Consider the following 57,671-nt stretch of genomic DNA (forward strand, 5'->3'; position numbering starts at 1 on the left):
GCCTACATCCCGGACATCACCAAGCTCTGGGCCCAAGGCGGCCACCGTGGCGCCGTCAGGGAGTTCTTCCACCGGCTCGAACAGGCCGCAGGCGAGCCCCTGCCGACCGCGACGAGGGACGAGTTGGAGGAGCGGATTGACCGGGTCCGGGGTCTGCACGACTTCCGTTTCCAGGTGGTGGAGTTGGATGCCGCAGCCGACGAGGAGCAGGTCGCGGAGATCTTCGTCCGTATCAACTTCCAGGGGGTGAAGCTCAACCAGTCCGACTTCATCCTCACCTTGATGTCGGTGCACTGGGAGAAGGGCCGACGTCAACTGGAGGACTTCTGCCGGGCTGCGGTGGTCGCGGGACTTCCCGGACCGAACCCGCGCAACCCGTTCCTGGACCCCAGCCCGGACCAGCTCCTGCGCGTCGCTGTTGCCGTGGCCTTCCGGCGTGCCCGGCTCCAGCACGTATACAACGTGCTGCGAGGCAAGGACTTCGAGACCGGAAAGGTCTCCGCCGAGCGGCGCCAGGAACAGTTCGAGCGGCTGGCGCAGGCGCACACGCAGGTCCTCGATCTGACCAGCTGGCACGAGTTCTTCCAGTGCATCACCGCGGCAGGCTTCCGTAGCCGCAAGATGATCACCTCTGACACCGCCCTGCTGTACAGCTACGCGCTGTGGCTGATCGGACGGCACGACTTCGGGCTGTCGACAGAAGAACTCCGTCCGGTCATCGCACGCTGGTTCTTCATGGCGCACACTACCGGGCGTTACTCCAACTCCCCCGAATCACAAATGGAGTTCGACCTGGGGCGGATCGGTGGCCTGCCGCAGGGTGACGGGCGGGCGTTCGCCGCGGAGCTCGCCCGGATCATCTCCGCACACTTCACCGGTGACTACTGGGACATCTCGCTGCCGAACAGGCTCGACAGCACGTCGTCGTACTCCCCGGTGGTGTTCGCCTACCAGGCTGCGTTGAACATCCTGAACGCCGGGTTGCTCTTCGGCGACCAGCGCATCCGCGACCTGATGGATCCGGCGGCCAGGCCCGCCCGGAAGGTTCCCCGGGACCGTCTGTTCTGCTCCGAGACCCTCGAGCGTCTTGGTATCACAGACAAGCGCCAAGTCAACGCCATCGCCAACATGGCATATGTCTCGTGGCCGGCAAGTGAGAAGGGCAACACCGACGCTCCTCACGTCTACTGGCCGAGGATCACCGAGGCGATGGACCCGGAGGTGGTCAGGCGGCAGATTCTGTGGCACGCGCTGCCGGTCGGCTGGGAGCAGCTCGACTACTCGGCCTTCCTGGAACGACGCCGCCGGCTGATCGCCCAAGTGGTACGGGAGGCGTTCGAGGCGCTCAGCGCGGACAGTCCTACGTACGTGCCCACCACGGCGGCCGATTTGATCGCCGCCGGTGAGTCCCAGAGCACCGAGTTCAAGGCGAGTGCCCGTTGGAACGTGCACACCGGTGAGTACGACAAGTCCCTGCAGAACAATCTCGTCAAGACGGTCTGCGGCTTCCTCAACGGGGAGGGTGGCAACCTGTTCGTCGGCGTCGGTGACGACGGGACCGTACTCGGAATCGAGAACGATCTGTCCACCCTGCCGAAGCAGGCCGACCCCGATGGCTACGAACTGTTCGTACGCCAGGTCCTCGATGACAACCTGTCGGCCCCGACCGCGACCACCGTGCGGATCAGTTTTCCCGAGGTGGCCGACCGTGTCGTCTGCCAGGTCAGCGTAGCCGCGGCCGGCAAGGCCGTCTTCGCCAGGCCCGCCAAAGGCGGCAGCGCGGCCACCGACTTCTGGGTCCGGGTTGGTAACGCCACCAAGCAGCTACATGGTGAGGGTCTCCTGCGGTACCGAGAGGAGCACTGGGGGTGATCGTCCGTGACAGGGACCGGTCGCCGTGGACGTCACCGCCTCCGAACCGCTGCTCAGGCCGGGCCAGCCCTGAAAGGGCAGTCTCCTTCATGTCTCGCAGTGCTGCCGGCGGTTCGGGCGCTGCTTACGGGTACCGGCGGGTGGCCGCGCTCGTGAGCCGGTGGCTCGTGGGGTGATGTCCCTCGGCGCTATTTGGTCTGCAACTGGTCCGGCGGGGGAGCCCCCTTCGAGGCCCGCTATGTCGGGTTGCCTGGAGCGCGATGATGCTTCCAGGCAACCCGCCTTCAGGTTCTAGAAGAAGCCAAGCTTCTGAGGGCTGTAAGAACAAAGAATGTCCTTTCGTCTCTTGGTGGTACACGGGCCTATCCCCCTCTGACCTGCGGCAATGGGTCGAACGCTCAAATGCGCAACCAAGTTGGTCCGGGACTGGTCCGCATATTGGCCTCGGTGGCCCTGGGCAGAGGCCAGTTGGTCCGCCGGCTGTGCACGGCCTACATGTCCCTGCTTCGTGGAGCACCTGTGGACACTGTTCGCGCGTGCTCTTGGATGTCAGCCAGGGGCGGCGGCGGGGCCGTGTAGTGCCGCGCACGCGGTGGCGGATGGGTGGTGCCGGCTCGTACCCGATGGGTCGTTTCCGTGCCGCTATGTGGACGAAGTCGACCCGGAGGCGATGATCTACTGAAAGGATAGTCAAGGACGCAAAATTGTACGGCAGTTGATGGGTGAGGAGCCGCGTGTGACCGGCATGATCAATGGGCGGTTTCATCTGCTGCCGCAGGCGGAGAAGCGCCAGGGCGGTATGTCCGAGGTACGCAAGGCAGTGGATGTCTTGAGCCCGGAGGGCGCGTACGCGGCGGTGAAGCTGCTCAAGCGGCGCGACGACGAGGAGAGCACACGGATTTTCCTCGACCGTGAGACCGCCTCGTTGCGGGCGCTGACCCATCCGAACATCGTGCGGATGCTGGATTCGGGCTGGGACGAAGGGCTGGAGCAGTACTTCATCGTTTTGGAGTGGGTCGACAGGAGTCTGAAGGACGAGATGAGCGGGGGCCGTGCGCTGGACTGGCCGGCCTACTTCGCTCGGATCGGGCGACCGTTGGCATCTGCTCTCGCCTACGCTCACGAGCAGCGGGTGGAGCACCGGGACATTAAGCCCGGAAACGTCCTTTTGACCAGTGACGGCACGGTCAAGCTCGCCGACTTCGGGATTGCTAAGGTCGTGGAGACGGCGGCGGCGTCCGCGACAGACCACACGGTCGCTGACTACGGTTCAAGCCTGTACAAGCCATTGGAGAAGAGCAGCGTCGGCATGGTCAGGGACGTCTACGCGTACGCCGTCCTGGCCATCCAGGTCTTGTCCAACAGCAAGGCCCGCGACTACCCCGGGCTGCTGTCCGCGCTGGACGAGCTAGAGATGGACACCGATGTCCGCGCGATTTTAAAGTCCTGCATCGACCTCGAACCGCAGAAGAGGCCGGCCAACGCCATCGTCCTGGAGCACCAACTGCTGGAGGCGGAGCGACGGTGCGGCAACCGTGACGCGCGGCAGCGCAACTCGGTGTGGCTGAAGATGACCAAGAACGCCGCAGAGAAGCTCGTTACCGTGCCGGAAGGCGAGGAACTGGGCCTCGACCAGGTCATGGCGCGCGCCAAGTCGGAGGTGATGTCCGACATCTCGGGCACGGTGCATGTCGACTACGGCTGGAATCCGGCCACGAAAGAGGTCGACACCGGGACGGTGCGGGTCTTCGGCCGGAAGCTGTTCCTGCGCATGGCCGGCGACGACAACAACTCCGACCGGTGCGTCATCGTGTCCGCAGAAGAGCGGCCGGAGGAATGGCTGGCGAAGCGCCGGGAGGCTGCACTCAAGCTTGATCCGATTCTGAGCTGGACCTTCTACGATCCGGGCGAGGACCCGGCCAACCGCGGGCTGAACGTGCTGCTGGCGGTCCTCAACACGCATGTCGAGGCCCGCGAGGAGAAGGGTCGCGAAGACCGGCGGCAGAACCTCGGGGACCTCTTCGATGGCTGGCGGCACGTCCTGGAGGCCCGCGAGGAGATCGCGGCGAACGGGCGGCAGCCCGTCGCCTACGACAGGACGGAGGGCACCTCATACACGCGGTCCTTCCGTCTGGGCGCCACCGAAACGGTGATGGAGATCGGCGACGAGTGGTCGGTCGTGGAATACCCCTACAGTCGGCCCATCGACCGTGGTGTCGTCACCAGTCGGACCGAGGACACCGTCCAGCTCCGGATGACTCGTGCCAAGACGGCGCTGCCGCGCCGCGGTTACTTGCTGCCCTTTCTCGGCCCCAGCCAGAGCGCCATCAACCGGCAGCGCGACGCGCTGTCCGCGGTCGCCGCCGAGCAGAGCAGTAACCCTCATCTGGGCAAGATCATCGAGAATCCGCAGGAGATGCCGGTCCTGCCTCCGGTCGAGGTCACCTCCTGGGTCCGCGCCGACCTTGACCAGAGCAAACGGGATGTCGTCGTGCGCGCGCTGGGGACGCAGGACCTGGTCCTGGTTGAGGGGCCGCCTGGCACTGGTAAGACCACGGTGATCGCGGAGATCGTTGAGCAGACCCTCAGCCGCAAGCCGGACGCACGAATTCTCATCGTCAGCCAGACCCACATCGCCATCGACAACGCGTTGCGCCGTCTGGAGGAGGCGGGTATCGACGGCCTGGTGCGTCTGGGGCGCCCAGACGATCCGCGTATCGATCCCGCCGCGCAAGCGCTGCTGTTGGACCGGCAGGTCAAGAGATGGACGCAGAGCGTTCGGGCCCGGGCGGAGAGGCACCTGGAAGCGGTCGCGATCCGGCAGAAGCTGGAGGCACGGCACCTGAAGGCGGCACTCCTACTGGAGGAGGCGGCCGCCGTCGCCACCGACCTCGCGCACGTTGAGGACCGCCTCGTGGAACTGACTGCTCAGCCTTTGCCCGACCGCACCACCTCCGCGCGGGAACTGGGAGAGGAAGCGGTCACCGTCGGCGCCCGCCGGGAGACACTCCTCGAACAGCGAGCGGCCCTGGTCGCCGAGATCCAGAGTGCCCTGGACGGTGACCTCACCCTGCGCGAGACCGTGACCGCGCGGGAGTGCCGGGACGCCGTGGAGGCTCTGTTTCCGACAGATGGTCTTGGCCAGGACCTCATGCGGCTGCTGCGCTTGCAGGGCGAATGGCTCAAGCGGATCGGCAGCGACCCGCACCTGATCGCCAGTTTCTTGCGGACCCGGAATGTGGTGGGCGGCACGGCCCTGGGCTTCTTGGGGCATCCGGCAGCACGTTCCCTGGACTTCGACCTGTGCATCTTCGACGAGGCCTCGAAGGCGACCGCGACCGAGGCGCTGGTCCCGCTGGCCCGTGCGAAGCGGTGGGTGCTGGTGGGGGACACCAAGCAGCTCCCGCCGATCGACGAGGACCTGCTGCGCAATGGCAAGGCCATGGAAGACCACCAGCTGACCCCGGAGATCGTGCAGACGACGCTGTTCCAGCACCTGGCGGACAATACGCAGCTGCCGGTCAAGCACCTGCTGCGCGAGCAGTACCGGATGACTCCTGCCATCGGCAACATGATCAGCAGCTGCTTCTACGACAACGGACTGCTCTCTCCCAATCCGCACGAGCTACCGGGGTACAGGGGCATCAACCGGCCTGTGCTCTGGATGGACACCAGCTTTCATCCGGGGCGGCGTGAGACGGAGCGATCAGGCACCGAGACCAGCGTCTCCAACCGGCTTGAAGCGCAGATCGCAGAGAAGCGTCTGGAGGTCATCGACCATGCGATCGGGAAGGGGGTGGTCCAGCCTCCCGGCGGCAAGCCCTTGGAGGTTCTGGTCATCGCGCCCTACGGCCGTCAGGTCGAAACTCTCAAGAAGCAGCTGGCCAAGAAGAAGCTGAGGCACTTCACGCCCGAGGTGCTCTCCGTGGATGCCGTGCAGGGTCGCGAGTGCGACCTCGCGGTCTTCTGCGTGACCCGCAGCAACTCCGACGGCCGGTTCGGGTTCCTGGGGCAGCCCTACTGGCGGCGCATCAACGTCGCTCTCTCCCGCGCCCGCTTCGGGCTGATCATCGTCGGGGACGCCGGCTTCTGCCGCAGTAAACCCGGCGCCCTGCGTAACGTCCTCGACTATATGAGCAGCCACCCGGAAGACTGCGAGATCCGCGATGTCAACGTTCAGTGAGGACAGCCTACTGGCCGTCCGCTTCGGAAATGCCCGCACCGGCTTCGACCTCGTCGGCATCGTCGACGCGGCCCTGCCCGTCGCCCGCATCACCGCCGAGGTCCTCGCCCAGGACAGCAAGGACATCCCCCTGCTGGAGGAGTACGTCCTGCGGCTCGTCGAGCAAGGGGAGAGAACACCGGAATCCATCGCGGGGTTCCTCGGCCTGGACGTCGCTATGGTGAACCAGACCGTGGCGGTCCTTTTCGGCTCCGACGACCTGCGCTGGACTGCTCCCGTGCCCGGCACAGCGCCCGTTCCGCGGCTGCGTTTGACCGAGAAGGGCCGATTCACCGCGACGAAGGCGGCTGCCATCGTCCCGGTCCGGGTCAGCCAGTCCCTCGTCTTCGACCAGATGTTGTGGCGGGCCTCCCCTTACAGCCGCCGCAGCACCATCGCCCGGGACGTGGCCACCGAAGCCGGAATGATCATGCTGCCTGCCGCGCGTTCCGGTCCCGTCGAGGACGGCGAGGTGACCCCCGAGGAGATCACCTCCCTACTTCAGGAGAACGGCACCACCACCCGCGAAGTCCTGCAGGTCAAAAGCATCGTCCAGACCCGGACCCGTCATGTCCTGCCGGTCAAGCTCCTCGTCTACGCGGACGCTGAACGCGCTGACATCGAGCTCGGTGTCGTCATCGACGGCGAACTGAGCGACCGCCATGAGATCGAACTGATCGGCTTCGGCGGCGCCAAGGGCCTCGGCATCAACGTAGAGCCCGAGCCTGAGCGCCCCCTGCTGGAACCGGACCTAGAAGAGGCCCGGATCCCCCTGCAGGAGGTCACTCAGAAACGCGCAGAGCAGGCCGCCGTCCAGCTCAACTCCCCGGCACCCCTCCCCGCAGAGCCGAAGGCCCTAGAGTCGCAGGCAGAGGAGATTCGAGCAATCGGTGTCTTCGAGCACCCGGAGCTCCTCGACGAAGCCCTCACCAGCGCCCGGAAACGCATCCTGATCATCTCACCGTGGATCACCGGCGCGATCGTCACCACGGCGTTCGTCGGCAAACTGGAACGCCGACTGCAGCGTGGTGTGAAGGTCGACATCGCCTACGGCTATGACGATAGCGAGAATAGGACCGACCCGAATGCCATCAGAAGGCTGAACAACCTCGCTGTGCGATACCCCGAGAAGCTGCATGTGGCGCGCCTCAAGAGCAACCATGCCAAGATCCTCCTCTTCGACGATGCCTGGGTGACCACCTCCTTCAACTGGCTCTCCTTCAAGGGCGATCCGGACCGCACCTACCGGGTGGAGGAGGGCACCCTGATCCGGAATCGGGAGAAATCTGACGTCTACTATGCCCGCTACCTCGAAATCATTGGCGACAACCGCCGATAGGCCAGCACCGTGGAGTCCTGCCTGATCTGAGCCGGCTCCTCGGCCCTTGGGCCGGGAGGGCGGGAGAGGTGGCCCGCCTGAAGGCCCTGTGGGCGCAGCAGGGTGGCGCGCCGCGTGTGCTGGCTGACCGGTGGGCGGAGATCGACGGCGGGCCCCGGAGCACTGGCCCGCACGGGTGGCTGGTCCGGGGAAGCTTGGCGCATTGGCCGTCCTGTTCGGATCCCCGGTTTCACCTCCCACTCACGCGGAGTAGCTTCGGACACTAGCCGTCCTTGACGAGAAGCGGGGTCCATCCACAAGGATCCAAACTGACTGGTTGCCGCCGCTGGCCGAGGCCCGCTGTACCTATCCGTGACATTTGGTGGCCGGCCAGACGGTGGCCGTGTCGATCACGAAGCGGTAGCGGACGTCGTTGGCCTGGACGCGGTCGTACGCCTCATTGATCTGGTCGGCGCGGATCATCGCGATCTCCGCAGGCAGTTCACCGACGTGAACAGGGTGAGATCCAAATCTGACGGTCCCTGAAATGGGCGGTCCAATGCCTTCCCCCAAGGCAGATTCCCATGGTCAATGACATGCGAGGCAGTCTGCTGGTCACGCCTCGTGCGGCGGCTGGGGCTGCGCTGGGTTCGGAGTGATGAACACCGCGAGGCAGTGGAACTCGTGACATGAGTCCTCCAGTTGGGTGTAGGGACGCCAGGTGAGCATGTAGGCGCCCCGCAGCACTCGGGTGTTATCCAGGAAGGAACCGCCGGCCCAGAGCGAGGTGCCGCTCAGTTCGCGGCCGTGGTGGATCCGGAACTCCTCGTCCCTGGTGGGCATCCTGTGTTGCCTGGGGCGCCACAGGGCGGCCTCATTTGTAATGAGCAGGGCCAGTCCGGTCTGGTCCTCGCGGTCGCAGAAGTGTCCCAGACTTCCTACGTCCCGCAGGAAGTCCCTACGCGCGACGTCCGGCGCATTGTGTCCGCGCAAGGCGTACTCTTCGGGAGGCGTCCCGGCGGTACCCGACCACTGCCGGGTCACGTATTTGCATTCGATTGCCGTACGGCCCGCAGGCCCCAGGCACAGTAGGTCCAGGTACTCCGAGGCGTCGCTCCCGCGCACTGGGACCTCGAGACGGCACCTGACCTCCGGCGCAACCTCGCCCACGGCGAGGGCGAAACTGTGCTGGAGATCGGCCTCGGAATGGAACACCGGCCGCCGTGCGCGTAGACACGCCAGAACTTCGTCCAGCGCAGCGCTACCCGAGATCACCTCCAGGGAGGCGGGCGGGGGCGGGGGGGTATGGGCGTGGCCACGACGCCATTGAAGACAGTGCAGCCTGCCCTTGTCAGCTGAGAGCCCATCACCGTCGACAGAACGTCGGCCACATCCCTGAGGCCGAGACGTTCATAATCCGCCGAACGCACCTTCGCAGGGGGCCGACGGGTGAGGATGCCGTGGGATGGCAGCGATCTCCTAAAAGCGGTTCCCGTAGTACTGGATGAGGTCCCCCCAGGGACCGTGATGCCAAGATCCTACGACTGGCCAGGGGAATGCGGTGGGACCTGTCGGTCTTACGCTCGGTTGGCAGGTGATCGCCACACGACGTAGCGCGCGAGACGATTCGGTGCTCGTCTGGCAGCGGACCGATCGTGGTCATCGGCCTTGAGACCGCCCTCAAGCTGCTGGAAGGGGACTTGAGTGATGCGCACGAATGTTCGCTTATTTTTCAGCGTGGGCAAAGCCCGTACCTGCGATGGGGCCGCGCCCGGGCAGGCCGCAGGCAGTAAGCCTCGGCCAGTAGCAGGACCAGGTTCTCCTGCCTGCGATGGGGCCGCGGCGTCAACAGGCCGCGGACAGCGCCTAAGGGCACATGGTGTGCGTCCCGGGAGACGTCCTGCGATGAGGCCGCGACTAGGGAGGCCACGGACAGGGGCAAGCTGGGCATCATTATGGATCAGCGCCGCATCCTGCGATGGGGTCGCGGCCAGGCAGGCCACGGACATTGTGTAACGGGAGGGAGGGATGAACACGACTACGCACCTGCTATGGAGCCGCGGCTTGGCAGGCGAGGGACAGGCCAACTTCGTACCGGCGGTGGACAGGGTGCCACACCTGCCACGGGACCGTAGCTCGGTATACCGCGGACAACTCACCGTCACCGTCCTCGGGAATGACAGGGAAGTACCTGCGACGGGGCTGCGGCCGGATAGGTCGCAGACAGGGACCATTGTCTTGTCGAGGACCTTGCAATCCCCGGTCCTGCGATGGAGCCGCTGCCGGGCAGGCCGCGGACAGCAGGGCATGGTCAGCCGGAGCGGGAGCACGTGGGCGCTGCGATGGGGCCGCGGCCAGGCAGACCACGGACAGCCCTTGTCGAGCAGCCAGATCAGGCGGTACGACAGCTTCCTGCGATGGGGCCGCGGCCGGCCAGGCCACGGACAGCGCCGTCCTCGTACTGCGGGTCCATCTGGACCTGCACCCTGCGATGGGGCCGCTGCCGGGCAGGCCGCGGACAGTGTGGAGTTCGGGTGGCGCCAGTACACGCCGTACTTTCTGCGATGGGTCTTCGACCCGGCAGGCTGCGGACAGAAGGACAACGCCCACAAGGTGGCGCAGGCGGAAGACCTGCGGTGGGGCCGCGGCCGGGCAGGCCGCAGACAGAATTTCACCGGCGGCGTTGGTGACGTGATCAACGTCCTGCGATGGGGCCGCGGCCCGGCAGGCCACAGATGGTTCCCCAACCGTAACGCAAGCGCCACGTTCAAGCTCCTGCGATGGGACCCCGGCCTCGAGGCCACGGGCAGACCCGGCGATAGAACACATGTCTACCTGGTCCAGGTCCCTGCGATGGGGTCGCAGCCAGACAGGCCGTAGGTAGAGGGCGAGCTGGCGCTGCCACAGCGGACGGGTGGTCCTGCGATGGGGCCGCGGACAGCCGGCAGGCCGGTCGACTCCTCCAGAGCCTTCCACGCTCTGCGATGGGGCCGCGGCCGGACAGACGGCGGACAGGCCGAGGATTCCCGAGCTGACCAAGTACCCGACCTTCCTGCGATGGGGTCGCGACCGGGAAAACCGCGGACAGGTGAGGGCACGCTTCAGAATGGAGAGCCGGGCTTTGGACTGCGACGGGGCCGTGGCCGGGAAGGCCATGGGCAGATCCCCCTGTTCCTGGTTGGACATCTCGAAGCCTATGCTGCGATGGGGCCGCGGCCAGGCGGGCCACGGACAGCACTGGCACGCCGCGGAGAACGGGAGCCCAGACGACCTGCGATGGGGCCGCGGCCGGGTGGCCGCGGACAGAGTTCCTCGTCGTCCCAGACGCCCAAGTCCTCGTTCTTGCGATGGAGCTGCGGCTTGGTAAGCCGCGGACAGGACATCGCCCCGGACATGCCTGCGTTGGTGGTGTTCCTGCGATGGAGCTGCGGCCTGGTAGGCCGCGGACAGGATCGGCCACATCCGCGTCAGCGCGTGGAAAGAAGAGCTGCGATGGGGCCGCGGCCAAGCAGTCCGCGGACAGTACCGACCGCGCACCGTACCGGGGTCATCCTCTGCGTCCTGCGATAGGGCCGCAACCAAGCAGGCCACGGACAGTGCCCAGTGCGGGAGCACGGCGACCTTCTGCTCCTGCCTGCGATGGGGCCGCGGCCGGACAGGCCGCGGACAGTCTGGTTCTCAGAGATTTGCGGATTCTCATCGAGTAGCTGCGATGGAGCCGCGGCCCGGTAGGCCGCGGACAGGCCGCCCCACAGACGCGCGATGCCGCCGGTCTCGATCCTGCGATGGAGCCGCGGCCTGGTAGGCCGCGGATAGGGTGCGTGAGCTGCGGGTTCTGTGTCCGGCGTGGTAGTTGTGTCGCTCTCCGGCGTGGACAAGTGTGGCGATTTCGGGCATTACGCTTCGGCGCGTTCCGCGTGTCGCTGGTGTGCTTGCGGTTCCGAAGTAGGGGTGGGGAAAAGGAGCCCCAGGCCGAAGTGACTGTACCGGCCGAGGGCGAGTGGCCCGCTGAGGGGTTCGTCAAAGGTGAGATGGAGTCCTCGGCTGGGTCGGTTGTCGTTGCGGGTCTCGCGTTTTGTCCAGCGGTGCTGGGTGTAGAGCGGCCAGTCGCCTTGAAGAAGCTTGCTCTGGGCTGGGGTGGGGTGTTGGCGGTGGGCGAGTTCGCGGGCCGCTTCGGCGGTGAAGAACTCGGTAAGTGTCTGGCGTTTCTTGGGGTGCCGCGTTGGGATGAAGGGGGTGAGGCTGGTGTAGCGGGTGGCGGGTTTGGTCCATTCGGCGGGGAGGACGTCGGTTGCTGCGCCGTAGGCGGTGATGCGGAGGTGGAGGCGGCGTGGGCCCGGGACGCCTTCCGGGACGCCGATGGTTCCGGTGGTGGCCTGGTGGATGGCGTCGAGTTCCTCGGTGTCGAGTCCTCCGGGGGTCCAGATGATGATTTCGTCGATGCGGCGGTCGTGGTTGGTGTCCCAGGGCAGGAAGTGGGCGTGGTGGTGGCCGGTGAGGGGCGTGCCGTCGGCGGCCTTGCCGGCGAGGTTGCTGTGGCGCGGGGCCTGCCTGCTGTTGCCGGGGGTCAGGGGCTTGATGCAGCGGGATCGGAGTGTGTCGGTGAGCGGCAGGGTCTGGGTGAGTGGGGGAAGTGCGGGGCCGTTGATGGTGAGCCGGACCGCCGTGATCTTCTCCGTCTTGCGTTTGGCCCTGGGCCGGTGCGCTGGTGGCGGTGCATGGGGGTGGCTGACGGGTGTCGCGTAGGACAGGAGCCGGCTGCCGGGTGGGTAGAGCAGTGAGCGGGTTCGGACGTCGGTGGGGCGCATGGTGAGCCCGTCGAGGTCCAAGGGGATGGTGGGTGCGAGGAGTTCGAGGTTTGTCCACCCGTTGGGGGCGAGGTCATCGTCGTTGAGCTGGACGGCTGGGGTGTGGGTGTCGGTGGGGATGTCGTCGGCGCTGGTGAGCAGGCGGGCTTCGACGATGCTGTCCGCGCGGCCGAGGTAAGGCAGGGATTCGGCGAGCTGGGCCAGCGTCTTGGTCTGGTCGGTGGTGAGGTCGCCGGGCCATTGGACGTAGATGGTTGCGTCACCGCCTAGGGCGGCGAAGGCGTCCAGGGCGAGGTCGGTGCCTGCGCTGCTGCCGGAGCGATGGGTGCTGTCGGGGAAGTAGTGGCGGCTATGGCTGAGGTGGTGTGGCGGGATGCGGTAGGTGGGCGGGGAGGACAGGCGGGTGAGGACCTGGTGGACTTGGTCGGCGTCCAGGTCGGGGCGGCGTTCTTTCCAGGTGGAGTAGAGGGCGCGCAGGATGCGCCAGAGTGAGGGGGGTAGTTCGACGGCGCCTTCGTTGACGAAGTGTCCCCAGGGGGTGGCGTGGTATCGCTTCCAGGGGAAGTGCAGGGCAAGGGTGATCACTGGGCGCCGCCTGCGGTCTTCTTCTTGGGCTTTGCGCCGTTCCACAGCACGGTAAGGGCGCCGTGGGTGGGAAGATCGGCGGTGACCTTCGGGAGGAGTTCGGCGATCCGGGCGGTGAGTTCGTCGCGTTCGGGCAGGTCGCCGGCGTTTCCGGTGGGCTTGGCGACGGGTTCGAGGTCGCAGGCGGTGCGCAGCCGCAGGCCGCCGTCGAGGAAGCTGCGGATCTCCCACAGGGCCAGCGTGGTGAGGAGTGCGGTGCGGGGTTCGCCGAGTCCGTAGGAGCGCAGCAGGGCGGTGTCGATGGCGAACATCGCGCGGATTCCGCGTGCGGTCCATTCCACGCGGTGGAAGGGGACGGATCCGTAGCCTTCGCTGGTGCCGCCGGCCCCTTCGCTCTGGTCGCCGAGGGCGTGCCGGACGCTGTCGCTCTTGCGTCCGCCGCTGACGGCGCGGCGGACGTCGTGGGCTTCGATGACGGCGGAGACAGCACGGGTGAATCGTGGCTGGCCCCACCACGCCTTGTTGTTGAAGAAGGTGCCATGCAGGAGCACGAAGGGGTCCAGGCCCATGAGCGCGTCGGCCATGGCCGGGAAGTTGAGCGGCTTGTCGTTTTCCAGCCCCAGTCGGCTGGTGATGAGGTCGAGCATTTTGGTGCCGTCGAGGGTGGCTTCGCGGACGAAGGCGGAGGCGATCCGGTGGGCCTCGAGGCGGCTGGAGGTCAGGAATTCTTCGGGGACACTGGCGCGGTGGACCCGGATGTAGGGCAGGTCGGCGATGTGGTCGACGGGCTGCTGGGCGCCGTGGTCCCAAGCGGTGGCCTCCAGCCGGTTGGCCATGGACTGCACGGACTCCACCAGGAGGGACGGGGTGGTGCTGCCGTCGTCGGCAAAGGTGTCGAAGGTGCCGGCACCGATGTCGGGGAAGCCGGTGGGCTGGAAGGTCGACCCGAAGGCCGGGCGCAGGGGGACCTCGAAGCGGATGCGGTGGAGATCGGTGGTGATCACGGAGTGTCCTTTCACATGCACGGTCTTCAGGTGGTGACGGGGGAGACCTTGTCGGGGCAGGTTGCGGTCGCGGCGCTCAGCGCCTTGGTGCGGTCGCGAGTACGGACGCGCATCAGGAGTGCGGCGGCCAAGCGGGTGCCGTCGGTGTGGTGCACAGCCACGGCGTCCGCGCGGTCCGGTGGGCGGCCGACCAACGGCCGGCATCCGGCGAGTTGCAGCCGCAGCAGGGCGTCATCGAGAACCCCGGCGGGGCCGGCAGCGATCAGGCGGGCGATCCAGTCGGGGCGCGGGCGCAGCGTGGCGGTGAAGGTGACGGGATCCGGTCCCCAGGTGGAGACCAGCCGGAACGGGCCGGTGGCGAAGAACGGCAGCAGCACGGACAGCACCGGGTTCAGTGCGCGACCGTGGTGTGCCGGAGCTGGCTGGCTGGTGGTCCAGCCCAGGGCCATCAGGCCGCGCAGGTAGTTGGCGGTCAACTCGTCATCGCACTCCCCGTCCATGAAGCTTTCGAGGACCGGGAGCGCCACGGTCTGCCCGGCAGGGAATTCCGCGGCGGGTGGCTCCGTGTCATTGACTGCGGCTTTGAGGGTCTGCAGGCACAGGCGGTGGGCCTGGGCGAGTGCCTGCGCGAGGGTGGAGCCGAGGAGTTCGGTGCCTGTGGCGGGGCTATCGGCCCACACCAGATGGTCCCTGCTGCGTGCCACCCGGGTCAGCAGCGGCCGCAGCGCGGGAATCCTGAGATCGCTGCGGGTCTCGGCGAGGGAGGCCAGAGCGGAGGCCAACTGCAACTCCAGTTGGCCGGCAATGCCGGGCGGGGCATCCCAGGTGCGGGCTTGGCGCGGCTGGTAGGGGGCGATGTCCTCTCGGAGGCGTCCGGAGCGGGCGACCGCCTCGTGCAGGTGGCCGAAGGAGATCACGAAGCGGGTCATGGCGGTGGTATCGCTGCCGGTGATGGCGGCGAACAGGGCTTGATCACACTGGCGCAGCAGGGCGGCCACTCCTGCGGGGATCTTGTCTTTGCGGCGCAGCCGGGTCAGCCACACGTACGGCTCTGCGAGCAGGGTGTGCTCGTCGCGTAGGGCGACGGGGACGTCGGGGGCCCGGATGGCGATGGGGTTTTGGCCGAGGCGTTCGACGATGACGAAGCGGCGGAAGGCGGCCAGATTGCGGTCGACGCCGAGGGCGGAGATGGCCAGGGCGAACAGCAGGCCGTCTTTGGCCTGGGCCCCGGCCCACCGGGCCCGGCCCTCACCGAAGAGCTGTTCGAGTTCGGCGAGGTTGGCGGGGCGCTCCCACAAAGGTGCCCAGATCTCGCCCTTGGCAGTCTCCCCGGCCGAGGCGGTGGGGTGCCCGATGGGGGTGGCGTGAACGCTGAACGGCCAGGCCGCCCCCGGCTCGGCAGCGTTGCGGCGGACCGCGGCACTGGCGAACAGTAGCAGTCCCTCGCAGGTCAGAATGGTGCGCCAGGGGTTGACAAAGCCTTGCTTGTCGGGTTCACCCCAGATGGAGGCCAGGACTCCTCCAGCGCGGCCGGGGTCGAACTGGCCGACGGCTCCTCGCCTGTACGGGATGTCTTCGGCCCCGGTCAGGGCGGCGCGTACCCATGCGGCGGCATGGATGTGGTCGGCTTTGGGGCTGAGGACCAGGGCGAGATGCTGGAGGTAGGTGGCGGACAGCTCCTGGCGGCCGAAGTTGCCGCCCGTGCCGGCCACCGGGTTGAAGTGGACATCCGGGCCGCTGAGGACGGCAGCCACGTCGATCCAGGGCAGTGCCTCATCGGGGAAGGCGTTGCGGCAGAGGCTGATCACGGATTGCTTGTGCTGTTTGGCCCACAGGCTCTCACCCGCCCAGCCGCGCGCACGCCCTTCAGCCACGACTTCGCGGCCTGCGGCGATGGCCTCTCGCAGTACCGTCAGGCGTGGATCGTGGCTGTTTTCGATCTGGGCCAGGGCTCTTTCGGCTTCCACGCTCTTGCCGTTGCCGGCGAACCCCGATCCGGCGTTCCACGGGGAGACGATGGGGCTTGGTTTGTAACAGCTGACGAGCCACGTGGTCAGCTCATCGATGCTGGATGCGCTGGTGAGGACGGGAAGGTCGTCTGCCCAGCGTAGTCGTGTGGTGGTGTCATGCTGGGTCGCCAAAATGCGCAGCAGGCCGAGGGCACTGAGGTAGCCGCCCAGTGTCGTGGCGCGCAATCCGCGCAGCGGAATCTGGATACTCACCACAGCACCTCCTGCTCGAATGCACCCGCCGGTGCGGGAATCGGAAGCGGGGCGGCCGACGGCTGCTCGTCCGGCGCGATGGCTTGGTCCTGCGCAATCTGCGGTGTGCGGTACGCCTGGCTGGCCCGCCAGTCCGCGACACGCACGAGTGCCTCCAGCAAGGCCAGGCGAAACGGCCCCAGCTGGGATAGAAGTTGGGAGGTCCGCTGCGTCCAGGAGGGAGCTTCTTGGGGACCTCCGCCAAGAAAGAGCACGGACGGGTCGACGACGATGCGCGGGAGCACCTTCCCGCCCGGCAGCTCGACCGGGCCGACCTCCTCCGCCGGTTCGACGCCCAGAACCCGGGGCGGCACGCGTTCGGCCTCGCCCGGCATGGAACGCACCGACACCCGCACCTTGCCGTGGTGCGCTGCCGCAAGGTAAGCGATCAAGTCTGAGTACTCGTTGCCGGCCAGGAGGGTGCTGTCCGGATGCAACAGTGTCAGCGCACTGATCAGTTCGTGCCGGAAGTACTTGCGCTCGTGCCGGCCCATCTGGTGACGCGATTTCGCCCAGGGTCCTTCGCCCGGCGGCTGCTCGCCTTCGGGACAACTGCGGCGGATCGTGTTGGCGAACACGGAGTGCGCCTTGCCCAGGTCGTGATAGCGACCGGCCAACCGAGCGGCCTTCAGGTGTCCGGCGGACAGCCCGTCCAATGGAGCCAAGCTCCCTGCCAGCAGCCCGACTTCCCGTTCGACGTCCTCCAGATGCTCGATCAGGTCTACCCATCGGTCGACGCAGGAGGCATCGTCCTTGCTCATGCCGTCCGGAACCCTCCCGGTCCGGACGCGGGAGGTCACCGGGCCTCGGTGCTTCAGGCCCCACCCGAGCTTCGAGTCGTACCAGCCCGAGGCGGTGGAGGTCAGCAGCACGGCGCCGGGCCGGATGTCCGTGAACTGGGCACGCCGCCAGGTGCCTTCCGCCGCGTCCAGGACCCACAACGGGCCCAGAGAGTCCTTCACGATCGTCTTGAGGTCCCGGATCGGCGCAGGGCACAACTCCTCGCGGGCAGGAAATGTCTCACGCTCGCCCGGCCTGCCGTCCGCCAAGTCACGCCACGCCACCAGGGCCGTAGTGTCCTGGCCGTCCCTGATCCACTGGGAGACGTCGATGTCCGCACCGCTCAGGTCCGGCATGGTGTCGAACAATTGCAGCAGATCACGGCGCCGCAGGACCGGGTGGACAACGGGCTTGGAGACGACGGGCATCTCCTGGAGCCTCGTCGAAGTCACCCAGGTTCCCTCCAACGAGGTGAGCGCCTCCACCGCCGTCTCGACGTCCTCCTGCTCATACGGTGCGTACTGGCCCCGTCCGGAGGGAGGCGTGGCCCACAGCAGGTTGGCGCCTTCCGGGAACTCACCGGCGCGGTTACACCGGCCGGCCCGTTGCACCACCGAGGAAAACAGAGCGGCCTCGGTGAACAGCACGCGAGATGAGAGATCGACGCCGGCTTCCAGGACCTGCGTGCTGATCACGATCTGACCTGCTGCAGACAACGGAGCCTTGAGCTCGTCCATCAGCCCCTCCCGCTCGGGTGGCCGAAAACGGGAATGCAACAGCACCACTTCCGGTCCGCCCCTACGAACGAGTTTGGCCAACGCCGCCTGAACCGCCACGGCGCGTTCTACCGTGTTGAACACAGCGATCGTCCGCGTCCCCGGCACGTGACGCGCGACCAGGACCTGCGCGACTCCCGCCGGGTAGGCCGCCGCCAGCTCGGGCACCTCCACCCGCTCAACCTGCCGCACCGCGTTCAACCGCACGGCCAGGCCACCGACCCGGTCGTCTTCCCCCAGTTCCACCACACCTCGCACCTCGCGGTGGTCGGGCGTGCACACCTCTTGCGGCGCAAGCGTCGCCGACATCCACATCGACCGCGACGGCGCGCCCGTACCCAACTTCTCCCGCAACCCCTGCAGCTGCGCAGACGTCGGCAGCCCGGGTCCCATCAGCTGCGTCTCGTCAAAGACGAACTGCACACCGTTGTGAAGCAGCCCGAACGACACCGGCCATTGCGCACGCGACTCCCCATACCCGCGCATCAACAACCGGGACAGCAACATGTCCTGCGTTCCGACGAACACCGCGGTCGGCGACGGATCCATACGCCACGCGTCATCGTCGCGGCCCTCGCCCCCCATGAAGACATGGACCCCCACCGCCCCGGCTAGGCCAGCGTTGGCAGTCCACTCCCGTACCACGGCCGCCGTCTGCTCGACCAACGACCGCAGCGGCAGAACGAACACCAACCACCGGGCCTCACCGGCGCGCACTGCGGTATCTGGATGCTCCAGGCGGCGCCACAACCAGGGCAGAACCCCAGCCGCTGTCTTACCCGCCCCTGTGGGAACCCGCAGCAACTCCGGCAGGCCCTCCGCAGCAAGCCGCTCCTGGTACGGATATGGTCTCGCATCCACATCGTTCATCGCAGCACGAAACAACTCTACGAACGTGCGCCTCACGCACACCCCTCCTCAAGCACAGTGCAGTTGGCAGCTAGGCCGCACACTGACATGCCCCACTGACAAACCAGGGGTGTCACTTCGTGCCGGGCCACTCGTACATGGTCGATTCCACTGACAGGTCCCGTACGCCCTTAAGGCGGACGTCCGTTGGCGGTTCGACTTCGAAGCGGTGCACAGGGTCGTTCACCAGGCGGAGGGTCGGATTGTCGGCGCCCTTCTCCAAGTGCGAAGCGATCACGAGCGTGTAGTTTTCACGCTCGGTCCAGGCCCGTACGAACTCCGAACGCGTAAGTGACAGCTCGCTCGGGACGGCACGTCCGTGGGCCTTGATCTCGTAGTAGCGTCCGGTCGAGTCATATGCGTCGGCGCCCACGCCCGACGCACCCCGCTGGTCGTCCAGCTCGACACCCTGGTCTCGCAGGATCCGGCGGAGCGCCTGGATGACGAGCTCCTCCTTGTCGTGGTCTTCGTAGCCGAGGGGTGAAGCCTTGCTGCTGGGCGGGGCGCCTCCGGGCCTGGGCTGGGGGAGTGGGGTGCTGTGTCGGCGGTGCGCAGGTCTCCCCGCCCCCGGTGTCCGGGCAGGGCTACTGCCCGGTGTGGACGGCACTCCAGTGCGGGTGACCTTGCCGGGCAGCACGCCGAAGACGACCGCGTCCACTAGGGGGCGCGCGACCGGCGCGTGCTGCGGACCGGACTGGTTGCCAAGCCCGGGGCTTCCGGACACGGGCGCTGAACCGGTTCGTGGCGGCAGGATGAAACCGATCGGGCCAGTGGGGACAGCCGGGCTGGTGTTGTTGTTCCGCTGAGGGGTGGTCTTCACATTCGGCGTCGGCGCGGTGGGAGCCACAGGGGCCAGCTGTGCACGCCGGCGTAGTTCTTCGGCGAGCCGTTGCCGCTCCTCGCGGTCTCGCTGTGCTGCCGATGTGAGCGCTGTCCCGGCCTCCGCCTCCACCAGGCGTTCTTCCCAAACGTCCCGCCAGGTGTGGCCCACGCGCGAGCGTGCTTCCGCGAAGTGCGCGGCGATCGCCGCTCCCGCTCCCGACTTGGTGGTCAGCGCCGCGTGCGAGTCCAGGAACAGCGTGTTGCGGCCGCGGTCGATCTGCGCGTCGGCGGGGAGCGTGATGGGCTCGTGGGTGGCTCCCGGATCGATGCGGATCTGCAGGCCGGGGAGCTGCCGGACTTCCAGGTCCGCCGGCCAGGTCCAGCCGGTGAAAGCCTCCGCCGTTTCGGGCTCGTCGCGCACCAGAAGGTCCTGGAGCGCGGCGACTCCCCGCCGGAAGTCCTCGGTGACGCTCGCGTCGACCGGCTGGTTGAGGAGTGCGCCCTCGGCCGCGTTCGCGTCTCCGGTCTCGTACGTGACCTGGGCACCCGCGACGTCCAGGGGCGTGACACGCAGCCGTTTGAACAGTGCCGTGAACTGTTGTACGTTCCCTCCCGGCTTCCACAGCGGCAGACGGCCCGTCAGGGCTCGCTCGACCCCTGCGTCGGCCACGGCGAACACCGATCGACCCTTGCCTTTGACCCAGCCGGCCGTGGTCCACAGCGGCAGATTGCGCAGCCTGCTCTGCAGCCCCGGCGGCATCGGCTTGTCGTCGGAGGAGATCATGTCCCGCAGGCGACGCAGAGCATCGAGCATGACTCTTTCGTCCTCGGCGTCGGGGGCGGCACCGGTCCCGGACATCTCCTTCAGCACGTCGACGAGGTCATCGAGCCCGGGTTCAGGTATGCCCAGCGCCTGCCATAGAGGGTCGACGTCCATCCCGGTCAGGGCGAAGGGACGGAACCCGCGCAGGATGGCAGGTCCCCGGAAGCACGAGCCGGGCTTCATCCAGCCCTGGTCGGTCAGGACGAGGTCCTCGTACAGGAACTCGTTGCGAATCTGCTTCTCGACCGCAGCCTGGGGTGCATCTGCCGAACGGTGCGTCAGACGCCGGGCCAGGGATTGATAGACCAGCAGCGCCTCAGCCCTCAGGCTGTCCGGCACGTCGCCATGAGTATTGGTGTTGCCGTCGGCGCGGTCGCGAAGTTCCCGCAGCCGCTCCATCAGGCGCGGGACGTCGGGATTGCCGGAGACACCGAGTGCGGTGAGGACCTCCGTGCGGGTAGCCAGGGCCTGGTGGATCGCTGGGTGCAGGTATCCGGGATCATCCGGCCCATACAGGGCTACCGTATCCGGTGTACGCAGGGTGAGGTCGGCCGGCGGCTTGAGTCGGCCGTGGCTGTCTTCCAGCCAGGCAGTCTCCCGCAGCTGCCACACCCAGATGGCCGCCGTTTCACCCCTGACGTTCCACTTGTAGTGGCCTCGGGCCATTGGGACGACGGCCTGGTCCGAACTGGTCAACAGTGCGGTCAGGGTGCGTAGCAGGGCGGCTGTGCGGCGGCGTCGCTCGCCCACGTTCTGCTCGGCCGCGATGTTCTTGACCACGGCGACGAGGTCGCTGCTGGTCAGGTCGTCCAGGGTGTGGTCGGCTCCCTTGACTAGCATCTGCGACCACCGGCCCGTGACGGACCATCTGCAGTCCCGTCCGAGGCCGAGACGGGGATCTCCCGGGTACGTCTTGGTGTCCGCTCGGTAATAGACCTCGCGCACCGGAGTGAGCCGGGGGGCGTCTGCCACGCCCAGCAGCCGCAGGAAGGCCGTTCTGCTCAGACCGCCTGCCTGGGCGGCGGAGAGCAGTGATCGCGCGTAGGAGCGACGCACCCAGATGAGACCGGGAGTCTTGCGTGCCGCGACCTCGAACCGGTCTCCGTCAGCGCTCTCCAATGCCTGGGGCAGGTAGGCGGCGCCGGGCTTCACACGGTGGGACTGTTCGATCCCGTCCTTGTCATAGGCGAAGCCATTGAGGAGGATGGCCCGTCCGATGCCCGGACCGAGCGAGTCGCGTTGCTTCTTGGGCATTTCGCCGAGCGCCTGCTGCAAGGCGATGAGCCGGGCGGCCTCCGTTGCCTCGTCGCCGTCGGCAAGTCGTCCACCGGCTTTTCCGAGCCGGGAGACAATCTTCAGCACGGCTGCCGTGTCGTCGCGGCGCACCAGACAGTCCCGCCGACGCAGCCACGCAGTGACGGTCTTCGCCCAGACGTTGTCCTCCGCATAGGCGGGATGCAGGTCCAGAACGACGCCCAGCACATCCAAGGGGCCGTTGGCCCCGCCGGACGCGTCGGCGAACGCGCTCTCCGCGGGTTGCGGCCCAAGCCGACGCCCATCGGCGGTGACCAGGCAGGTCCGGCCGGCCAGCGCATGCTCGTAACCCGTTTCGAGGGCGACTGCGGCAAGCCGTACGAGCCGCGCGACGTCAGACCACTCGTAGTCGGAGAACAAGGTGAGGGCATCCATGACCCGGACCTCCGCGCGCATGTCCGCGGCGCCCGTCGTACGCCAGTCCACGAGGACTTTCCGCCAGCGGCCGCCGCTGTCGCGGACACCAGCAGGCAAGGCGTACCGGGCTTCACCCAGCCGTGCGATGTCGGTGTCGTCGAGGATTCCCGACAGTGCGGCCTCCTCGACCGCGAAATCGGACAGCGGGACCGAGGAACCATCTTGCGAGACCGGCAAGGCCAGCTTGACAGCGAGCGACTGCCGGGCGCGGTTGAGCAGCTCGGCGCGGATCTGGTCCTGGAGCAGGTTCGTCGACGCGGAGCCCGACGGGCAGGGAAGCGGAACGAGATGCCACGCTGTGTGATCCACCCTCTCCAGGATGTCGCGTACGGCGGCTTCCCACAGGTCGGCAATCACGGGGACAAGCTGTGCGTTGAGGCGGCTGTCGGCAAATCCTTCGCGGCTGGCGACGGGGTCGAACTGGGTGTGGACGCGGGCCGCCACGTCCAACGGGGCGACGGGCAGGCCGGCATGGACGCTGCCCGTCACCTTGCCCTCCAGGGGGAGCGCGATGCCCACGGGCACGACCGCGTCCAGTGCCTTGTGGCTCCGTTCCCATTCCGGCCGCGCCTCCACCTGCGCGGTGTACACGCGCCACACCGCTCCGTCAGTCGTCCGGGCGTGCCGCACCTCCACCTCGCGCTCCACGCCCTGGGCCACCAGCCGATGCCGCGCCATGTCAGCCCAGGCCAGGGTCAGTCCGGCGCTGTGCCCGCCGGCCGTTACCTCCAGAGCGCGGAGATGGCGCAGGAAGAGCAGGGAAGCGTCGTTCCACTCGTCGAACCATGCGAGGAGCTGGGCCGACGTCAGCTTCCCGGGGGCCAGGGGGATACGGAAGACGGTCCACTCGGGTCCGGAGATCCCGTCGGGGAGTTCGGGCGGCGGCGTGGGCTCGAGTTGGGTCCCCGAGAAGCGCACGTGGAAGGGGTGGCAGTGCACCTCCCACACGGTCGAGAGGGCCCTCAGCGTGGACAGTCCGATGCCGAACCGGCCCGTGGCCGCGGCGTCGGCAGCCTTGCCGGTGAGCCAGGGCATGCCGAGCGGCAGCATATCGGCCAGTCGTAGCCCGACCCCGTCGTGGGCGACCAGCATGTCGTCGGACCGCAACAGGACGCGCAGCTGTCCGGCTCCCGCGTCGTCGGAGTTCTGGACGAACTCGGAGAGGACCTGGAGCCGGTCGGTCGAGAGCGTCTCGGCGCCTTGCAACGCGCCCTCGGCCATCCTGCGGTGGACCCCACGCCCGCTGCGCAGTCCCTGATCGAAGAGCCGGACGGCGCGCGCCGCTTCCTCAGGCGTCGCGACCTCCACGTCCACAGATGCGTCCGGATCCTCCAGAAGCGTGCGCACAGCCGTCGTGAGAGCGTCCACGCCGGTATCCCTCTCCCTTGGTGCCTTGTGACACCGACAAGGCTGAGGCTGGGGACGGTTTCCCGATGACCGTGTGGGCGTAATCCAGCCATGTGCGCGCATAGTTACAGCGGGGGCTGTGATCTGGCTGTCCGCCGTCGGCACTGTGGGTGCAGAAGCGGGGCGGATGACAAGCGGCTCCGACAGCATCGGGAACGCGGCGAAAACTGATCTCGGTCGCCCCTCGATTGTCAGACCGTCCTGGTAGAGCGCCTCGGTCCATGAAAACGCCCGTCTTGGTCAAACGACTCGCCGTCCGCTGGGAATGACGCCTCGACCTCCACGACGCCTTCATCTCGCTGGGCTGCACTCATCTGCTGGCGGTGCCTCAGGAAGGCAACTACATGAACGCGTTACGATCTCCTAGCAGTAGCCATCCACCCTGGCGTGAGCTGGAGCAAGGTCAGCTTCTCAGGGAGGTCCGCTACGGCCATGACGTCGAAGTAGTCTTCGTCGGCGGGGTCGGGAACGTTCAAGGCGGGGATCATTCGTCGCTCGTCGGCGGGTCGAGCGGCTGCGCGTCGGCCCAGCGCATCACGAACTCCGCGCCGGCTTGAGTGAACTGGTAGACCTCCACCATGGGAGGCGTGCCCGTGCCGTCCCAGGGGACCTTTACCAAGTAGCCGTCCCGGATCAGGTACCAGATGGACAGCCCGGACCCGTGGGCCAGCATAATATTGGGGAACTTGACTTGCCCTTGGCGGATACCGCTGGCTCGGAGGGGTACCGCGAAAGCCTCGATCAGGCGTCGCTCGAGTTCGCCGTAGCGGCTGTTCAGTACGGCCAGGTTGGCCTTGTACTGGCGGAGTGACTTGCGGTCGATCTGGTCGGGACCGTTACCCTTGCGGCGGTGGCAGTTCGGGCAGAGCGCGATCAAGTTCTCAAACTTGTGCTCCTGCACTTTGGCCCAGTCGTCGATGTGCTCGATGTCGACAGGGTGCGCTCGGCAGGTGGGTATGGCGCAGCGGTGGCCGGATTCGATGAGCACTGCTCGCCGTAGCTCGGCCGGTATGGCGGGTCGTCCTCCTGGCATGGCGTGAGCGTAGACCGTCTGGTTCCCCCTTGGTGGACAGCCGCTGCGTTGCTGGGCGCTGAAGTGCACCGCAAGATCGTGTTATGAGCTCTATGGGGTACCGCGAGGGAATTGCCGCGCTGGTCCGCGAGCGGTTCGGAACTTGCTCCCCCATAGCAGTGAGGAAGACGTTGACCGTCTGCTACTCCTGAGCAGGCCCAACGTCGCCGACCCTCATGCCTGATGAGACGTCAGGTAAGTCAGCATCCACTCAGCATCGGCCCCTGCGGTTTCTCGCGTGTGTGCCTGGTCGGTGGCTTCGCGGCAGCCTGGCTGGCGCAAAAATGCGCAGGCGGGAAGCCTGGTCACAGCAGCGCACGATTTTCCTGAAGGTCTTCGAGCCGAAGGCATGCCGATGTACAGTGGGGGCGCCCCTGACCTGCAGAAAGCTGGCGGGGAGCCGTCTTCTAGGAGTCCAAAGTGCTGCGAACTTTGATCAAGTCCAAGATCCACCGCGCCACCGTCACCCAGGCCGACCTGCACTACGTCGGTTCGGTGACCATCGACGCCGATCTGCTGGACGCCGCCGATCTGCTGCCCGGTGAGCTCGTGCACATCGTGGACATCACCAACGGGGCCCGGCTCGAGACGTACGTCATCGAGGGTGAGCGGGGGTCCGGGGTGATCGGGATCAACGGGGCCGCGGCGCACCTCGTGCACCCCGGTGACCTGGTGATCCTCATCAGCTACGCCCAGGTCACCGACGCCGAGGCGCGGTCGTTGCGGCCCCGGGTCGTGCACGTGGACGGCGACAACCGTATCGTCGCCCTGGGCGCCGACGCGTCCGAGCCGGTACCGGGCTCGGACCAGGAACGCAGCCCTCAGGCCGTGTCGGCCTGACGTACCGATTCCGCGGGGACGAGGAGCGTGGCCGTGAGTGACATCGAGATCCGTGACGACCGGGACGCCGGACGGCTGGAGGCGGTCGCGGCCGGAGAGGTCGTCGGGCGTATCGAGTACTTCGTCCTCGACGCTCCCGAGCCGGCCGTCGTCCCCGTCCACACGATCGTCGAACCGGCCCACGAGGGCCAGGGCATCGCCGGTTCCCTGGCCCGTGAGCTGTACGGGCTCGCGCGCCGGGAAGGCCTCACGGTCGCCCCGCTGTGCCCGTACGTCGTGAAGTGGGCGGAGCGTCACCCGGACGAGGCACCCGCCGCCGATCCGGAGCTGCTGCGCGCCGCGAAGGAGTGGCTCGTGGCGCATCCCGAGCTGTTCTGAGCGGGACCAAGAGACAAGAGAACAGGCAAGCAAGAGAGAGGGACGGGGACACGCGTGCTGGCGCTCCTGCACACCTCGCCCGTGCACGTGCCGGTCTTCGACGCACTGCGTGACGCGGCGCACCCCGGGCTGGAACTGCGGCACCACGTCGACGCCGGACTGCTGGAGCGGGCGCGGCGGGACGGGCCCGAGGCGGTGAGCGCGTCCGTCGCGGCCGCGCTGACGCGGGCCGTGGCGGAAGGGGCGCGCGCCGTGCTGTGCACCTGCTCGACCATCGGAGGTGTCGCCGAGGCGGCGGCCGCCGGGGTCGGCGTGCCGGTGCTGCGCGTAGACCGGCCCATGGCCGCCGCCGCGGTGGCCGTCGGTCCGCGTGTCCTCGTCCTCGCCGCCCTGGAGAGCACGCTCGCTCCGACGGCGTCCCTGATCGAGGAGGAGGCGCGGCGCGCGGACCGTGCCGTGGAGGTGCGGACCCGGCTGGTGGAGGGCGCCTGGTCGCGGTTCGAGGCCGGTGACGGCGAGGGCTACCTGCGCCGGATCGCCGAGGCGGCCGACTCCGTGACCGGCGCCGACGTGATCGTCCTGGCCCAGGCGTCCATGGCGCCGGCCAGGGAGTCGACCAACGTCCGTGTCCCCGTGCTGGCCAGCCCGGCACCGGGACTTGCGGCCGGGGCGGCGGCCGCACGGCTGGGCCACTCGGGGTCGGCGGTTCATACGGCCGGGTGAGTGGGGAGGCGGCGGTCGGGTAGGCGGGGGACAAGTCCAGAGCCGACGTCGACCGATTGGCCGGAGGACAGCGCCATGACGAACCCGTTTCCGGATCCCGTCCCGCCCGGGCCCACCCCGGGCCCCACTCCCGGCCCGGACCCGGAGCCTCCACATCCGCACCCGGACCCGGCCTCACCACCGACCCCGGGCCCGGGCCCGGAGCCGACCCCTCCGCCTCCGCCCCCGGGCCCCGGTCCGGAACCCACACCTCAGCCTCCGGGCCCCGGCCCGCAGCCGACGCCCCAGCCTCCGGAGCCGCCGGCTCCCCCCGGGCCCTCGCCGTCGCCGATCCCGCCGGGACCCGAGCCCGTGCCCAGCCCCGAGCCGGGGCCACCGCTCACCTGAGCGAACGGACGACACGGCCCGCCCGCGGGCGGCCCCGGGACACGCGCTACGCGGTGACCTCCGACCGGTCCCCGCCCCACACCGTGTGGAACGCGCCGTCCCGGTCCGTCCTGCGGTACGTGTGCGCCCCGAAGAAGTCCCGCTGCCCCTGGGTCAACGCGGCGGGCAGCCGCTCGGCGCGCAGGGCGTCGTAGTAGGCGAGGGCGGCGGCGAACCCCGGCGTCGGCACGCCCTGCCGGGTCGCCGCCACCAGCACCTCGCGCCAGTCGTCCTGGGCGGCGGCGATCTCCCGCGCGAAGGTCTCGTCCGACAGGAGACTCGGCAGGTCGGGCCGGGCGTCGTACGCCGCCCGGATCCGGTCCAGGAAGGCCGCCCGGATGATGCAGCCGCCGCGCCAGATCGCGGAGACCGCGCCGAGGTCGATGTCCCAGCCGTACTCCTCGCTGCCCGCCGCGATCTCGTGGAAGCCCTGCGTGTACGACACGATCTTCGACGCGTACAGCGCCTGCTCGACACGGTCGGCGAAGGCGGCCGCCTCCGACTCCCCGAGCGGCGCCGCCTTCGGGCCCGCCAGGCCGCGCGAGGCCTCGCGCAGCGCCGCGTGCCCGGACAGGGAGCGGGCGAAGACCGCCTCCGCGATGCCGGACACCGGCACCCCCAGGTCCAGGGCGATCTGCACGGTCCAGCGGCCCGTCCCCTTCTGTTCCGCCTGGTCGACCACGACGTCCACGAACGGCTTGCCCGTCGCCGCGTCCACGTGCGACAGCACCTCCGCCGTGATCTCGATCAGGTACGAGTCCAGGCGGCCGGTGTTCCAGGTGCGGAAGATCTCCGCGATCTGCGCGGGGGAGTACCCGGCGACGTCCCGCAGCAGCTGGTACGCCTCGCCGATCAGCTGCATGTCGGCGTACTCGATGCCGTTGTGCACCATCTTCACGAAGTGCCCGGCGCCGTCGGGACCGACGTGCGTCACACAGGGCGCCCCGTCCGCGGCCTTCGCCGAGATCTTCTCCAGCATCGGGCCCAGTGACGCGTACGACTCCTTCGAGCCGCCCGGCATGATGCTCGGCCCGTGCAGCGCGCCCTCCTCACCGCCGGAGATGCCGGTGCCCACGAAGTGGATGCCCTGCTCGCGCAGTTCGCGCTCCCGGCGACGGGTGTCGGCGAAGTGCGCGTTGCCGCCGTCGATGATCATGTCGCCGGGTTCGAGGAGCGGGGCGAACTCCCGGATCACCGCGTCGGTCGGGTCACCGGCCTTCACCATGATCACCAGGCGCCGCGGCCGCTCGAGGGCTGCCACGAACTCCTTGGCGGTCTCGGTCGCGACGAAGTCGCCCTCACCGCCGAACTCCTCGACCAGCGCGTGCGTGCGCGACGCGGTCCGGTTGTGCACCGCGACCGTGTAGCCGTTGCGCGCGAAGTTGCGGGCGAGGTTACGGCCCATGACCGCGAGACCCGTGACGCCGATCTGCGCTGTACTGCTCATTGCGTTGGCTCCTAGTGACCTTGGTGTCTGTGGTGCCCGTGTCCGCCAGTATCGCGAATTCGGCCGCTCGGCCATGCTGACGTGCCGGTACGCCGGCCGCACTTCGTGCTTCCAGGGCTCCAGTACGGCGGGGAGGGGCCCAGTGCCTCAGCGGGCGGACGTCTCAACCGGCCAACGGCCGCCCGGTCCCGGCCACTCGGGCTGACCAACCGGCCGGTTGCCGTCTTGTCATGGCCTGTTCGTGGCGCTTATTTTTGCCCCTCCTGACGCAATGTCGAGGGGGACCTCCATGGCCGTACGCGGCCGGCACCGCCGGTATCAGCCGAACAGGATCAACCGAGCCTCGCTGACCGTCACCGCCGGGGGTGCGGGGCTGGCCCTCCCCCTCGTCGGTACCGGCACGGCCCACGCGGCCGACGTGGAGACCTGGGACCAGGTCGCCGCCTGCGAGTCCACCGACGACTGGGACATCAACACCGGCAACGGCTATTACGGCGGGTTGCAGTTCACCCAGTCCACCTGGGAGGCCTTCGGCGGCACGCGGTACGCCCCGCGCGCCGACCTGGCCACCAAGGCGGAGCAGATCGCCGTAGCCGAGAAGGTGCTCGACGCCCAGGGCCCCGGCGCCTGGCCGGTGTGCTCCGAGCGGGCCGGACTGACCCGGGGCGGCGACACGCCCGACATCCGGCCGGCCGGGGGAGCGGTGCCCGCGAAGCAGGCGGGTTCGGTGAAGGACGTCCAGCCGCAGACCACCCCGCAGTCCCGGGCGGGCAAGGCCCGGATGTACACGGTGGTCACCGGCGACACCCTCTCCGGCATCGCCGACAGCCACGAGGTCCGGGGCGGCTGGCAGCGCCTGTACGAGGCCAACCGCGGCGCCATCGGTTCCGACCCCGACCTGATCCTGCCCGGCCAGCGCCTGTCCCTGCGCGGCGAGGGGGCCACCGCGGCGCCCTCCGGCGCCGAGACCAGGAAACAAGACAAGCAGCAGAAGACGCAGAAGACGCAGAAACAGCAGAAGACGCAGAAGACGCAGCAGCCGACGCGGCAGAAGAAGGAGCCGAAGTCGGAGCCGAAGGAACAGGAGCGGCAGGAGTCGCGGAAGGCGCCGCAGAAGTCCTCCTCCGACAGCGGCAAGGCCAAGGCCGGCAAGGCCACCACCCACCGCGCCGTCGTGGCCCCCGTCGACGCCGCCACCGGCACGCCCTACCACCAGGCGGGTTCCTCCTGGTCCAAGGGCTACCACACCGGCGTCGACTTCCCCGTCCCCACCGGGACCTCCGTCAAGTCGGTCGCGGCGGGCCGGGTGGTCAGCGCGGGGTGGGGCGGTTCGTACGGCTACCAGGTGGTGGTCAGGCACGTCGACGGCCGCTACTCCCAGTACGCGCACCTCTCGGCGATCTCCGTGAAGAACGGCCAGTCGGTGGGCGTCGGCCAGCGTCTGGGACGTTCCGGCTCCACGGGCAACGTCACGGGCCCGCATCTGCACTTCGAGGTGCGGACCGGGCCCGGTTTCGGTTCCGACGTCGACCCGCTGGCGTACCTGCGGGCCGGCGGCGTCAGGATCTGATCCGGACCCGTCGGCGGCCGAGCATGGGCGGCGGGACGAACGGACCGCCGTAGAAGGGGCCGTAGGAGAGCGTGTCGTCGCTCTCCACCGGTGCCCGGGTTCCGTACGCCTCCTCGGCGGGGGCGGTGTCGGGGACCGGCGGGGACGGCACGACGACCTTGTCGGAGAGCCGAGCCACCGGAGCCGCGGGAACCACCGCGGCCACCGGCTCACGGACCGGGGGCTCCGTGACCGGCACAGCCACCGGCACCGCTACGGCAACCGGCACCGGCCGGGGCGCCGCCGCGGTCTCCGGAAGTGCCACGGTGTCCTCGGCCGGGGCCAAGGCCGTCTCACCCGTCTCGGCGCCCTCCCGCGCGATCCGCTCCGTCGTCAGCATGATCAGCCCGCCGGCCGCCACCACACCGCAGCCCAGGGCCAGCACGGTGCCGGCCGTGCCGTACCGGAACGTCTCGCCGAACATCGTGATGCCGACGACGGCGGCCACCACCGGGTTCACGACCGTCAGCGTGGCCAGCGGGGCCGCGAGACCGGCGCCCCGGTAGGACGCCTGGGACAGCACCATGCCGGCCGTGGCGAGTACGCCGATCACGGCCAGGGACGGCAGGTCGCCGGCGGTCACCCCGCCGGTCCAGTCGACCGCGACCGTCTTGGTGAAGACCGAGGACATCCCGAAGGCTATGCCGGAGGCGGTCGCCAGCAGGATGCTGCGGACGGCCGGGTGCCGGTGCGCGGCCCGGCCCGCGATCATCAGCGCCACGACCGCGCCACCGGTGACCAGGGCCGCCCCGACCCGCTGCGCCGTGTCCAGCGACTGCGCGTCGGAGGCGCCGACCACGGACAGCAGACCGGCGAGTCCGACCGTGGCCATCAGCGCGCCCCGCCAGGCCGTCGCACCGGCCCTGCGACCCACGAAGAGCGCCGCCATGGGCAGCGCGAACACGATGGTGAGCGCTCCCAGCGGCTGCACCAGACTCAGCGGACCGAGCGCCAGGGCGACCACGTGCAGCAGACCGCCCAGGCCGTTGAGCGACACCGCCGCCCACCAGGCGGGCCGGCGCAAGGGGGCGTACTGGGCATCCGGGGACGACGCCGCGACCTGCTCCTGCACGATCGCTCCGCCCGCGTACGCCACGGCGGAGACGAGCGACAGCAGCACGGACAACGCGAGGGCGCTCATCGGCTGCTCCTCTGCGTGAGGCGGGGACGCTGGGCCCACCGCGGCGATCGGTCGTCATCCATGGACAACACGATGCCGTCTCAGGGTCTTCCCGTCGTCGTCCCTGAGCATTCATTGGGTCCTACTACCGATGGAGTACGACGGCGCCGCCGTCCTCCCCAGGGTGGGCGATCTCCGGCCCCGACCCCTGGCCCAGCCCCCCGAGGGCCCTGATACTACTGCTCTCCGTGGACCTCGACCCCGCCCTCTCCGCCCTCCGCCCGCTCGGCGGGTTCTCCGTCCTGCACGCCTCGCGTCCGGTGCCGTCGCGGCGGGCCGCCACCGTCGCGCCCCTCACGGACGCCTACGCACCGGGACATGTGAGCACCGACCCGCTGGGCCACCGCGTCCGCAAGGTCGCCGGCGCGCTCGGCACCCCCGAGACGCGGGTCGCCGCCTCCGTGGCCCAGCAGGGCCTCGCGGCCCGCCTGTGGTCGGTGACCCTGGCCTGCGCCGTGCTGTACGGACACGTCCCGGACCTCGATCCGCGCCTGCTCCACTGGGACCCCGGGGCCACCGCCCCCGACGACCTGTGGCTCACCGAGGTGCACCCCCTGCCGGGGGACGCCGCCACCGTCGCGGACGTCGTCCTCACCACCCACCTCACGCCCCTCACCGAGGCCGTGCACGCCCGCTACGGCGTCGCGAGGGGACTGCTGCGCGGCAACGCGGCCTCCGCCCTGGCCGGCGCCGGACGCGAACTGCACCGCTGGGCCCGCCGCCACCACCGTACGGACACCGCCGCCCGCGCCCGGTCGCTCACCGCCGACCTGCTGGCCCACCCCCTGCTCGCCGGCACCGGGACGCTCACCGGTACCTCCTTCCGGCGCCGCAGCTGCTGCCTGTACTACCGGGTGCCGGGCGGGGGCGTCTGCGGCGACTGCTGCTTCCCGAGTCCGCCGGGTCCGGCCCGTTCCCCGCGCCCGCCGGACAGCGCCCGCCCTCCGCGCTCTTCCCCAGGCGCCCGCTCTGGGTGACCATGAGGGAACCAGTCGCCGAGACGGGAGGTTCCGGGTGCGCGTGGGACTGCTGAGCCGTGAGTTCCCGCCGGACGTGTACGGGGGTGCCGGAGTCCACGTCGAGTTCCTCGCCCGGGAGCTGGCCCGCCTGGTCGACCTGGACGTGCACAGCTGGGGCGAGGGCCGCAGCGACGGTGTAGTGCGCCACCGCCCCTGGTCCGCGCTCGACGGCGCCAACGACGCGTTGCGCACCTTCTCGGTCGACCTCGCCATGACCGCCGCCCTCGAAGGGCGCGAACTGGTGCACTCCCACACCTGGTACGCCAACCTCGGCGGCCACCTCGCCAAGCTCCTGCACGGCGTCCCGCACGTGATGACCGCCCATTCCCTGGAGCCCCTGCGCCCCTGGAAGGCCGAGCAGCTCGGCGGCGGTTACACCCTGTCCGGCTGGGCCGAGCGCACCGCGATCGAGGCGGCCGACGCGGTGATCGCCGTCTCCGGCGCGATGCGCGAGGACATCCTCGGCTGTTACCCGGCCCTGGACCCCGCCACGGTCCACGTCGTGCACAACGGCATCGACACCCGGCTCTACCGGCCCGACCACGGTACCGACGCGCTGGACCGGATCGGTCTGGACCGCTCCCGCCCCTACGTCCTGTTCGTCGGCCGCATCACCCGTCAGAAGGGCGTGCCCCACCTGCTGCGCGCGGTACGGGACATCGACCCGGCCGCACAGGTCGTCCTGTGCGCGGGCGCCCCGGACACCCCCGAGATCGACCAGGAGTTCCGCGACCTCTTCGCCGAGCTGAGCCGCGCCCGTGAGGGTGTGCACTGGATCCCGCGCATGCTGCCGCGCCCCGAGGTGATCCAGCTCCTGACCCACGCCGCCGTCTTCGTCTGCCCCTCCGTGTACGAGCCCCTCGGCATCGTCAACCTGGAGGCGATGGCCTGCGCCACCCCCGTGGTCGCCTCCCGGGTGGGCGGGATCCCCGAGGTCGTGGCCGACGGCGAAACGGGGGTACTCGTGACCAAGGAGAGTGACGGGGACACGGCGGCGGACGACGACTTCGAGGCGGGTCTCGCGCGCGCACTGGACTCCGTCCTCGGCGATCCGGCGGGCGCCCGCCGGATGGGCGAGGCGGGACGGGCGCGCGCGGTGGAGGAGTTCGGCTGGGACGCGGTCGCGCGCCGCACGGTCCGGCTGTACGAGGAGATCCTCAAGCAGGCTTAGGCCGCCCCGCCCGGGGCAGCCGGGGGAACGAGGGTGAGGGGAGCGGCCATGCGTCGTGGAGGTCCTTCGGTGCTCGGCATCGTGCTGGCGGGCGGAGAGGGCAAACGCCTGATGCCCCTGACCGCGGACCGCGCCAAACCCGCGGTCACCTTCGGCGGCACCTACCGGCTCGTCGACTTCGTCCTGTCCAACCTGGTCAACGGCGACATCCTGCGGATCTGCGTCCTCACCCAGTACAAGTCGCACTCCCTGGACCGGCACATCACCACCACCTGGCGGATGTCCAGCCTGCTCGGCAACTACGTCACCCCGGTCCCCGCCCAGCAGCGCCTCGGCCCCCGCTGGTTCCTCGGCAGCGCCGACGCGATCCTGCAGTCCCTGAACCTGGTGTACGACGAACAGCCCGAGTACGTGGCGGTGTTCGGCGCCGACCACGTGTACCGGATGGACCCGCGCCAGATGCTCGCCCAGCACATCGAGTCCGGCGCGGGTGTCACCGTCGCCGGGATACGGGTCCCGCGCGCCGAGTCGCCGTCCTTCGGCGTGATCACGCCGGGCTCCGACGGGCAGACCGTCACCGGGTTCCTGGAGAAGCCGGCCGACCCGCCCGGTCTCGCCGACGACCCCGGGTGCGTCTTCGCCTCGATGGGCAACTACGTCTTCACCACCAAGGCCCTCGTCGAGGCCCTCCAGCGGGACGCCGAGGACGAGAACTCCGTGCACGACATGGGCGGTTCGATCCTGCCCCAGCTCACCGACCGGGGCGAGGCCGTGCTGTACGACTTCAGCGCCAACCACGTCCCCGGGGAGACCTTGCGGGACCAGGGGTACTGGCGGGACGTGGGCACGCTGGACGCCTACTACGACGCCCACATGGACCTGATCGCCGAGCGTCCCGCGTTCAACCTCTACAACCGGGACTGGCCGATCTACACCCACTCGACCCAGCTCTCGCCGGCCCGCTTCAACGCCGGGGGCATCGCCAGCGAGTCGATCATCAGCGCGGGATGCCTGATCCGGGGCCAGGTCACCCGGTCCGTGCTGTCCCCGGGCGTGGTGGTCGACCCGGGGGCGGTCGTGCAGGGCTCGGTGCTGCACGACAACGTGCACATCGGCCGGGGAGCGGTGGTGCGCGGGGCGGTGCTCGACAAGAACGTTCAGGTGCCGCCGGGCGCGACGATCGGCGTCAACCCGCAGCGGGACGGCGAGTTGTACACCGTCTCCAAGGGCGGCGTGATCGCGCTGGGCAAGGGGCAGCGGGTGCCGTGAGGGACGGGCGGCCGGACGGGCGGCGGCTCCGGGGGCGCGCGATACGCGCGTTGACTCCGGGGCCGTTGTCATGTCCCTGGACGTCAAGCGGAATCCATGTTGTCATGCCTCTGCACCGCCGCCGTTACATCGATGTATGACATCGATGTCCTGAGCCATCAGCCACCACCCGTTCTCGAGGAGAGGGTCAGTGCGCACCAAACGACTCAGAGACAAACTCGCCCTGTTGCTGGCCGCCGCGCTCGGCGTCGCCGGTCTCGCCGCCGTACCGGCCGCCAACGCGGCCGACGACTCCGCCGCGGAGGTCCACGGCCTGAAGGGCGAGTACTACACCCAGTCCGCCCCCGGCGCCTTCGACTTCCACGAGCTGAAGGCCACCGGCTTCGACCCGCAGGTCGACTTCAACACCCTGGAGCCGCGACTCGCCTTCGCCACCGGGCAGTCGGACGACGTGAACGTCCGCTGGACCGGCAAGCTCGTCCCGGAGAAGACCGGCGCCCACACCTTCTCGATCACCGGCGACAACGGCTTCCGCCTCTGGGTCGGCGGACAGCTCGCCATTGACCACTGGGTCGACGACTGGGACCGCGAACAGACCGCCCAGCCCATCGAGCTGACGGCCGGCCAGTCCTACGACATCAAGCTGGAGTACTTCGAGCACTACGGCGGCTCCAACCTCCACCTGCGCTGGACCGAGCCCGGCGGCAGCAAGGAGGCCATCCCGCAGTCGGCGTTCCGCCTGCCCGACGGCTTCGACTACAACGGTGCGACGGTGACCACCGTCCAGTCCACGGGCCGCACCCTCAAGCTCGACTTCGCGAGCCCGCTCTCCGCGCCCCCGGCCGGTCTCACCGACCACCTCGAAGCGGTGATCGGCGGCGCCACGTGGCCGCTCGGCGAGACCAGGCTCGACCCCGCCGACCCCAGCGCCCTGCTCGTCGCCCTCGACCAGCCCGTCGTCGGCAACAAGAACGGCGACGCGCCCGGCACCGCCGACGTCCGCTACGACGGCGAAGGCGGGCTCACCGACGCCGAAGGCAACGTTGTCAACGCCTTCTGGAGCAGCGGCGGCAACGAGTCCACCTACGAGCTGCGCACCGACTGGGCCGACGAGGTCGGGCCGGACAACGCCCTCCCCGAGTACCCGCGCCCGCAGCTGACCCGCGACGACTGGCAGAACCTCAACGGCCGCTGGCAGTTCGCCGCCGCCGAGGCGGGCGAGCAGCCGCCGGTCGGCAAGAACCTGAAGGAGCGCATCCTCGTCCCGTACCCGGTGGAGTCGCAGCTCTCCGGCGTCCAGCGGCACGAGGACCGCATGTGGTACCGCCGCACCTTCACCGTGCCCCGCGACTGGCACATCGGCTCCTCCCAGCGGCTGAAGCTGAACTTCGGTGCCGTCGACTGGCAGTCCGAGGTCTACGTCAACGGCACCAAGGTCGCCGACCACAAGGGCGGTTACGACAAGTTCAGCGCCGACGTCACCGACGCCCTCAAGCCGGGCCGCACCCAGGAGCTGATCGTCGGCGTCTACGACCCGACCGACGCGGCGAACGGCGAGAACCCGCCGCTCGGCAAGCAGCGCCTGGACCCGAGCGGCATCTGGTACACGCCCAGTTCCGGCATCTGGCAGACCGTCTGGATGGAACCGGTCGCCCGGGACCACGTGGACTCCCTGAAGCTCACCCCGCACGTCGACGGCGCGGCGAGCACCCTGACCGTCGAGCCCAAGGGCGTGCGCGACGGCGTACGCGTCAACGCCACGGCGTACGCCGGGCACCGCAAGGTCGCCACGGCCAGCGGCCGCACCGGCGAGCCCCTGACCCTCAAGATCCGCGACCCGCGCCTGTGGTCGCCCGACGACCCGTTCCTCTACGACCTCAAGGTCACCGTCGGACACGACCGGGTCGAGAGCTACTTCGGGATGCGCTCCATCGCCGTCGAGAAGGTCGACGGCGTCCCGCGCACCCTGCTCAACGGGAAGCCCACGTTCCTGATGGCCACCCTCGACCAGGGCTTCTGGCCGGACGGCCTGCACACCGCGCCCACCGACGAGGCCCTCGCGTACGACCTCAAGCTGCACAAGCAGCTCGGCTTCAACTCGGTGCGCAAGCACATCAAGGTGGAGCCCGACCGCTGGTTCTACTGGGCCGACAAGCTGGGCCTGATGGTGTGGCAGGACATGCCCGCGATGACCGCCGGGAAGAACCCGTCCACCGCCGCCCGTGCCGAGTACGAGCGGGAGATGAAGGAGATGATCGACGAGCACGTCAGCCACCCGTCGATCATCATGTGGGTCACCTTCAACGAGGGCTGGGGCCAGTACGACATCGGCCGCGTCGCCGCGCAGGCCAAGTCCTGGGACCCGACCCGGCTCGTCAACAACCAGTCCGGCCTGAACCTCGGGGCCGACGGCGGCGCCGGCGACATCATGGATGAGCACGGCTATCCGAGCCCCGCCCTGCCGCCGTCCCCGGACGGCCGACGCGCCCTGGTCACCGGAGAGTACGGCGGCCTCGGCCTGGCGGTGCCCGGTCACGCCTGGTCCGTGCAGCAGTCGTACGTCGATGTCGACCCGCAGACGTACACGGACGACTACCTCACCAAGCTCGACGAGGTGCGCGCCCTGGTCTGCCGGGGCAGCAACGGCGCCGTCTACACCCAGATCTCGGACGTCGAGGGCGAGCTGAACGGCCTGACGACCTACGACCGCAAGGTGCTCAAGCCGGACGTCGAGCGGGTGAAGGCCGCCCAGGAGGCCCTCATCCAGGACGCGTCCAGGCCCACCCCGGCGGGCTGCACCGCCTGATCACCCTCGCCCGAACAAGAACCGCACGACAGAGCAGACCTTCCGGAGGTCACCGCACATGAGAGGCACCCGGCGTCTGCGGCTGTGCGTGGCCGGGGTGGTGGCAGCGTCCGCGCTGCTCACCGCCCCGGCGGCGCAGGCCGCCCCGACGGCCGCCCCGCACCTGACCGACCTCGTGAACCCGTTCATCGGAACGGAGAACGAGGGCAACACCTATCCCGGCGCCGCCGTGCCCTTCGGCATGGTGCAGTTCTCGCCGGACACCGGCCACAACACCGGTTACGACCACTCCGACACCCACATCCGCGGCTTCTCCCTGGTCCACCTCTCCGGCGTCGGCTGCGGACTCGGCGGCGACCTGCCGGTGCTGCCGACCACCGGTGACGTCACCGAGACGGACTACGCGAAGTACGCCGCCTCCTTCAGCCACGACGACGAGGAGGCGAGCCCCGGCTACTACCGGGTCGGCCTCGGCTCCGGCGTCGACGCGGAGCTGACCGCCACCGAGCACACCGGAGTGCAGCGCTACACCTTCCCGGCCACCGACAAGGCCAACGTGCTGCTCAACGCCGGCCAGTCGCTGCACAAGAACGTCCGCACCGAGGTCGAGGTCCTGGACAGCCGCACCGTCCGCACCGCGATCACCGGCAGCGGCTTCTGCCAGGACACGAAGCCGTACACCGTCTACACGATCACCCGCTTCGACCGGCCCTTCGCCGCCTACGGCACCTGGGACGACGGCACGGTGACCGCGGGCGCGAAGAGCGGCGGGGACGGTGCCTACGTCCGCTTCGACGCCACGAAGGACCGCACCGTCGAGGCCACCACCGCCCTGTCCTACGTGGACGCGCGCGGCGCCGCGCTCAACCTGCGCGCCGAGGGCGGGCACTCCTTCGACTCCGTGCGCCGCGGTGCCGAGCGCACCTGGGAGAAGCGACTGGACGACGTCAGGGTCCGGGGCGGCGACGACACCCTGCGCCGCACCTTCTACTCGTCCCTGTACCGGTCCTTCCTCGCGCCCAACGTCGGCAGCGACGTCGACGGCCGCTACACCGGCTGGGACCAGGAGATCCACCGCGCCAAGGGCTTCACGTACTACCAGAACTGGTCCCTGTGGGACACCTACCGCACCCAGTCCCAGCTCCTCGCCCTGCTCGCGCCCCGCGAGGCCCGCGACATGGCGATCTCCGTCATCAAGATCGACGAGGAGAGCGGCTGGCTGCCCAAGTGGGGCTACGGCACCGTCGAGACCAACATCATGACGGGCGACCCGGTGACCCCCTTCCTCACCAACGCCTACCAGCAGGGCCTGCTGCACGGCTGGGAGGAGAAGGCCTACCGGGCGCTGAAGAAGAACGCCGACGGCGTCCCGCCCACCGACTCGCCGGCCGTCGGCCGGGAGGCCAACCGCGAGTACCTCGCCGACGGCTTCGCCCCCTACGTCAAGGGCCGACCGCACGCGAAGCCCGGCGACTCCGACTACGACCACGGCGCCTCCGCCACCCTGGAGTACGCCCTGTCCGACGCCATGCTCTCCCGCATGGCCCGCGACCTCGGCCACGACGCCGACGCGAAGCGGTACGCCGAGCGCGCCCAGAGCTACCGGAACGTCTTCGACCCCTCGACCGGCTTCTTCCGCGCCCGCGACGCCGAGGGTGCCTTCACCGGCCCGGCCGACCCGGCGCAGAGCGAGGGCTTCCACGAGGGCACGTCCTGGCAGTACCAGTGGCTGGTGCCGCAGGACCTGCCCGGCATGATCGACCTCATCGGCGGCACGGAGGCGGCGAACCAGCGGCTCGACTCCTTCTTCGCCTACGACCAGCTCCTGAAGGACCCGGCGAAGACCGCCCGCGAGGTGTGGGTGAACGGGCCGTACGACTACTACAACGCCGACAAGTACAACCCGCAGAACGAGCCCGACCTCATCGCCCCGTACACCTACCTGTCGACCGGGCAGCCCTGGAAGACGACGGACGTGGTGCACGCGGCGCTCACCCTGTTCACGGACACGCCGACCGGCATGACCGGAAACGACGACCTCGGGACCATGTCCGCCTGGAACGTGCTGTCCTCGATCGGGATCTTCCCGATCCAGCCCGGCTACGACACCTGGGGCCTGTCCACCCCGGTCTTCGACCGCGTCGACCTCACCCTCGACCGCCGCTACTACCCGCGCGGCGCCCTGACGATCACCGCGCCCGGCACCTCGGACACCGACCGGTACGTCCAGTCGGCCCGCACCGACGGCTCGGCCTACGCCCGCACCTGGCTGACGACCGACGCCCTGCGCTCCGTCCGGTCGCTCGCGTTCACGGTCGGCCCGCAGCCGTCCGGGTGGGGAACCTCGGCGGAGGCGGTGCCGCCGCCGCTGACGTGAGCTGAGGTCAGCGCAGACGTCCCATGAGTCACAGCAGTCCCGCCCCTGCCGAAAGGGGCGGGACTTTAATCTCCTGTTAACTGTGCGTAGCGTGATCGTACTTGACCGTAATCGTCGGAGAGCGATTGACTGCTTGTCCACCCGTTGTCCATTCGCCGCCCCTGCGTCGTCCTTGCGAGGCAAGCCCTTGACTCCCGATCCGCTCGCTCCCCTCGACCTGGCGTTCTGGAACATCGAGTCCGCCGAGCACCCCATGCACCTGGGCGCACTCGGCGTCTTCGAGGCCGACTCGCCCACCGCGGGCGCCCACGCGGCGGACCTGCTCGCGGCCCGCGCCCCCGCGGTGCCCGGACTGCGGATGAGGATCAGGGACACCTGGCAGCCGCCCCTGGCCCTGCGCCGTCCGTTCGCGTTCGGCGGCGCGACCCGCGAGTCCGACCCCCGCTTCGACCCGCTCGACCACGTGCGGCTGCACGCCCCCACCACGGACTTCCACGCGCGGGCCGGACGCCTCATGGAACGCCCCCTGGAGCGCGGGCGGCCGCCGTGGGAGGCGCATGTGCTGCCGGGCGCGGACGGCGGCTCCTTCGCCGTGCTGTTCAAGTTCCACCACGCCCTGGCCGACGGTCTGCGCGCCCTGACCCTCGCCGCGGGCGTCCTCGACCCGATGGACCTGCCGGCCCCCCGTCCCCGCCCCGAGCAGCCGCCGCGCGGACTCCTGCCGGACGTGCGCGCCCTGCCGGACCGGCTGCGCGGCGCCCTGTCGGACGCGGGGCGCGCCCTGGACATCGGTGCCGCCGCGGCGCTGTCCACCCTCGACGTGCGTTCCTCGCCCGCGCTCGCCGCGGCGTCCTCCGGCACCCGTCGGACCGCGGGCGTGGCCGTCGACCTCGACGACGTGCACCACGTCCGCAAGACCACCGGCGGCACCGTCAACGACGTACTGATCGCGGTCGTCGCGGGCGCCCTGCGCCGCTGGCTGGACGAGCGCGGCGACGGCAGCGAGGGCGTCGCGCCCCGGGCCCTGATCCCCGTCTCCAAGCGCCGCCCGCGCAGCGCCCACCCCCAGGGCAACCGGCTCTCCGGATACCTGATGAGGCTTCCGGTGGGCGACCCCGACCCGCTCTCCCGCCTGGGCACGGTCCGCGCCGCCATGGACCGCAACAAGGACGCCGGTCCCGGCCGCGGCGCCGGAGCCGTCGCCCTGCTCGCCGACCATGTGCCGGCGCTCGGCCACCGGCTCGGCGGGCCGCTGGTCTCGGGGGCCGCGCGGCTCTGGTTCGACATCCTGGTCACCAGCGTGCCCCTGCCCAGCCTCGGGCTGCGGCTCGGCGGCCACCCGCTCACCGAGGTCTATCCGCTGGCGCCGCTGGCCCGCGGCCACTCCCTGGCGGTGGCCGTCTCGACGTACCGCGGACGGGTCCACTACGGCCTGGTCGCCGACGCGAAGGCGGTGCCGGACCTCGACCGGTTCGCCCGGGCGGTGGCCGAGGAGGTGGAGACGTTGCTCACGGCATGCGGTCCCTGACCCCGGCGGGTTTGGTTCCGGGCCGCGCGCTGAATAAAATCCGCTGTTCGACAGCGGTCGCCTCCCGGAGCGCCGCAACGGTGACCAGGGAACGGCAGCGGCGATGACGGTGACACAGGACGGCTCGGCGACCAGGGACGAGGCGCCCGCGGCCCAGGCGCCCGCACAGGAGGCGGCCGCCGAAGAGGCGAACGCCCCCGGGTACGGCCCCGGCATCGACCCCGAGCGGCTCGCCGTCTGCCTGAGCGTGCTGGAGGAACTGGACACCCTCGACGTCGACCATCCGGACGCGATCCGGGTCCGCCGGGCCACCTCGCACATCTACCGCATGGTCAAGCAGCGCCGCCGCCAGGAGCGCCGCGCCGCCAAGACCGCCCACGACAGGGCGGTCACCGAGGCCACCGCCACCGGCTCCGCCGAGCGCATCGACGACGAGACCGAGGGTCTGCTGCCCTCCTCGCGCACCGAGCAGGGCGCGATCGCGGGGATACTCCAGCGCCCCCGCTCCTGCTACATCTGCAAGCAGCGCTACGTCGAGGTCGACTACTTCTACCACCAGCTCTGCCAGGACTGCGCCGCCGAGAACCGCACCCGCCGCGACGCCCGCGCCGACCTCACCGGCAAGCGCGCGCTGCTCACCGGCGGCCGGGCCAAGATCGGCATGTACATCGCGCTGCGCCTGCTGCGCGACGGCGCGCACACCACGATCACCACCCGCTTCCCCAAGGACGCCATCCGCCGCTTCAAGGCGATGGACGACTCCGCCGACTGGCTGCACCGCCTGGAGGTCGTCGGCATCGACCTGCGCGACCCCGCCCAGGCCGTGGCCCTCGCCGAGCAGGTCACCGAGCAGGGCCCGCTCGACATCCTGATCAACAACGCCACCCAGACGGTGCGGCGCCTGCCCTCCGCGTACGCCGCGCTGGTCGAGGGCGAGAGCGCCCCGCTGCCCGCCGGGGAGCTGCCCGCCCACCACGTCATCGGCGCCTTCAACTCCGGCGCGGTGGACGGTCTGACCGCGCTGCCGCCGGGCGTCTCGGGGCTCGACGCGCAGAAGGTGGCCGACCTGGCCCTGGTCGCGGGCAACGCCAGCGTGGTCCGGCACCGCGAGGGCACCGCCATCGACGCGGGCGGCCTGGTCCCGGACGTCGTCGACTCCAACACCTGGGTCCAGACCATCGAGCAGATCTCGCCGGTGGAACTGCTGGAGACCCAGCTGTGCAACTACACCTCGCCCTTCATCCTCATCAGCGCGCTGCGCGCATCGATGGCCGAGGCCGCCCGCAAGGCGCCGTCGGGACGCGCCTACGTCGTCAACGTCTCCGCGATGGAGGGCGTGTTCGCCCGCGGTTACAAGGGTGCCGGTCACCCCAACACCAACGCGGCCAAGGCCGCCATGAACATGGTGACCCGGACCAGCGCCCAGGAGATGTTCGACACCGACCGGATCCTGATGACCTCCGTCGACACCGGCTGGATCACCGACGAGCGTCCCCACTTCGACAAGCTGCGCCTCGCGGAGGAGGGCTTCCATGCCCCGCTCGACCTGATCGACGGCGCCGCCCGCGTCTACGACCCCGTCGTGCGCGGCGAGGCGGGCGAGGACCTGTACGGCGTCTTCCTCAAGGACTACGCACCCGGCAAGTGGTGACGGGGCCTCAGTCCACGAGGCCCAGCCGCGCGTTCCGTGCCGCCGTCAGCTCCAGCACCGTGCGCCAGTCCTCCAGGACCCCGGCGTCGAAGTCGGCGGTGCGGGCCTCGTCGACCGCCTGGCGCAGACTGACCAGGTCGTCGTCGTGGTCCCGGGCCTCCGGGTGGGCCTGACGGCGCACCAGGCGGGCGACGCGCGCACCGAGCAGCGGCCGTACCGCGTCGGCGGTCCCGGCGGCCGGATCGCCGGGCCACAGCAGTCGGCCCACCGGTGACACCAGCCCCGCGACCTGGAGCTCCTTGTCGGCGGGGTGGCGCCGGCGCAGCAGCGCGGCCGTGCGCAGCGCGTGCCCGTGCGGCTCGCCGGGCCCGCCACCGGGCCCCGCGGCGGGCCGCTCGCCCCGGCAGGCGTACAGCAGATCCATCAGCTCCTCGACGCTGCGCAGTTCCATGCCTCGGTCCTCCCACGAGACAGCCGTTGCCGACGAGCAGCAGACCATGGCGAGCTTGCGGCGCAGCCAACGGCGACTTAACTGCGCGTCCCGTCACCGCCGCCATACGAAGGTGCGTACGTCCATGTAGGCCGAACGGGTGAGTCGCGCACGGTGCGGAAGCGGAGGAACCGGGGCAGACTTGGGCCAACTGTGCGGGGGGTGAAGGGCAATGGTTCTCCCATCTTTTGAGCCCCATAGAGCGCACCCCCGCTCATTTGGTTAACCTGGACCGGACGGGCGGCAGCACAGGGCACTACCCACCCGAGGTCCGTCATGGGACGAGCCGGTTCACAACGGTTCGCCTCCGCACGAGTTACCGGCGCCACCGCGTCCGAACTGCATGCGACTCACACCCGCGCGGGCGCCGGGTGCCGGACAGGAGACCGGCGCCAACAGGCCCCGCGGGTGACCCGACACATAAGGAGTGCGCGGTGACACCGGAAACGACGACGAACCCAGAACGACGCACCGAGGAACGCACCGGACGCGCCGGTCGCAGGCCCGGGGAGATCGGCAGCCTCGACGTGTGGGCGCGCTCCGCCCCCATCCGCCTCGCGGGCTACGAGGAGGACCTCGCCGAGCCGCACATCCTGCCGAGCGTGGACTGACCCGCACGCCGCCCACCGAGGTCGCCGAGCGCATGGGCGTGCCACACTCACGCCCATGCTGATCAGGGAAGCCACGGCCGGCGACTGGCCGCACATCTGGCCCTTCTGGCACCGCATCGTCGCCGCCGGTGAGACCTACGCCTGGGACCCGGACACCTCCGAGGAGGACGCCCGGGCCCTGTGGATGAACCCCGCCAAACGCGTCTACGTCGCCGAGGACGACACCGGCACGCTCGTCGCCTCGGCCTACGTCACCCCCAACTACGGCGGCCCCGCCGCCCGCATCGCCAACGCCGGCTTCATGGTCGACCCCGGCCGGGCCGGACGCGGCACCGGCCGGGCCCTCGCCGAGTACGTCCTGGACGCGGCCAAGGCCGACGGATACCGGGGCATGGTCTTCAACGCCGTCGTCGAGACCAACCCCGCCGTGCGGCTGTGGACCTCCCTCGGCTTCACGATCCTGGGCACGGTGCCGGACGCCTTCGACCACCCGCGGCACGGGCGGGTCGGCCTGCACATCATGCACCGCGCCCTGTAGCCCCCGCTCAGCCGAGCGGCGCCGACCGCCGCCAGGGCCGCAGCGCCTCGATCCGTCCCGCCGGCTCCAGCAGCGCAGCCTCCGACCCCGGGTGCACCACCAGCTGGTCGGCGCGGGGCGCACCCGAGTCCAGCGTGCCGAACGGCACCGACATCGCGGGCCGGCCGGTCAGGTTCCACGGCGGCGTGAACGGCGAGCAGGCGGAGTTCGCCACCACGTTGCGCAGCCGGCCCCGCTCGTGCCAGGACCCCGCCACGGGGGAGCGGCGGGCCGGCGCCGTGGTGAGCAGGACGTCGTACTCGGTGAAGAACGGCTCCAGGCGCCCGCGCGGCCGCTTCCGGCCCCCGCCGCGAGGGCCGGGTCCACGCCTTCGTGATCGGAGGTCCGGCAGGCGCCCTGGGGGCGGGTGCGTTCCCGCGGGCGACGGCGTGGGCCCGCCGACCGGAGCCGGGGTCGCCCGGCCCGGCCTTCAGGCCGACGGCCGCACCACCCCCGTGCTGTCCCGCTCGATCAGCCGCGGCACCGGTACCCGCACCGTCCGGGCCGGGCCGCCGTCGAGCAGGGCGGTCAGCTCCGTCGCCGCCGTGCGGCCGAACTCCACGCTGTCCCGGGACAGGGCGGACAGCCACGGCTTGACCATGCGGCACAGCGCCGAGTCCTCCCAGGCCACCACGGACACGTCCGCCGGTACCGAGAAGCCGAGTTCGGCCGCGGCGGCGACCCCGGCGACGGCCATCACGTCGTTGTCGTAGATCAGGGCGGTCGGGGGAACGGGCGCCTCCAGGACGCGGCGGGTGACGGCCGCGCCCTCGGCGTCCGAGTAGTCGGTGGTCACCGACTCGACCTCGCCGAGACCGCGCCGCCCGGCCTCGACGCGCAGGGCGCGGATACGGCGCTCGGTGTGGGCGAGGTCGGGCAGCCCGGCGATGTGCACGATCCGCCGGTGCCCGAGCGCGTGCAGCCCGTCCACCAGCGCGGCCATCGCCCCCGCGTCGTCCGCCCACACCGTCGACAGCCCCGGGTGGCGCTCGTCCGGCGCCCCGCCGATCACCACGCCGGGCAGGCCCAGCTCGTCGAGCAGGTCCGGGCGCGGATCGTCGGTGCGCGGGTCCACCACCAGGACGCCGTCCACGCGGTGTTCGGCCCACCAGCGCCGGTAGACCGCGCACTCGTCCTCGACGTCCCGCGCCACCTGGAACAGCAGCCCCAGGTGACGCCCCGCCAGCACCTCCTGGATGCCCGAGACCAGTTGCAGGAAGAAGGAGTCGACGCCGAGGGTGTGCGCGGGCCGCGCCAGCACGAAGCCGACCGTCGCCGCGCCCTCCCCGGACAGCGCGCGCGCCGCCGTACTGGGCCGCCAGCCGAGCTGCTCGGCCACCCGGCGCACCCGGTCCCGGGTGATCTCGGAGACCCCCGGCCGGTCGTTCAGCGCGAACGACACCGCGCTCTCGGAGACCCCGGCCCGGCGTGCGACGTCCTTCATCGTCGGCCGGCGCGCGGCGGGCCGCTTGGCCGGCATGCGCGCTCCTTTCCTCAGTGCGAGCGGTGAGAGCTAAAGCGCTTGAGTGCGAAGATTCTAAAGCGCATTAGTGATTCCTGGCAAGTGCCCTTCCGTAGGGGTGTGACCTGCACTAATGTCGCGCTGACGACTTTAGTTGGCGTGAATCCATTGACTTTCCGCGGATTCGCCGTGCATGGTCGCTGGCATCCCACCGCCGACGTCCTTCAGGGAGACGTGTCACCGTGCCCACCTCGCGCAGAACATTCGCCGTCGTTGCCGTCGCCGCCCTCGTCCTGCCGCTCAGCGCCTGCGGCTCCGGGGGTGACGGCGGTGGCTCGACCGACGCCTCGGGCAAGGTCGAGGGCGACATCACCTTCCAGACCTGGAACCTGCGGGCAAACTTCAAGGACTACTTCGAGGGTCTGATCGCCGACTTCGAGAAGAAGTACCCCGACACCCACGTCAAGTGGGTCGACCAGCCCGGCGAGGGCTACGCCGACAAGATCAGCGCCGACGCCGCCGGCGGCACCCTGCCCGACGTCGTCAACGTCTCCCCGGACCTCGTCGCCCCGCTGGCCAAGGCGGGTCTCGCCCTCGACCTCGACAAGGCCGCCGGCCAGTACGAGAAGGAGTACCTGGAGGGGGCCTGGGCCAGCCACCGGATACCGGGCATGGACGGCACGTACGCCTTCCCCTGGTACCTCAACACCGGCCCGCTCTTCTACAACAAGTCCCTCTTCGAGAAGGCCGGACTCGACCCCGAGCAGCCGCCGAAGACGTACGACGAGGTCTTCGACGCCGCCCTGAAGATCGCCGACAAGACCGACGGCGAGGTCGCGACGCTCGCCAACGTGCCCACCATCGAGGACTTCGGCCGCTACGGCGTACCGCTCATGGACAAGGAGGGGACCGCCTTCGCGTTCAACGACGCCAAGGGCGTCCAGCTCCTCACCCGCTACAAGGAGCTGTACGACGCCAAGGCCCTCGACCCGCAGGCGCTGACCGCCACCCCCGAGTCCTCCGGGAAGAAGTTCCTCACCGGAGCCGTCGCCATGAACCCGGGCAGCGCGCTCGACCTCGCCAACTTCAAGAAGCAGGCGCCGAACCTGTACAAGAACATCGGCATCACCGACCAGATCACCAGCACCGGCCACGTCAACATGTACGTGATGGGTCTGATGGTCAACGCGCAGAGCCAGCGCAAGCCCGCCGCGGTCGCCTTCGCGCACTACGTCACCGACGCGGCCCACCAGATGTCCTTCGCCAAGCAGGTCGCGATCTTCCCGAGCACCGCCGGTTCGCTGGACGACCCGTACTTCACCAAGGAGGACGGCACCGACGAGACCCGGGTGCGGATCGCCGCCGCCAAGTCGCTGAAGACGGCCGTCAACTACACGCCCGTGCTGTTCAGCGAGCAGATGAAGACCGAGCTGCGCAACGAGGTCGCCAAGGCGCTCCAGGGCAAGCAGAGCCCGAAGGAAGCCCTCGACAACGCTGTCAAGGCGTGCGACCGGCTCCTTCAGCAGCAGGGCTGATACGTCATGGCGAGTCCCACCCTCACCACCGGCACACCGGACGCCCGCAAGGGCGGCGTCCGGCGCGTGCGGCGCCAACTTCCCGCAAGCCCCTGGCTGTTCGCAGCACCCGGCCTGCTGGTCACCGGCGCGTTCATCCTGTACCCGTTCGTCTCCACCCTCGTCAACTCCTTCACCGACCGCCGCACGTTGGTGCCGGGCGAGTTCGTCGGCCTCGCCAACTTCCGCGAGCTGCTCCACGACGACATGTTCTGGATCGGCCTGCGCAACAGCTCCCTGTACGTGCTCGGGGTCGTCCCCGCGCTGGTCCTGCTGCCGCTGCTGCTCGCGCTGCTGGTGCAGAAGAACATCCCCGGCATCACCTTCTTCCGCTCGGCGTTCTACACCCCGGTCGTCGCCTCGATCGTCGTCGTCGGACTGATCTGGGTCTGGCTCCTCGACGAGCGCGGCCTGGTCAACTCCCTGCTGGAGACGCTCGGCGCCAGTCCGGTCGGCTTCCTGAGCGACCAGTGGCTGATCCTGCTCAGCGCGATGGGCGTCACGGTCTGGAAGGGCCTCGGCTACTACATGATCATTTATCTGGCGGCGCTGGCCAACGTGCCCCGTGAGCTGCACGAGGCCGCCGCCGTGGACGGCGCGGGCGCGGTCCGCCGCTTCCTCACCGTCACGGTGCCCGCGGTCCGCTCCACCATGGTCCTGGTCGCGGCGCTCTCCTCGGTCGCCGCCTTCAAGGTCTTCTCCGAGGTGTACCTGATGGCGGGCCCCAGCGGCGGCCCGGCCGGCGAGGACACCACCCTGGTGATGCTGGTCCAGCGCACCGGCACCGGCCTCACCGGCCGGGTCGGCTACGCCTCCGCCATCTCCGTCGTCGTCTTCGTCGTCACCGTCGTCCTGATGCTGCTCGTCCTGCGCGCCGACCGGAAGGAGGAGTCGTGAGCGTCGCCGAGAAGACCCGGCCCGCCGACAAGCCCCGGGCCACCTCCCGGACCCGGGAACGCGAACCCCGGATCACCGACGAGCACGGCCGCCGGGTACGCGGGTGGGAACTGGCCCTGCGCTACCTGCTGCTGCTCGGCGTCCTGGCCCTGACCATCGGCCCGTTCCTGTGGCAGCTGTCGACCTCGCTCAAGGGTCCCACCGAGGACATCTTCAGCTCCCCGCCCAAGTTCCTGCCCTCCGATCCCACCCTGCACAACTACGAGCGGGTCGCCGACACCATCCCGGTGTGGGACTACGCCCTGAACTCGCTGAAGGTCGCCGCGGCCAACGTCGTCACCAACTGCGTCGGTGCCGCCCTCGCCGGGTACGCCCTGGCCCGGCTGCGCTACCGGGGCCGGCGCGTCGCCACGCTGGTGTTCATCCTGGCCATGCTGGTGCCGGTGGAGGGCATCATCATCGCCCAGTTCACCACCATGCGGGAGCTGGGCCTCAACAACACCCTGGTCGGCGTGGTGCTGCCGGGCTGCGTCAGCGCCCTGAACGTGCTGCTGATGCGCAACGCCTTCCTCAACCTCCCCTACGAGATCGAGGAGGCCGCCTTCGTCGACGGTGCCAACGTCTGGCAGCGGTTCTCCCGGATCGCGCTGCCCGCGGTGAAGGGCACCCTCGCCGTCGTCGCGATCTTCGCCTTCATGGGCGCCTGGGACGACTTCCTGTGGCCCCTGATCGTGCTGAGCGACCCGTCCAGGTTCACCCTGACCATCGGCCTGAACTATCTGCACGGCACCTTCGCCAACGACGAACGCCTGGTCGCCGCGGGCACCATCATCGCCGTGGCACCGCTCATCGTCCTCTTCGCCTGCCTCCAGCGGTACTTCTTCCGCGGCGTGGGCGAGGGCGCCGTCAAGGGCTGAACCTCCCGCTTCCCCCCTCACAAGGACACCGCATGCCTTCTGCCGTGCGCTTCGGCGTCAACTACACCCCGAGCGAGGGGTGGTTCCACCACTGGCTCGACTTCGACCTCGACTCCGTACGCGCCGACCTGGACTCCATCGCCGCCCTGGACGTGGACCACGTCCGCGTCTTCCCGCTCTGGCCCTACTTCCAGCCCAACCGCGCCCTGATCCGCGAGCGCGCGGTCGAGGACCTGGTGGCGCTGGTCGACGCGGCCGGCGAACGCGGCCTCGACGTCAACGTGGACGGCCTGCAGGGCCATCTGAGCAGCTTCGACTACGTGCCGGCCTGGACCCGCACCTGGCACCGGCGCAACCTGTTCACCGACCCCGACGTCGTCGAGGGCCAGGCCGCCTACCTGCGCGCCCTCGCCGCCGCGCTGGCCGGACGGTCCAACTTCCTGGGCATGACCCTCGGCAACGAGGTCAACCAGTTCTCCGCCGGACCCCACCCCGACCCGGACCGCGCCACCAGCGACCAGATCGACGTCTGGCTGGAGCGGATGCTGGCCGCCTGCGAGGAGGGCGCCCCGGGCCGGACGCACCTGCACGCCGAGTACGACGCCACCTGGTACCAGGACGACCAGCCCTTCACCCCGGCCCAGGCCGCCCGGCGGGGCGCCGTCACCGCGGTGCACTCCTGGGTCTTCAACGGCACCGCCCAGCGCCACGGCCGCGCCTCCGTGCCCAGCGAGCACCACGCCGCCTACCTGATCGAGCTGAGCAAGGCCTGGGCCGACGACCCGAACCGCCCGGTCTGGCTCCAGGAGGTCGGCGCCCCCGCGCCCCTGGTCCCGGCCGAGCACGCCGCCGCCTTCACCGAGGCGACCGTCGAGAACGCCCTGGACTGCCCGGACCTGTGGGGCATCACCTGGTGGTGCTCCCACGACGTGTCCCGGGCGCTGGCCGACTTCCCGGAGCTGGAGTACGGGCTCGGGCTCCTCACCAACGACCGCCGCCCCAAGGACACGGCACGGGTCCTGGCGAGCGCGGCGCGCGCGGTCCGTGGCGGAGCCCGCCCCGCCCCGGCCCCGCGCACCACGGCCCTCGCCGTGCCGGCCGACCCCGCCGCGCGCTCGGCCTGCGCCCCCGGCGGCGCCGTCTTCGACGCCTTCTTCCGGCTGGTCGCCGACGGCGCCCGCCCCACCACCGTCCTCGACACGCGCGCCGCCGACAGCGGGCACCTCGCGGCCCGCGGCATCACCGAGGTCGTCGCCCCCGACCAGGTGCCCGTCCCGTGACCCCGGCCCCGCGCGGCACAACGAGCGCGCCGCACGATTCGAAGCGCGTGCCGCTGGGGAGCTGTACCTGACGTCGGCCCCCGCCCCCGCGACCCACCCTGGCAACCACCCGCCCCCCGACCCCGGAGCTCCCGCATGCATGACGACCGCAACCTGGTCGAAGCCCGCCTCAAGCGCGTCCTCGACGAGCGTGTCCGCCCCGCCCTCTACCCCGAGTCCGTACCGCTGGACGTGGCGGTCTGGAACGCGCCCGGCGAGCCCGTCCCGGTCGCGGAGGGACTCGCCGCCGAACCGCGTCCCATCGAGGTCGGCGCCCGCTGGGGCGCGCCCTGGGGCACCAGCTGGTTCCGCGTCACCGGCACCGTGCCGAAGGAGTGGGCCGGGAGGACCGTCGAGGCGATCCTCGACCTCGGCTTCGACGAGAACATGCCCGGCTTCCAGTGCGAGGGGCTGGTCTACCGCCCCGACGGCACCCCCGTGAAGGGCCTCAACCCGCGCAACCAGTGGGTGCGGATCGGCGCCCCCGTCGAGGGCGGCGAGGAGGTCCGCCTGCACGTCGAGGCGGCCTCCAACCCCGTCATCCTCGACTACCACCCCTTCGTGCCGACCCGGCTCGGCGACAAGGACACCGCGGGCAGCGAACCGCAGTACACCCTCACCCGCATGGACCTCGCCGTCCTGGACGAGACGGTGTGGAACCTGGTGCTCGACCTGGAGGTGCTCGGCGAGCTGATGGCCGAGCTGCCCGTGGAGTCGCCGCGCCGCTGGGAGATCCTGCGCGCCGTCGACAGGGCACTGGACGCCATCGACCTCCAGGACGTCAACGGCACGGCGGAGCAGGCGCGTTCCCGCCTCACCGAGGTGCTGTCGGCCCCCGCCGTGCCCTCCGCGCACCGCATCAGCGCTGTCGGGCACGCGCACATCGACTCGGCCTGGCTGTGGCCGTTGCGCGAGACCGTCCGCAAGGTGGCCCGCACCACCTCCAACATGACCGCCCTGCTGGAGGACGAGCCGGACTTCGTCTTCGCCATGTCCCAGGCCCAGCAGTGGGCGTGGGTGCGCGACCACCGGCCCGAGGTGTGGGCGCGGGTCAAGAAGGCCGTGGCCGACGGGCGATTCGTGCCGGCCGGCGGCATGTGGGTGGAGTCGGACACCAACATGCCCGGCTCGGAGGCCATGGCCCGGCAGTTCGTGCACGGCAAGCGCTTCTTCCTCGACGAGTTCGGCGTCGAGAACGACGAGGCGTGGCTGCCGGACACCTTCGGCTTCGCGGCGGGCCTCCCGCAGATCATCAAGGCGGCCGGCGCCAAGTACCTGCTGACGCAGAAGATCTCCTGGTCCCAGACGAACAAGTTCCCGCACCACACCTTCCGCTGGGAGGGCATCGACGGCACCCGGATCTTCACCCACTTCCCGCCCGTCGACACCTACAACTGCTCCATGAAGGGCAGCGAGATCGCCCACGCGGCGAGGAACTTCAAGGACAAGGGCGTCGCCCGGCACTCCCTCGCCCCCACCGGCTGGGGCGACGGCGGCGGCGGCGCCACCCGCGAGATGGTCGCCAAGGCGGCCAGGCTGAGGAACCTCGAAGGCTCGGCGACGGTCGAATGGGAGACCCCGCACGCCTTCTTCGAGAAGGCCGAGGCCGAGAACCCCGCGCCTCCCGTCTGGGTCGGCGAGCTGTACCTCGAACTGCACCGCGCCACCCTCACCAGCCAGGCCAAGACCAAGCAGGGCAACCGCCGCAGCGAACACCTGTTGCGCGAGGCCGAGCTGTGGGCGGCCACGGCGGCCGTGCGCGCCGGGTTCCCCTACCCGTACGACGAGCTGGACCGCATCTGGAAGACGGTCCTGCTGCACCAGTTCCACGACATCCTGCCCGGCTCCTCCATCGCCTGGGTGCACCGCGAGGCCCGCGCCACCTACGACCGGGTCGCCGCCGAACTGAACGGCATCATCGACGCCGCCCAGCGCGCCCTGGCCGGCGAGGGCGACACCCCACTGGTCTTCAACTCCGCCCCGCACGCGCGGGCCGGGGTCCCGGCGGGCGCCGCCGCGTCCCCCGCCCCCGAGGGGCGGACCGTCCTGACTCCCCGCCCCGGCGGCGGCCACGTCCTGGACAACGGCCTGCTGCGCGTCGAGATCGACGACCGGGGACTGGTGGTGTCGGCCCACGACCTTGCCGCCGACCGCGAGACCATCGCACCGGGCGGGGCGGGCAACCTGCTCCAGCTCCACCCGGACTTCCCCAACATGTGGGACGCCTGGGACGTCGACGAGTTCTACCGCAACACGGTCACCGACCTCACCGACGCCGACGAGGTCGCCCCCGGCGACGACGGCGCCTCGGTGCGCATCGTCCGCTCCTTCGGGTCCTCCCGCGTCACCCAGGTGCTGACCCTGGCGCCGGGGGAGCGGCGTCTTGAGGTGGACACCGAGGTCGACTGGCACGAGACGGAGAAGTTCCTCAAGCTCGCCTTCCCGCTCGACGTGCACGCCGAACGGTACGCGTCGGAGACCCAGTTCGGGCACTTCCACCGGCCCACCCACACCAACACCAGCTGGGAGGCCGCCAAGTTCGAGGCCTGCAACCACCGCTTCGTACACCTGGAGGAGCCCGGCTGGGGCGTCGCCGTCGTCAACGACTCGACGTACGGCCACGACGTCACCCGCACCGTCCGCACCGACGGCGACGCCGGTACGACCACCACCGTGCGGGTCTCCCTCCTGCGCGCCCCGCGCTTCCCCGACCCCGAGACCGACCAGGGCGTGCACCGCTTCCGGCACGCGCTGGTGCCCGGCGCGGGCATCGGCGACGCGGTGCGCGAGGGCTGGCGGATCAACCTGCCCGAGCGGCACCTCACGGGCGGCGCCGGGGAGGTCGCGCCGCTGGTGACGGTCGACCGGGACGCGGTCGTGGTGACCGCCGTCAAGCTGGCCGACGACGGCAGCGGCGATGTCGTGGTCCGCTTCCACGAGGCCCACGGCGGCCGGGCCCGCGCCACCCTCACCACCGGGTTCGAGGCCACGGACGTCCAGGTGACCGACCTGCTGGAACGCCCGCTGGCGGACGCGGAGGCACCTCGGCTGGACGGCGACCGGATCACCGTACGGCTGCGTCCGTTCCAGCTGATGACCCTGCGGCTCAAGCGCGCCTAGCGCCTCCGCCGCGACGGGCCCGGCTCACCGGGAAGAGGTGAGCTGGGTCGGCGGCAGGTACTCCCGCACATACGTCCGCTCCCAGCACGCGCCCGTCTCCCGCAGCTCCCGCCAGGTCGTGTACCGGTACCGGAACAGCCGGGCGCGCACGAAGCGCGGCGGCGCGTCGGGCGGGAACGGGGAACTGCGCAGCAGCCGCAGCGTGGCGCGGTCGTTCTCCAGCAGCCGTTCCACGAAGGTGCCGAACCACGATCCGGCGTAGGAGGGCGACAGCGCGGCGAACCACATCAGCCAGTCCAGTCGCAGGTGGTACGGCGCGAACTGGCGCGGCCAGCGGTGTGGATCACCCGGCTTGCCCTTGAACTCGTACGCGCGCCAGTCGCCGTCCTTCCTGGCCACCTCGTCGGCGGTGCCCTCGACCACCACCTCGTACCGGACCCGGCTGACGGAGCCGAAGGCGCCGTACGTGTTGACCAGGTGGAGCGAGTCGAAGGAGCGGTTCATCACCTGGCGGCGGGAGATCATGTTGCGCACCGGCCGGTGGCTCAGGAACACCAGCAGCGCCGCCACCGCCAGGACCACGACCTCGTACCAGAGCGGGGCGGCGGCGGTGGACGGCGGACCGGCCGGGAAGCGGATCACCGACAGGGCCAGCACGATGGTGATCCAGTTGAGCCAGGAGAAGTTGCCCGAGAGCACCAGCCACAGCTGGGTCGCGATCATCAGCGCGGCGGCGGCCGTCGACACGGGGTGCGGGGCGAACAGGAGGAACGGCACCACCAGCTGCGTGACATGGTTCGCGGCGACCTCGACGCGGTGCAGGGGCCGGGGCAGATGGTGGAAGAACCAGCTCAGCGGGCCGGGCATCGGCTGGGTCTCGTGGTGGTGGTCCAGACAGGTCAGCCTCCGCCAGCACTCGTCGCCGCGCATCTTGATCAGACCCGCCCCGAACTCCACCCGGAACAGCAGCCAGCGCAGCAGGAACAGCACCACGACCGGCGGCGCCACCTCCTCGTTGCCCAGGAACACGGCGACGAAGCCGGTCTCCAGGAGCAGCGACTCCCAGCCGAACGAGTACCAGGTCTGTCCGACGTTGACGATCGAGAGGTACAGCGCCCACGGCACCAGCCACAGCAGCATCGCCCCCCACAGCGGCAGCAGCGAGTCCAGCCCGGCCACCAGCGCCGCCGACACCGCGCAGCCCGCCCAGGCGCAGCCCGCGAAGAGCCGGTCCGAGTAGCGCCACTGGAACAGGCTGGGCGCCCGCCAGAACGGCACCCGCTCGACGAAGCGGGGCACGGGCGTCAGACCGCGCTCGCCCAGCAGCGCCCGGAACTGCAGGGCCGCCGTCAGGAACGCGACCAGGTACACGACGGCCAGGGCCCGCTGGAAGACCAGCCGGGCCGGCCAGTAGTCGGGTGCGATGAACCAGTCCACGGCCGGGCTCCTCTCGTACCCGCTTCGTGTACCCCGCCCGGTTGGCGGGCCCCCACCGGAGGCCCTCCGGCACGGGCCGGCGAACCAGGAGTCGAAGATTCCGACAAATCCTGGCAAGGTGGGGTCCATGTCTGATCGGGGAGCGAGCGCCCCGTCACTCCCGGACGACTGGCCCGCCCACCCGGACCCGATCCTGGCGCTCAACCGCATGGGCAGCTTCGACTGGGACCTGGACGCCGGACTGTTCCACATGGACGCCCAGGCCCACGAGGTGTTCGACCTGCGCCCGGAGGAGTACGACGGGCGCCCCGAGTCGCTGGCGCTGCGCGTGCCCACGGCGGAGAGCCGCCGCATGGACACCATCGTCGCCCGGGCCATGAAGGACGGCAGCGAGAACTACGGCACCTACTTCCGGCTGCGCCGCCGCGACGGCACCCTGCGCTGGACCCACACCCAGGGCTACATCCGCCGGGACGAGACCGGCCGCCCCCGCCGGATCATCGGCATCGTCCGCGACGCCACCCAGGAGGTGGCCGACATCGCGGCCAACCGGGAGCAGGCCGCGCAGGACGAGGCGCGCCGCCGGCTCACCAACGTCGTCCAGCTCGCCACGGCCGCCCTCGCGCACGCCCGCACGGTGGACGACGTCATCGACGTGCTGCGCGACACCCACGGACTCACCCGGCTGGGCGCCACCAGCCTGGTGATGGGCCTGGTCGAGGCCGGCCGCATCCGGCTGGTCGCCGACGGGCCGGAGAACAGCTTCATCCCCGGGACCCGGGTCACCCGGATCGACGAGCCGTACCCGATGAGCGAGGCCGTGCGGACGCTGAGCCCCCGCTTCATCGAGTCGCCGGAGGAGTTCGCGGAGCGCTACCCCGAGCTGTGGCAGGGCATCACCCACCTCGACATCACCGCGGCCGCCTACCTGCCCCTGATCGCCCAGGCCCGGCCCATCGGCGCCATCGGGCTGCTCTACAGCGACCGGCACGGTTTCTCCCCGGAGGACCGCAACGTCCTGGTGGCGCTCGGCAGCGGTATCGCGCAGAGCCTCCAGCGGGCCATGCTCTACGAGCAGGAGATGGACCTCGCCGAGGGACTCCAGCAGGCCATGCTGCCGCGCACCATTCCCAGCGTGCCCGGCTGCGACGTCGCCGTCCGCTACCGCGCGGCCTCCATCGGAGGCGCCCTCGGCCGGGACATCGGCGGCGACTGGTACGACCTGATCCCGCTGCCCGGCGGGCGCGTCGGCGCCGTCATCGGCGACGTCCAGGGCCACGACACGCACGCCGCCGCCGTCATGGGCCAGCTGCGCATCGTGCTGCGCGCCTACGCCGCCGAGGGCCACCCCCCGGCCACGGTGATGGCACGGGCTTCCGTCTTCCTGCACGAGCTGGACACCGACCGCTTCGCGACCTGCCTGTACGCCGAGGCCGACCTGGGCACCGGAGTGGTCCAGGTGGTCCGCGCCGGACACATCGACCCGCTGCTGCGCTTCGGCGACGGCACCTGCCGCCTGGTGCGCGTCGAGGGCGGGCTGCCGCTCGGCCTGTCCGCCGAGTTCGGGCGCCTCGCCTACCCGGTCGCCACCCTGGAGCTGGACCCGGGCAACACCCTGCTGCTGTGCACCGACGGCCTGGTCGAGCAGCCCGGCGCCGACCTCGACGAGGGCATGGACGTCCTCACGGCGCTGATCACCTCCGGACCGCGGGACGTGCGGGACCTGGCCGACCGGCTGATCGACGTGGTCGACGAGCGGCGCGGCGACGACGACGTCGCGCTGCTGGTGCTGCGCCGCCACGGCCTGGGCGCCCCCCGGACCTTCGGCCGGGTCCAGCAGCACGTCTCCCCGGGCGACCCCGAGGGCCTCACCGAGGCCCGGCACATGATCCGCGCCGCGGTCCGCTCCTGGGGCGCCAAGGCCCAGAGCGACGAGATCGAACTGGTCGCCGACGAGCTGATGACCAACGCCCTCATGCACACCGAGGGCTCCGCGATCGTCACCCTGCGGCTGCTCACCGGAACCGAGCGGCGGCTGCGGGTCGAGGTCGAGGACTCCTCCAGCGCCCTGCCGCGCCGCCGGGAGGCCGGGGACGACGGGGTGTCCGGGCGGGGCCTGCTCCTGGTCGACACGCTCGCCGACGAGTGGGGCGTGGAGGCACGCGGCGGCGGGAAGGTCGTGTGGGCCCAGTTCGAGGTGGCGCACGGCGCGGGCTGAACCCACTGGCACTGTCGGTCGCCGGTGGCACTCTGGACGTATGCCAGAACTGCCCGAGGTCGAGGCGCTCCGCGATTTCCTGACCGAGCACCTCACCGGCCGCGAGATCGCCCGGGTCCTGCCCGTGGCGATCAGCGTCCTGAAGACGTACGACCCCCCGCTCACGGCGTTGGAGGGCCACCAGGTGACGGCCGTGCACCGCTACGGCAAGTTCCTCGACGTCGAGACGGCCGAC

The 57,671-nt window shown here is 70.1% G+C and carries 35 protein-coding genes and 1 pseudogene (2 of these 36 only partly in view); 23 read left to right on the forward strand and 13 right to left on the reverse strand.

The genetic code is table 11. From position 1 onward, the window contains the following. From ACZ56V_RS19365 to ACZ56V_RS19375, 3 genes are all read left to right on the forward strand, one after another. Positions 1-1,872, forward strand: the 3' portion of a protein-coding gene (locus tag ACZ56V_RS19365; protein WP_356369521.1) for a GmrSD restriction endonuclease domain-containing protein. The gene continues 405 nt to the left of window position 1, outside the view; 1,872 of the gene's 2,277 nt are visible here — the last part of the coding sequence; the start codon falls outside the window, past its left edge; it ends in the stop codon at positions 1,870-1,872. 745 nt (positions 1,873-2,617) lie between these two features. Beyond that, positions 2,618-6,055, forward strand: coding sequence for an AAA domain-containing protein (locus ACZ56V_RS19370; protein WP_468944106.1), 3,438 nt, complete (start codon positions 2,618-2,620; stop codon positions 6,053-6,055). Beyond that, complete coding sequence (locus ACZ56V_RS19375; protein ID WP_356369518.1) at positions 6,039-7,433, forward strand: phospholipase D-like domain-containing protein; 1,395 nt, start codon at positions 6,039-6,041, stop codon at positions 7,431-7,433. The genes ACZ56V_RS19370 and ACZ56V_RS19375 overlap by 17 nt, the downstream gene beginning before the upstream one ends. 594 nt (positions 7,434-8,027) lie before the next feature. On the opposite strand, the gene ACZ56V_RS19380 is transcribed toward ACZ56V_RS19375, so the two are convergent. The 7 genes from ACZ56V_RS19380 to ACZ56V_RS19410 all read right to left on the reverse strand — a co-directional run bounded on the left by ACZ56V_RS19380 (position 8,028) and on the right by ACZ56V_RS19410 (position 24,306). Beyond that, the gene (locus ACZ56V_RS19380) at positions 8,028-8,255 is read right to left on the reverse strand and encodes a hypothetical protein (RefSeq protein ID WP_468943715.1); all 228 of its coding nucleotides are present in this window, start codon (positions 8,253-8,255) and stop codon (positions 8,028-8,030) included. Positions 8,256-11,308: 3,053 nt separating this feature from the next. Continuing rightward, a complete protein-coding gene (gene csb2 / locus ACZ56V_RS19385; RefSeq protein ID WP_468943718.1) occupies positions 11,309-12,805 on the reverse strand; it encodes a type I-G CRISPR-associated protein Csb2 in 1,497 nt (498 codons plus the stop codon). Next, positions 12,802-13,809 carry a type I-G CRISPR-associated RAMP protein Csb1/Cas7g gene (gene cas7g / locus ACZ56V_RS19390; RefSeq protein WP_468943721.1) on the reverse strand — a complete coding sequence of 336 codons (1,008 nt, stop codon included), beginning with the start codon at positions 13,807-13,809 and terminating at the stop codon, positions 12,802-12,804. The genes csb2 and cas7g overlap by 4 nt, the downstream gene beginning before the upstream one ends. Positions 13,810-13,835: 26 nt before the next feature. After that, positions 13,836-16,031 carry a type I-G CRISPR-associated protein Cas8g1/Csx17 gene (cas8g1, locus tag ACZ56V_RS19395; protein ID WP_468943724.1) on the reverse strand — a complete coding sequence of 732 codons (2,196 nt, stop codon included), beginning with the start codon at positions 16,029-16,031 and terminating at the stop codon, positions 13,836-13,838. Beyond that, positions 16,028-18,532 (reverse strand): type I-G CRISPR-associated helicase/endonuclease Cas3g, encoded by a 2,505-nt coding sequence (cas3g, locus tag ACZ56V_RS19400; protein ID WP_468943726.1) that lies wholly within the window; start codon positions 18,530-18,532, stop codon positions 16,028-16,030. The genes cas8g1 and cas3g overlap by 4 nt, the downstream gene beginning before the upstream one ends. Before the next feature lie 76 nt (positions 18,533-18,608). Then, positions 18,609-23,279, reverse strand: coding sequence for an ATP-binding protein (locus ACZ56V_RS19405; protein ID WP_468943729.1), 4,671 nt, complete (start codon positions 23,277-23,279; stop codon positions 18,609-18,611). Between the two features lie 523 nt (positions 23,280-23,802). Next, on the reverse strand, positions 23,803-24,306 hold the full coding sequence (locus ACZ56V_RS19410; protein WP_468943732.1) for an HNH endonuclease signature motif containing protein: 504 nt from the start codon (positions 24,304-24,306) through the stop codon (positions 23,803-23,805). 504 nt (positions 24,307-24,810) lie between these two features. On the opposite strand from ACZ56V_RS19410, the gene panD reads away from it, so the two are divergent. From panD to ACZ56V_RS19425, 3 genes are read left to right on the forward strand one after another with little or no spacing between them, the layout of a single operon-like run. Beyond that, the gene (gene panD, locus ACZ56V_RS19415; protein WP_356369499.1) at positions 24,811-25,230 is read left to right on the forward strand and encodes an aspartate 1-decarboxylase; all 420 of its coding nucleotides are present in this window, start codon (positions 24,811-24,813) and stop codon (positions 25,228-25,230) included. Between the two features lie 33 nt (positions 25,231-25,263). Then, positions 25,264-25,608 (forward strand): GNAT family N-acetyltransferase, encoded by a 345-nt coding sequence (locus ACZ56V_RS19420; RefSeq protein ID WP_467382091.1) that lies wholly within the window; start codon positions 25,264-25,266, stop codon positions 25,606-25,608. A 54-nt stretch (positions 25,609-25,662) separates the two neighbouring features. Further along, a complete protein-coding gene (locus tag ACZ56V_RS19425) occupies positions 25,663-26,331 on the forward strand; it encodes an aspartate/glutamate racemase family protein (RefSeq protein ID WP_468943737.1) in 669 nt (222 codons plus the stop codon). 433 nt (positions 26,332-26,764) lie between these two features. Here the strand turns inward: ACZ56V_RS19425 and gndA are convergent, their stop codons facing one another. Then, positions 26,765-28,204, reverse strand: coding sequence for an NADP-dependent phosphogluconate dehydrogenase (gene gndA, locus ACZ56V_RS19430; RefSeq protein WP_468943740.1), 1,440 nt, complete (start codon positions 28,202-28,204; stop codon positions 26,765-26,767). A gap of 289 nt (positions 28,205-28,493) precedes the next feature. Between gndA and ACZ56V_RS19435 the strand changes: the two genes are divergently transcribed. Then, positions 28,494-29,774, forward strand: a complete 1,281-nt coding sequence (locus ACZ56V_RS19435) for a transglycosylase family protein (RefSeq protein WP_468943742.1) — start codon at positions 28,494-28,496, stop codon at positions 29,772-29,774. On the opposite strand, the gene ACZ56V_RS19440 is transcribed toward ACZ56V_RS19435, so the two are convergent. Further along, the gene (locus ACZ56V_RS19440) at positions 29,764-30,954 is read right to left on the reverse strand and encodes a DMT family transporter (RefSeq protein ID WP_398916853.1); all 1,191 of its coding nucleotides are present in this window, start codon (positions 30,952-30,954) and stop codon (positions 29,764-29,766) included. The two genes, ACZ56V_RS19435 and ACZ56V_RS19440, sit on opposite strands and share 11 nt — an antisense overlap. Before the next feature lie 227 nt (positions 30,955-31,181). Here ACZ56V_RS19440 and ACZ56V_RS19445 point away from each other — a divergent pair, with 227 nt between their 5' ends. The 7 genes from ACZ56V_RS19445 (at position 31,182) to ACZ56V_RS19475 (ending at position 42,814) form a co-directional block, all read left to right on the forward strand. After that, complete coding sequence (locus ACZ56V_RS19445) at positions 31,182-31,970, forward strand: (2Fe-2S)-binding protein (protein ID WP_468943745.1); 789 nt, start codon at positions 31,182-31,184, stop codon at positions 31,968-31,970. A 37-nt stretch (positions 31,971-32,007) separates the two neighbouring features. Further along, positions 32,008-33,183, forward strand: a complete 1,176-nt coding sequence (glgA, locus tag ACZ56V_RS19450; protein WP_398916849.1) for a glycogen synthase — start codon at positions 32,008-32,010, stop codon at positions 33,181-33,183. A gap of 48 nt (positions 33,184-33,231) precedes the next feature. Continuing rightward, positions 33,232-34,452 (forward strand): glucose-1-phosphate adenylyltransferase, encoded by a 1,221-nt coding sequence (glgC, locus tag ACZ56V_RS19455; protein ID WP_468943748.1) that lies wholly within the window; start codon positions 33,232-33,234, stop codon positions 34,450-34,452. A gap of 190 nt (positions 34,453-34,642) precedes the next feature. After that, positions 34,643-37,258 (forward strand): PA14 domain-containing protein, encoded by a 2,616-nt coding sequence (locus ACZ56V_RS19460; protein ID WP_468943751.1) that lies wholly within the window; start codon positions 34,643-34,645, stop codon positions 37,256-37,258. A gap of 58 nt (positions 37,259-37,316) precedes the next feature. Next, entirely contained in the window at positions 37,317-39,635 is a 2,319-nt protein-coding gene (locus tag ACZ56V_RS19465) for a GH92 family glycosyl hydrolase (RefSeq protein ID WP_468943753.1), read from the forward strand. Between the two features lie 187 nt (positions 39,636-39,822). Next, on the forward strand, positions 39,823-41,163 hold the full coding sequence (locus tag ACZ56V_RS19470) for a wax ester/triacylglycerol synthase family O-acyltransferase (RefSeq protein WP_398916841.1): 1,341 nt from the start codon (positions 39,823-39,825) through the stop codon (positions 41,161-41,163). A 103-nt stretch (positions 41,164-41,266) separates the two neighbouring features. Continuing rightward, entirely contained in the window at positions 41,267-42,814 is a 1,548-nt protein-coding gene (locus tag ACZ56V_RS19475) for an SDR family NAD(P)-dependent oxidoreductase (RefSeq protein ID WP_398916839.1), read from the forward strand. A gap of 7 nt (positions 42,815-42,821) precedes the next feature. Here ACZ56V_RS19475 and ACZ56V_RS19480 read toward each other — a convergent pair whose 3' ends face one another. Continuing rightward, positions 42,822-43,265 (reverse strand): hypothetical protein, encoded by a 444-nt coding sequence (locus ACZ56V_RS19480; protein WP_467382102.1) that lies wholly within the window; start codon positions 43,263-43,265, stop codon positions 42,822-42,824. 473 nt (positions 43,266-43,738) lie between these two features. Between ACZ56V_RS19480 and ACZ56V_RS19485 the strand changes: the two genes are divergently transcribed. Then, complete coding sequence (locus ACZ56V_RS19485; RefSeq protein WP_398916835.1) at positions 43,739-43,915, forward strand: hypothetical protein; 177 nt, start codon at positions 43,739-43,741, stop codon at positions 43,913-43,915. A gap of 55 nt (positions 43,916-43,970) precedes the next feature. Next, positions 43,971-44,453, forward strand: coding sequence for a GNAT family N-acetyltransferase (locus ACZ56V_RS19490; RefSeq protein WP_398916833.1), 483 nt, complete (start codon positions 43,971-43,973; stop codon positions 44,451-44,453). Between the two features lie 7 nt (positions 44,454-44,460). Here ACZ56V_RS19490 and ACZ56V_RS19495 read toward each other — a convergent pair. Both ACZ56V_RS19495 and ACZ56V_RS19500 read right to left on the reverse strand, forming a co-directional pair. Next, positions 44,461-44,802, reverse strand: a pseudogene (locus ACZ56V_RS19495) (amidase family protein); the annotation flags it as partial. 120 nt (positions 44,803-44,922) lie between these two features. Then, positions 44,923-45,972, reverse strand: a complete 1,050-nt coding sequence (locus ACZ56V_RS19500; protein WP_467382105.1) for a LacI family DNA-binding transcriptional regulator — start codon at positions 45,970-45,972, stop codon at positions 44,923-44,925. 224 nt (positions 45,973-46,196) lie between these two features. Here ACZ56V_RS19500 and ACZ56V_RS19505 point away from each other — a divergent pair, with 224 nt between their 5' ends. From ACZ56V_RS19505 to ACZ56V_RS19525, 5 genes are all read left to right on the forward strand, one after another. Further along, the gene (locus ACZ56V_RS19505; RefSeq protein WP_398916831.1) at positions 46,197-47,489 is read left to right on the forward strand and encodes an ABC transporter substrate-binding protein; all 1,293 of its coding nucleotides are present in this window, start codon (positions 46,197-46,199) and stop codon (positions 47,487-47,489) included. A gap of 6 nt (positions 47,490-47,495) precedes the next feature. After that, positions 47,496-48,425, forward strand: coding sequence for a carbohydrate ABC transporter permease (locus tag ACZ56V_RS19510; RefSeq protein ID WP_398916829.1), 930 nt, complete (start codon positions 47,496-47,498; stop codon positions 48,423-48,425). Next, positions 48,422-49,342 carry a carbohydrate ABC transporter permease gene (locus tag ACZ56V_RS19515; protein WP_467382110.1) on the forward strand — a complete coding sequence of 307 codons (921 nt, stop codon included), beginning with the start codon at positions 48,422-48,424 and terminating at the stop codon, positions 49,340-49,342. The genes ACZ56V_RS19510 and ACZ56V_RS19515 overlap by 4 nt, the downstream gene beginning before the upstream one ends. Positions 49,343-49,374: 32 nt before the next feature. Continuing rightward, entirely contained in the window at positions 49,375-50,622 is a 1,248-nt protein-coding gene (locus tag ACZ56V_RS19520) for a glycoside hydrolase 5 family protein (protein ID WP_467382112.1), read from the forward strand. Between the two features lie 135 nt (positions 50,623-50,757). Further along, complete coding sequence (locus tag ACZ56V_RS19525) at positions 50,758-53,781, forward strand: alpha-mannosidase (RefSeq protein ID WP_468943763.1); 3,024 nt, start codon at positions 50,758-50,760, stop codon at positions 53,779-53,781. A 24-nt stretch (positions 53,782-53,805) separates the two neighbouring features. On the opposite strand, the gene ACZ56V_RS19530 is transcribed toward ACZ56V_RS19525, so the two are convergent. Then, on the reverse strand, positions 53,806-55,218 hold the full coding sequence (locus ACZ56V_RS19530; RefSeq protein WP_468943766.1) for a lipase maturation factor family protein: 1,413 nt from the start codon (positions 55,216-55,218) through the stop codon (positions 53,806-53,808). Between the two features lie 127 nt (positions 55,219-55,345). Here ACZ56V_RS19530 and ACZ56V_RS19535 point away from each other — a divergent pair, with 127 nt between their 5' ends. Then, positions 55,346-57,436 carry a SpoIIE family protein phosphatase gene (locus ACZ56V_RS19535; RefSeq protein ID WP_398916819.1) on the forward strand — a complete coding sequence of 697 codons (2,091 nt, stop codon included), beginning with the start codon at positions 55,346-55,348 and terminating at the stop codon, positions 57,434-57,436. A 40-nt stretch (positions 57,437-57,476) separates the two neighbouring features. Continuing rightward, positions 57,477-57,671 carry the beginning of an Fpg/Nei family DNA glycosylase gene (locus ACZ56V_RS19540; RefSeq protein ID WP_468943770.1) on the forward strand. 669 nt of this gene lie beyond the right edge of the window, so the window shows 195 of its 864 coding nt (coding positions 1-195); it begins with the start codon at positions 57,477-57,479; its stop codon lies beyond the right edge, outside the window.

The sequence above is a fragment of the Streptomyces sp. NPDC034099 genome, assembly GCF_055575415.1.

Bases quoted from the DNA above. Each gene is read 5' to 3' on its own strand.
- ACZ56V_RS19490 (WP_398916833.1), top strand. From the start codon at position 43,971: ATGCTGATCAGGGAAGCCACGGCCGGCGACTGGCCGCACATCTGGCCC.
- ACZ56V_RS19435 (WP_468943742.1), top strand. From the start codon at position 28,494: ATGGCCGTACGCGGCCGGCACCGCCGGTATCAGCCGAACAGGATCAAC.
- glgC (WP_468943748.1), top strand. From the start codon at position 33,232: ATGCGTCGTGGAGGTCCTTCGGTGCTCGGCATCGTGCTGGCGGGCGGA.
- ACZ56V_RS19520 (WP_467382112.1), top strand. From the start codon at position 49,375: ATGCCTTCTGCCGTGCGCTTCGGCGTCAACTACACCCCGAGCGAGGGG.
- ACZ56V_RS19500 (WP_467382105.1), bottom strand. From the start codon at position 45,972: ATGCCGGCCAAGCGGCCCGCCGCGCGCCGGCCGACGATGAAGGACGTC.
- ACZ56V_RS19465 (WP_468943753.1), top strand. From the start codon at position 37,317: ATGAGAGGCACCCGGCGTCTGCGGCTGTGCGTGGCCGGGGTGGTGGCA.
- gndA (WP_468943740.1), bottom strand. From the start codon at position 28,204: ATGAGCAGTACAGCGCAGATCGGCGTCACGGGTCTCGCGGTCATGGGC.
- ACZ56V_RS19380 (WP_468943715.1), bottom strand. From the start codon at position 8,255: ATGCCCACCAGGGACGAGGAGTTCCGGATCCACCACGGCCGCGAACTG.
- ACZ56V_RS19370 (WP_468944106.1), top strand. From the start codon at position 2,618: ATGATCAATGGGCGGTTTCATCTGCTGCCGCAGGCGGAGAAGCGCCAG.
- ACZ56V_RS19440 (WP_398916853.1), bottom strand. From the start codon at position 30,954: ATGAGCGCCCTCGCGTTGTCCGTGCTGCTGTCGCTCGTCTCCGCCGTG.
- ACZ56V_RS19510 (WP_398916829.1), top strand. From the start codon at position 47,496: ATGGCGAGTCCCACCCTCACCACCGGCACACCGGACGCCCGCAAGGGC.
- ACZ56V_RS19375 (WP_356369518.1), top strand. From the start codon at position 6,039: ATGTCAACGTTCAGTGAGGACAGCCTACTGGCCGTCCGCTTCGGAAAT.
- ACZ56V_RS19525 (WP_468943763.1), top strand. From the start codon at position 50,758: ATGCATGACGACCGCAACCTGGTCGAAGCCCGCCTCAAGCGCGTCCTC.
- ACZ56V_RS19480 (WP_467382102.1), bottom strand. From the start codon at position 43,265: ATGGAACTGCGCAGCGTCGAGGAGCTGATGGATCTGCTGTACGCCTGC.
- ACZ56V_RS19475 (WP_398916839.1), top strand. From the start codon at position 41,267: ATGACGGTGACACAGGACGGCTCGGCGACCAGGGACGAGGCGCCCGCG.
- ACZ56V_RS19535 (WP_398916819.1), top strand. From the start codon at position 55,346: ATGTCTGATCGGGGAGCGAGCGCCCCGTCACTCCCGGACGACTGGCCC.